51 protein-coding genes (2 of these 51 running past the window's edge) are annotated in these 55,991 nt (G+C 68.5%); 29 read left to right on the top strand and 22 right to left on the bottom strand.

Annotated elements, in window-relative coordinates; genetic code table 11:
• The 3 genes from AC07OQ_RS15245 to AC07OQ_RS15235 form a co-directional block, all read left to right on the top strand.
• Positions 1-461, top strand: partial view of a helix-turn-helix transcriptional regulator gene (locus tag AC07OQ_RS15245; RefSeq protein WP_495053982.1) — the end only. It extends 676 nt beyond the left edge of the window; 461 of the gene's 1,137 nt are visible here — the last part of the coding sequence; its start codon lies off the left edge, out of view; it ends in the stop codon at positions 459-461.
• A 129-nt stretch (positions 462-590) separates the two neighbouring features.
• A complete protein-coding gene (locus AC07OQ_RS15240) occupies positions 591-1,259 on the top strand; it encodes a PEP-CTERM sorting domain-containing protein (protein WP_495053981.1) in 669 nt (222 codons plus the stop codon).
• Positions 1,260-1,476: 217 nt separating this feature from the next.
• Positions 1,477-1,716 carry a hypothetical protein gene (locus tag AC07OQ_RS15235; protein ID WP_495053980.1) on the top strand — a complete coding sequence of 80 codons (240 nt, stop codon included), beginning with the start codon at positions 1,477-1,479 and terminating at the stop codon, positions 1,714-1,716.
• Between the two features lie 37 nt (positions 1,717-1,753).
• Here the strand turns inward: AC07OQ_RS15235 and AC07OQ_RS15230 are convergent, their stop codons facing one another.
• From AC07OQ_RS15230 to hrpA, 3 genes are all read right to left on the bottom strand, one after another.
• Positions 1,754-4,162 carry a protein kinase domain-containing protein gene (locus AC07OQ_RS15230; RefSeq protein WP_495053979.1) on the bottom strand — a complete coding sequence of 803 codons (2,409 nt, stop codon included), beginning with the start codon at positions 4,160-4,162 and terminating at the stop codon, positions 1,754-1,756.
• A 72-nt stretch (positions 4,163-4,234) separates the two neighbouring features.
• Positions 4,235-6,124 carry a serine/threonine protein kinase gene (locus AC07OQ_RS15225; RefSeq protein WP_495053978.1) on the bottom strand — a complete coding sequence of 630 codons (1,890 nt, stop codon included), beginning with the start codon at positions 6,122-6,124 and terminating at the stop codon, positions 4,235-4,237.
• A gap of 77 nt (positions 6,125-6,201) precedes the next feature.
• Positions 6,202-10,035: an ATP-dependent RNA helicase HrpA gene (gene hrpA, locus AC07OQ_RS15220; RefSeq protein ID WP_495053987.1), complete on the bottom strand. Its 3,834-nt coding sequence runs from the start codon at positions 10,033-10,035 to the stop codon at positions 6,202-6,204.
• Positions 10,036-10,166: 131 nt separating this feature from the next.
• On the opposite strand from hrpA, the gene argA reads away from it, so the two are divergent.
• The 9 genes from argA to hemH all read left to right on the top strand — a co-directional run bounded on the left by argA (position 10,167) and on the right by hemH (position 23,298).
• The gene (gene argA, locus AC07OQ_RS15215) at positions 10,167-11,507 is read left to right on the top strand and encodes an amino-acid N-acetyltransferase (RefSeq protein WP_495053977.1); all 1,341 of its coding nucleotides are present in this window, start codon (positions 10,167-10,169) and stop codon (positions 11,505-11,507) included.
• Positions 11,508-11,551: 44 nt separating this feature from the next.
• On the top strand, positions 11,552-11,824 hold the full coding sequence (locus tag AC07OQ_RS15210) for an oxidative damage protection protein (protein ID WP_495053976.1): 273 nt from the start codon (positions 11,552-11,554) through the stop codon (positions 11,822-11,824).
• Positions 11,825-12,028: 204 nt separating this feature from the next.
• A complete protein-coding gene (locus tag AC07OQ_RS15205) occupies positions 12,029-13,075 on the top strand; it encodes a Fe(3+) ABC transporter substrate-binding protein (protein ID WP_495053975.1) in 1,047 nt (348 codons plus the stop codon).
• A gap of 217 nt (positions 13,076-13,292) precedes the next feature.
• Entirely contained in the window at positions 13,293-13,568 is a 276-nt protein-coding gene (locus AC07OQ_RS15200; protein WP_495053974.1) for an H-NS histone family protein, read from the top strand.
• A gap of 754 nt (positions 13,569-14,322) precedes the next feature.
• Positions 14,323-16,533: a putative bifunctional diguanylate cyclase/phosphodiesterase gene (locus AC07OQ_RS15195; protein ID WP_495053973.1), complete on the top strand. Its 2,211-nt coding sequence runs from the start codon at positions 14,323-14,325 to the stop codon at positions 16,531-16,533.
• A 10-nt stretch (positions 16,534-16,543) separates the two neighbouring features.
• The gene (gene dnaG / locus AC07OQ_RS15190) at positions 16,544-18,490 is read left to right on the top strand and encodes a DNA primase (protein WP_495053972.1); all 1,947 of its coding nucleotides are present in this window, start codon (positions 16,544-16,546) and stop codon (positions 18,488-18,490) included.
• A gap of 313 nt (positions 18,491-18,803) precedes the next feature.
• Complete coding sequence (rpoD, locus tag AC07OQ_RS15185; RefSeq protein WP_495053971.1) at positions 18,804-21,032, top strand: RNA polymerase sigma factor RpoD; 2,229 nt, start codon at positions 18,804-18,806, stop codon at positions 21,030-21,032.
• Positions 21,033-21,204: 172 nt separating this feature from the next.
• Entirely contained in the window at positions 21,205-22,188 is a 984-nt protein-coding gene (locus AC07OQ_RS15180) for an adenylate/guanylate cyclase domain-containing protein (RefSeq protein ID WP_495053970.1), read from the top strand.
• An 18-nt stretch (positions 22,189-22,206) separates the two neighbouring features.
• A complete protein-coding gene (gene hemH, locus AC07OQ_RS15175; protein ID WP_495053969.1) occupies positions 22,207-23,298 on the top strand; it encodes a ferrochelatase in 1,092 nt (363 codons plus the stop codon).
• A 4-nt stretch (positions 23,299-23,302) separates the two neighbouring features.
• Here hemH and AC07OQ_RS15170 read toward each other — a convergent pair whose 3' ends face one another.
• The 3 genes from AC07OQ_RS15170 to AC07OQ_RS15160 form a co-directional block, all read right to left on the bottom strand.
• Positions 23,303-24,787, bottom strand: coding sequence for a tripartite tricarboxylate transporter permease (locus AC07OQ_RS15170; protein ID WP_495053968.1), 1,485 nt, complete (start codon positions 24,785-24,787; stop codon positions 23,303-23,305).
• A gap of 19 nt (positions 24,788-24,806) precedes the next feature.
• Positions 24,807-25,334 (bottom strand): tripartite tricarboxylate transporter TctB family protein, encoded by a 528-nt coding sequence (locus tag AC07OQ_RS15165; protein WP_495053967.1) that lies wholly within the window; start codon positions 25,332-25,334, stop codon positions 24,807-24,809.
• A gap of 73 nt (positions 25,335-25,407) precedes the next feature.
• Entirely contained in the window at positions 25,408-26,367 is a 960-nt protein-coding gene (locus AC07OQ_RS15160; RefSeq protein ID WP_495053966.1) for a tripartite tricarboxylate transporter substrate binding protein, read from the bottom strand.
• A gap of 135 nt (positions 26,368-26,502) precedes the next feature.
• Between AC07OQ_RS15160 and AC07OQ_RS15155 the strand changes: the two genes are divergently transcribed.
• The 6 genes from AC07OQ_RS15155 to dnaJ all read left to right on the top strand — a co-directional run bounded on the left by AC07OQ_RS15155 (position 26,503) and on the right by dnaJ (position 32,943).
• Positions 26,503-27,183 (top strand): response regulator transcription factor, encoded by a 681-nt coding sequence (locus AC07OQ_RS15155; RefSeq protein ID WP_495053965.1) that lies wholly within the window; start codon positions 26,503-26,505, stop codon positions 27,181-27,183.
• Positions 27,180-28,592, top strand: a complete 1,413-nt coding sequence (locus AC07OQ_RS15150) for a sensor histidine kinase (RefSeq protein ID WP_495053964.1) — start codon at positions 27,180-27,182, stop codon at positions 28,590-28,592. Before AC07OQ_RS15155 ends, AC07OQ_RS15150 begins: the two co-directional genes overlap by 4 nt.
• Complete coding sequence (locus tag AC07OQ_RS15145; RefSeq protein ID WP_495053963.1) at positions 28,589-29,017, top strand: RNA-binding S4 domain-containing protein; 429 nt, start codon at positions 28,589-28,591, stop codon at positions 29,015-29,017. Before AC07OQ_RS15150 ends, AC07OQ_RS15145 begins: the two co-directional genes overlap by 4 nt.
• A gap of 95 nt (positions 29,018-29,112) precedes the next feature.
• The gene (gene grpE / locus AC07OQ_RS15140; protein WP_495053962.1) at positions 29,113-29,634 is read left to right on the top strand and encodes a nucleotide exchange factor GrpE; all 522 of its coding nucleotides are present in this window, start codon (positions 29,113-29,115) and stop codon (positions 29,632-29,634) included.
• Between the two features lie 84 nt (positions 29,635-29,718).
• A complete protein-coding gene (gene dnaK / locus AC07OQ_RS15135) occupies positions 29,719-31,680 on the top strand; it encodes a molecular chaperone DnaK (protein WP_495053961.1) in 1,962 nt (653 codons plus the stop codon).
• 111 nt (positions 31,681-31,791) lie between these two features.
• Positions 31,792-32,943 carry a molecular chaperone DnaJ gene (gene dnaJ / locus AC07OQ_RS15130; RefSeq protein ID WP_495053960.1) on the top strand — a complete coding sequence of 384 codons (1,152 nt, stop codon included), beginning with the start codon at positions 31,792-31,794 and terminating at the stop codon, positions 32,941-32,943.
• A gap of 101 nt (positions 32,944-33,044) precedes the next feature.
• Here dnaJ and AC07OQ_RS15125 read toward each other — a convergent pair whose 3' ends face one another.
• The 6 genes from AC07OQ_RS15125 to AC07OQ_RS15100 form a co-directional block, all read right to left on the bottom strand.
• Complete coding sequence (locus AC07OQ_RS15125; RefSeq protein WP_495053959.1) at positions 33,045-33,323, bottom strand: HU family DNA-binding protein; 279 nt, start codon at positions 33,321-33,323, stop codon at positions 33,045-33,047.
• Between the two features lie 45 nt (positions 33,324-33,368).
• The gene (locus AC07OQ_RS15120; RefSeq protein WP_495053958.1) at positions 33,369-35,744 is read right to left on the bottom strand and encodes a DUF3772 domain-containing protein; all 2,376 of its coding nucleotides are present in this window, start codon (positions 35,742-35,744) and stop codon (positions 33,369-33,371) included.
• Positions 35,741-36,700 carry a tRNA dihydrouridine synthase gene (locus tag AC07OQ_RS15115; RefSeq protein WP_495053957.1) on the bottom strand — a complete coding sequence of 320 codons (960 nt, stop codon included), beginning with the start codon at positions 36,698-36,700 and terminating at the stop codon, positions 35,741-35,743. Before AC07OQ_RS15115 ends, AC07OQ_RS15120 begins: the two co-directional genes overlap by 4 nt.
• 195 nt (positions 36,701-36,895) lie before the next feature.
• Positions 36,896-37,399: a M48 metallopeptidase family protein gene (locus AC07OQ_RS15110; RefSeq protein ID WP_495053956.1), complete on the bottom strand. Its 504-nt coding sequence runs from the start codon at positions 37,397-37,399 to the stop codon at positions 36,896-36,898.
• 7 nt (positions 37,400-37,406) lie between these two features.
• Entirely contained in the window at positions 37,407-39,266 is a 1,860-nt protein-coding gene (locus AC07OQ_RS15105; RefSeq protein WP_495053955.1) for a M3 family metallopeptidase, read from the bottom strand.
• A gap of 10 nt (positions 39,267-39,276) precedes the next feature.
• Positions 39,277-39,957 (bottom strand): DUF502 domain-containing protein, encoded by a 681-nt coding sequence (locus AC07OQ_RS15100; RefSeq protein WP_495053954.1) that lies wholly within the window; start codon positions 39,955-39,957, stop codon positions 39,277-39,279.
• Positions 39,958-40,007: 50 nt separating this feature from the next.
• On the opposite strand from AC07OQ_RS15100, the gene AC07OQ_RS15095 reads away from it, so the two are divergent.
• From AC07OQ_RS15095 to AC07OQ_RS15085, 3 genes are all read left to right on the top strand, one after another.
• Positions 40,008-40,391, top strand: a complete 384-nt coding sequence (locus AC07OQ_RS15095; RefSeq protein WP_495053953.1) for a 2Fe-2S iron-sulfur cluster-binding protein — start codon at positions 40,008-40,010, stop codon at positions 40,389-40,391.
• Between the two features lie 83 nt (positions 40,392-40,474).
• On the top strand, positions 40,475-41,065 hold the full coding sequence (locus AC07OQ_RS15090) for a 1-acyl-sn-glycerol-3-phosphate acyltransferase (RefSeq protein ID WP_495053952.1): 591 nt from the start codon (positions 40,475-40,477) through the stop codon (positions 41,063-41,065).
• On the top strand, positions 41,019-41,297 hold the full coding sequence (locus AC07OQ_RS15085; protein ID WP_495053951.1) for a VF530 family protein: 279 nt from the start codon (positions 41,019-41,021) through the stop codon (positions 41,295-41,297). Before AC07OQ_RS15090 ends, AC07OQ_RS15085 begins: the two co-directional genes overlap by 47 nt.
• Here the strand turns inward: AC07OQ_RS15085 and AC07OQ_RS15080 are convergent.
• From AC07OQ_RS15080 to minC, 4 genes are all read right to left on the bottom strand, one after another.
• Positions 41,294-41,689 (bottom strand): DUF488 domain-containing protein, encoded by a 396-nt coding sequence (locus AC07OQ_RS15080; protein ID WP_495053950.1) that lies wholly within the window; start codon positions 41,687-41,689, stop codon positions 41,294-41,296. The genes AC07OQ_RS15085 and AC07OQ_RS15080 overlap by 4 nt on opposite strands.
• A 108-nt stretch (positions 41,690-41,797) precedes the next feature.
• Positions 41,798-42,061, bottom strand: coding sequence for a cell division topological specificity factor MinE (gene minE / locus AC07OQ_RS15075; RefSeq protein WP_495053949.1), 264 nt, complete (start codon positions 42,059-42,061; stop codon positions 41,798-41,800).
• A gap of 13 nt (positions 42,062-42,074) precedes the next feature.
• Positions 42,075-42,890, bottom strand: coding sequence for a septum site-determining protein MinD (gene minD, locus AC07OQ_RS15070; RefSeq protein ID WP_495053948.1), 816 nt, complete (start codon positions 42,888-42,890; stop codon positions 42,075-42,077).
• Positions 42,891-43,014: 124 nt separating this feature from the next.
• Complete coding sequence (minC, locus tag AC07OQ_RS15065; protein WP_495053947.1) at positions 43,015-43,812, bottom strand: septum site-determining protein MinC; 798 nt, start codon at positions 43,810-43,812, stop codon at positions 43,015-43,017.
• A gap of 683 nt (positions 43,813-44,495) precedes the next feature.
• On the opposite strand from minC, the gene AC07OQ_RS15060 reads away from it, so the two are divergent.
• The 5 genes from AC07OQ_RS15060 (at position 44,496) to AC07OQ_RS15040 (ending at position 49,922) form a co-directional block, all read left to right on the top strand.
• Positions 44,496-44,681 carry a hypothetical protein gene (locus AC07OQ_RS15060; protein ID WP_495053946.1) on the top strand — a complete coding sequence of 62 codons (186 nt, stop codon included), beginning with the start codon at positions 44,496-44,498 and terminating at the stop codon, positions 44,679-44,681.
• Between the two features lie 336 nt (positions 44,682-45,017).
• Positions 45,018-47,114: a methionine--tRNA ligase gene (metG, locus tag AC07OQ_RS15055; RefSeq protein ID WP_495053945.1), complete on the top strand. Its 2,097-nt coding sequence runs from the start codon at positions 45,018-45,020 to the stop codon at positions 47,112-47,114.
• A 96-nt stretch (positions 47,115-47,210) separates the two neighbouring features.
• Entirely contained in the window at positions 47,211-48,824 is a 1,614-nt protein-coding gene (locus AC07OQ_RS15050) for a SulP family inorganic anion transporter (RefSeq protein ID WP_495053944.1), read from the top strand.
• 32 nt (positions 48,825-48,856) lie between these two features.
• Positions 48,857-49,060, top strand: coding sequence for a DUF3460 family protein (locus AC07OQ_RS15045; protein ID WP_495053943.1), 204 nt, complete (start codon positions 48,857-48,859; stop codon positions 49,058-49,060).
• A 31-nt stretch (positions 49,061-49,091) separates the two neighbouring features.
• Positions 49,092-49,922 (top strand): segregation and condensation protein A, encoded by an 831-nt coding sequence (locus AC07OQ_RS15040; RefSeq protein ID WP_495053986.1) that lies wholly within the window; start codon positions 49,092-49,094, stop codon positions 49,920-49,922.
• Between the two features lie 10 nt (positions 49,923-49,932).
• Here AC07OQ_RS15040 and AC07OQ_RS15035 read toward each other — a convergent pair whose 3' ends face one another.
• The 3 genes from AC07OQ_RS15035 to AC07OQ_RS15025 form a co-directional block, all read right to left on the bottom strand.
• Entirely contained in the window at positions 49,933-50,664 is a 732-nt protein-coding gene (locus AC07OQ_RS15035) for a response regulator (RefSeq protein ID WP_495053942.1), read from the bottom strand.
• Between the two features lie 129 nt (positions 50,665-50,793).
• A complete protein-coding gene (locus AC07OQ_RS15030) occupies positions 50,794-51,246 on the bottom strand; it encodes a MaoC family dehydratase (RefSeq protein ID WP_495053941.1) in 453 nt (150 codons plus the stop codon).
• Between the two features lie 5 nt (positions 51,247-51,251).
• The gene (locus AC07OQ_RS15025) at positions 51,252-51,884 is read right to left on the bottom strand and encodes a ParA family protein (RefSeq protein ID WP_495053940.1); all 633 of its coding nucleotides are present in this window, start codon (positions 51,882-51,884) and stop codon (positions 51,252-51,254) included.
• Positions 51,885-51,972: 88 nt separating this feature from the next.
• Between AC07OQ_RS15025 and kefF the strand changes: the two genes are divergently transcribed.
• From kefF to AC07OQ_RS15010, 3 genes are read left to right on the top strand one after another with little or no spacing between them, the layout of a single operon-like run.
• Entirely contained in the window at positions 51,973-52,599 is a 627-nt protein-coding gene (gene kefF / locus AC07OQ_RS15020) for a glutathione-regulated potassium-efflux system oxidoreductase KefF (RefSeq protein ID WP_495053939.1), read from the top strand.
• The gene (gene kefC / locus AC07OQ_RS15015) at positions 52,599-54,440 is read left to right on the top strand and encodes a glutathione-regulated potassium-efflux system protein KefC (protein ID WP_495053938.1); all 1,842 of its coding nucleotides are present in this window, start codon (positions 52,599-52,601) and stop codon (positions 54,438-54,440) included. The genes kefF and kefC overlap by 1 nt, the downstream gene beginning before the upstream one ends.
• Positions 54,441-54,462: 22 nt before the next feature.
• The gene (locus AC07OQ_RS15010) at positions 54,463-54,894 is read left to right on the top strand and encodes a DUF1841 family protein (RefSeq protein ID WP_495053937.1); all 432 of its coding nucleotides are present in this window, start codon (positions 54,463-54,465) and stop codon (positions 54,892-54,894) included.
• Between the two features lie 29 nt (positions 54,895-54,923).
• Here the strand turns inward: AC07OQ_RS15010 and AC07OQ_RS15005 are convergent, their stop codons facing one another.
• From AC07OQ_RS15005 to flgA, 3 genes are all read right to left on the bottom strand, one after another.
• The gene (locus tag AC07OQ_RS15005; protein WP_495053936.1) at positions 54,924-55,352 is read right to left on the bottom strand and encodes a hypothetical protein; all 429 of its coding nucleotides are present in this window, start codon (positions 55,350-55,352) and stop codon (positions 54,924-54,926) included.
• A 43-nt stretch (positions 55,353-55,395) separates the two neighbouring features.
• On the bottom strand, positions 55,396-55,740 hold the full coding sequence (flgM, locus tag AC07OQ_RS15000) for a flagellar biosynthesis anti-sigma factor FlgM (protein WP_495053935.1): 345 nt from the start codon (positions 55,738-55,740) through the stop codon (positions 55,396-55,398).
• Positions 55,741-55,830: 90 nt separating this feature from the next.
• On the bottom strand, positions 55,831-55,991 hold the end of the coding sequence (gene flgA / locus AC07OQ_RS14995; RefSeq protein ID WP_495053934.1) for a flagellar basal body P-ring formation chaperone FlgA. Its footprint extends 616 nt past the window's final position; the window shows 161 of its 777 coding nt (coding positions 617-777); its start codon lies beyond the right edge, outside the window; its stop codon occupies positions 55,831-55,833.

Below are 55,991 nucleotides of genomic sequence, written 5' to 3'. Positions count from 1 at the left end.
TGGTATGCGCAACAGCCGCGGCGCAGGCGGACATGCTGCAGGCCATTGACAGGCTCGGCCTCGGCGAAGGGGGCAGGCCGCCAGACGCCATGCAGCCACGACGAATCGTGGTGCGCGCCGGCCAGTCACCAGGAGGGGTGCTGCTGATGCTGTCGGCGCTGCAACCGCACGAAACCATGGGTGCATTCGGTCCCGAACGCATCGCGATGGTGCTGTTGCATGACCTCACGCGGCGTCGTGCACCCGACCCCCTGCTCGTCTCCATCGCCTATTCGCTCACACCGGCCGAGGGCCAAGTGGCTTGCAGCGTCGCGGCAGGCCTGAGCCCGGTGCAGATCGCCGAGTGCCACGGCACGTCGGTGCATACCGTCCGCGCGCAATTGGCCACCGTGTTTGAAAAAGTCGGCGTGCGGCGGCAGGCCGAGCTGGCGGCGGCGCTGGCCGGCCTGAGCGGGCTTTGAGCCCCCCGGGAATGAGGGGGCGGCTAGTGCAAATCAATGATGTCCCGATGGGTGCCGGCCACGAGACTCCGCTCCGCGCGAATGGGGATGCACCCCATCGCGCCATGCCAACGAACCGCGGAGTCACCCATGAGCACATCCATCGGCAAGGCCATGCTCGGCTTGCTCGCCGGGGCTGCCATCGGCACCAGCCAGGCCGCCGTCACGTTACTCTATGACGAGGCCGTGGACGGCGATCTGCCAACCTATCTGACCGCGGGCGGCGCACCGCCGATCCTCGCCCTGGGCGCTGGCGCTTCGATCGTGAAAGGCAGTTGGTCAGGCTATGTGCCGCCCTTTAGTACAGCAGGAATCCAGTTGGTGATGGACACCGATGCCTTCTTGTTCACGGTCGACAGCGGTCATCGGATCGTGGACATCCGGGTCCAGTACCACTTCTCCGCCACGCGAGGCGGCACATCCATCGCTGCCGCCCACTATCTGATGTCCGACCCCAGCGATTTCACGACCGCGATCTACGAGATCCTGAATGCGACGAACAGCCCCAACGACACGGCCCACCTCTTCGATGCCGCTGGCTTCACGCCCTTGGGGGCCTCCGCAAATCCGCGCCAGCTGTGGCTCGGATTTGGCAGTGGTAGTTCTCCGTACGACACGTCCTTCGTGTACGACTACACCTTGACCCTGTCCGTCGAGCCCGTCACTGGAGCATCGGTGCCGGAGCCGGGAACGATTGCGCTGGCGGGCGCGGCATTCGCCGCGATGGCCGTATTGCGCAGGCGACGCACCAGCGCGTGAACCGCCGCGGGGCGGTACTCCGTGCCAGAGGTTGCCCCTGAACTACGGAGTGCCGCCTCCGGCCGGACAGGGCGAGCGGCTGCGGGCACCCAGCCCCATCCCTGCAACAACTGTTGCACTGTTGCGCTTCGGTAATGGCCGGGCGCATAGGTCATCCTCCGGGCCGCAAGCGGCGTTGCAGAAGAAGGAGCAGCGTCATCCGCTCAGGAGGTTCCCCATGCGCATCACTCGTCTTGCCCTGCCGACCCTGACGGCCGTGCTGGCACTGAGCCTCTCGGGCTGCGTGGTCGTGCCGGCCCGGCATGGCTACGGCTCTTATGCGTCCGATGAGGGCTATTACGGCGGGCCGCCGGTGGCCGGCTATGTCTGGATCGACGGCTTCTGGACCTGGCACTCGGGCCGCCGCACCTGGGTCGGCGGGCATTGGGGCCCGCCGCGCCACTATCGCGGCCGTTAACCGGCCGGCAATCGGCCGGTAACGGGCGCCGCCGCGCTCAGCCCGTCTGCTTGAAGGCCATCACGGCCTGGTTGCGCAGGGTGCGCAGCAAGGACAGTTCGCGCTCGCCCAGGTTGATGCCGCCGGCATCCGCGCGGTCGGCATAGATCATCGCGAAGGGCGCACCGCGCAGGCTCAGCGGCAGGATCAGGAAGCTGGCGGCGCGCGGCGCGCCCCGGAACCAGGCCGGCAGGCGCTCGGCGATGCTGGGCTGGGCGGCATCCTCGATCAGGGTGTCCACGCCCTTGGCGCAGACCGCGGCGAACAGGTCGGCCGGCTGCCCCGGCACCACGCGCAAGGGCACGCGGAACAGCGGCACCACGGCCTCGACGCCCTCGCCCAGGCCAAAGCGCCCGGTCAGCGCCTCGGTCTTCGGGTCGCGCAGGCAGAACACCACGCGCCGGAAGCCCAGGCCGCGATAGATGGTCTCCAGGATCATGCGCAGCACCTCGTTGAGCTTGAAGCTCTCGACCATGGCATTGGTGATGTCCTGGATGCCGGCGGCCAGCGTCTCGGCGGCGCGGTCGCGCGTCAGGCCGGCATCCGCCGCACTGGCGATCGTGGCCTGCAACTCGTGCGGCGACAGGCTGTCGTGCGGGGTCGGCCGCAGCGGCGCCAGCAGGCGCTGGGCCGGCGAATTGGCGGAGGGCCGGATATCCATGGCCTGCGCCAGCTGGGCCAGGCGCTGGCGTGCCTGGTCGGCCGCCGCGTCGAAGGCCTCGATGGGCACGCCCAGCGCGCGCGTGTAGCGCTGGGCCAGCACCTTCAGCCGGGCATGGGTCTGCTCGGGTTCGGTATTCAGAATGGTATCGGCGATCTCGTTGGCGGCCCTCGCCAGCCAGCGCTGACGCTCGCCCGGCTGATCCAGCAGACGTATCGGCGGCTCGCCGTCGGGGCGGCGCATGGCGCGCTGCAGGCCTTCGGGCAGCCCCCATTGCCGCGCCACGCCCATGCCCAGTTGCTCGTAGCTCAGGCCCAGCACCTGGGCCGAGGCCATGGCCTCGCCGAGCGGCGGCGCGGCCTGCTCGCCGGTGCGGCGCTCGGGGCGCATGATGCGGCGCACCTGCTGGGCTTCCTCGGGGAAGTAGAACTCGGTCAGCAGCCGCCCCAGGTTCTGCAGCATCGCGGCGAGGAAGTTCTCCTCGTTGTCGCGCTGCGTCGGGCTCAGCTCGCGCGCCAGCGAGGCCGCCATCAGCGAGCGCAGGAATTCCTCGCGCAGCAGCTGGGCATGGGCCTTGTTCTCCATGCGCTCCAGCAGGATCAGCGACAGCGCCAGGTTGCGAATGCCGGCAAAGCCGATCAGGGCCGCCGCGCGCGACACCGTGGAGATGGTGCCGCCGCCGGCATGGCTGAACTGCGCGGTGTTCACCAGACGCAGCAGCTTGTGCGTCAGAGCCACGTCCTTGAGGATCTCGCTGGAGAGGCTGTTGATGCTCTCGTGCTCGGACTGCGTCAGACGCTGGATGCGGCTCATCGACTCCGACATGGCCGGGAAGTCGCTCTTGTGGCGCATGCGCCGCAGCAGGAATTCCAGCGCGGCGGTGTCGCTCGACTTGCCGGCATCGCCCGGCGCCGCGGCCGGATGCAGCCATTCGTGCAGCGCGTCGTGCAGGGCCTTGGCCGTGGGCCAGCGCTGGGCCGGATCGCGCGCCAGGCCGCGCTGCACGATGGCGCGCAGCGCGTCGTCCACCGCGGCGTCCAGGCCCGCGGGCAAGAACAGGTCCTGCTCGGCGACGCGGCGCACCGCGCGCCAGGGGTCGGGGTCGGCATTCAAGCGTTGCCCGGACAGCAGCTCCGCCAGCATCACCGCCGCCGCGAACACGTCCATGGCCGGGCTGGGTACCGCGCCGCGCGCGGCCTCGGGCGAGATATAGCCGGGCGTGCCGACGATGCCCTGCGGGCCGTCCGACTTGCCCAGGCGCGCCGCGATGCCGAAGTCCATCACGCGCGGCCGGCCGCGCGCATCGAGCAGGATGTTGGACGGCTTCAGGTCGCGGTGCACGATGCCGGCGGCATGCGCGGCCGCCAGGCCGTCCAGCACGCCCAGCATCAGCTCGACCGCCTGGCGCGGTGGCGGCCGACCACCGCTGCGCAGGCGCTCGGCCAGCGTCGGACCGTCCACGTACTCGAACACCAGATAGGCCTGGCCGCCCTGCATATCGGCCTCGAACACCGGCACGATGTTCGGGTGGGTCAGGCGGCTGACGGCCCGCCCCTCCAGCAGCCAGTCCTCGACATGGGCGGCCGCGGCGCCGGAGGTCAGCACCTTCAGCGCCACCTCCCGGTCAAGCCGCGGGTCATGCGCCAGCCAGACCGTGGCTTGGCCGCCCTGCCCCAGGCGGCGCAAGGGGCGGAAACGCCCCAGCGCGGGTGGCAGCGGCGGTGCGGGAGGCGTGGGGGCAGGCATGGCGGAGGGCTTTGCGGGACTTTGCAGGGTGTTGTGGGTGTGAGGGGGGGAGAAGCGGCCGGGCCGCCTCCCTCAGGGGGCCTGGTCGGCGGGTGGTGCGTCCTCCGCGCCCTCGACATCGGCGCGGGTGCGCAGCCTGGCCCGCAGCGGCGAGGGCTGGGATTGCTCGAAGGCGGGCGGCTGTTCCTCGTCGGCCTGGGCCGCGGCGGGGTTCAGCGCCTGCAACACTTCGCGCAGGCCCAGGCCCAGGGCGCGCGCATAGCGCCGCGTGGCCTGTTCGACGCCGGCCTGGCGGCGCTGCTCGGGCAGATCCAGCGCGTCGATGATCTCGTTGGCCAGGCTGCAGCTCAGGCGCAGCAGTTCGGCATCGCTGCTGCCGGGACCGCCGCGCACCGCGGCATCCGGGCGCTGGCGGTGAATCATGTGCAGGAGCTCGTCGCCCAGGCTCCAGTAGCGCGCCACCGCCGCACCCATCGCATCCAGGTCGCAACCCAGCACGGCGTAGGCCGCGGCCTGCTCGCTCAGGCCGGCCGGATGGGGCTGGTCGGTGCTGGGTTCGGGCGCTTGCATCAGCTGGCGGACCTGCTGGGCGTCCTCGGGAAAGTGGTACTGAAGCAGCAGACGGCCGAGGTTCTGCATCACCGTGATCAGGTAGACCACCTCGGCGTCGTAGCCGGCCGGGCGCAGCGCCTGGGCCACCTGGCCGGCGCGCTGCACGCGCCGCATCAGGCTTTGCAGCCGCGCGGCGTTGGTCTCGTCCAGCGGGCCCGGCCAGGGCTTGAGCGAGCGTGCGGCCTGCTGCACGCCGTTCAGGCCCAGCATTGCGATGGCGCGCTGCATGTTCAGGATTGCGCCGCCGCCGACCGCCTGGCCCTGCGTCTTCAGCGCGTTGTTGACGCGGCGCAGCAGCTCCAGGCTGAGCGCCATGTCCTGCAGCACCAGGCCGGACAGCTCGCTGGCATGCTGGGCCTCCATGGCCGAGGACTGGCCGATGCGCTGCAGGCGCAGCGAGGCGATCGGCAGATGGCCGACGCGCTGCAGCCGGTCCATCAGCTGGGCGATCGCTCCGCCCTGCTCGCTGGCGGCACCGCGCCAGCCTTCCAGCGCGCGCAGGAAGCTGCGGGCGCTGTGGTAGCGCTGGCGCGGCTGCGCCGCGGTGGCGCGATTGACGATGGCGCGCAGCGGCTCGGCGATCGGATGCGGGGTCTCGAAGGACAGGCGCAGTATCTCGTGGCCCAGCGGCGGCATGCGCTGCACCACCAGGTGCAGGTCGGTCTCGTCCAGCACCTGGCGGTGGCTGAGCATGCGCTGCAGCAGCAGCCCCACGCAGAGCAGGTCCTCCTCGGCGGCATCGCGCACAGCGCGGCGCGTCACGGTGTTGAAGTCGGCGTTTGCCGGCAGCACATCCTGCGCCACCTCCAGGCCCAGCACGCGCACATGGCCGGCCGCATCCACCACCAGGGTGGCGGCCTGCACGTCGCGGTGCGCATGGCCGGCCTCATGGGCGAAGGCCAGGCCGTCGAGATACCGGCAGGCCCAGTCGGCAGCCTCCAGGGGCAGCACCGGCCCCTGGCGGGCCAGGCGCTCGTCCAGGGTTTCGCCGAGTGCCCGGTCGTAGGCCACGTAGGGCCAATGCTCGACCTGGCCGACCTCGATCGCATGGGCCAGATTGGGATGCTGGATGCGGGTGCCGGCCTGGGCCGTCTTGAGCCAGCGGGCCAGGGCCTCGGGGCTGTTGGGCGCCTGGCGCGGCAGGCACAGCAACTGCTCCTGCTGGCTGCGGGTGTCGAACACCAGCCAGAGCATGCTGCGCGAGCTCTTGTTCAGCAGGCCACGGATTTCGAAGCGCCCGAAACGGCGCAGCACCGCCGCCCCCGGCGCGGTGGCTTGGGGGCCAGCGGCAAGCTGGCCGGCGGTGAGGTCGGCATTCGGCACAGGGTGCGCGTGGGTGGGGTTGACCAAGGTTTGATGTTGCTATTTGACACAGATTGTGCGCCCGGCGATGCGGCAAACAAGCCACGAATCCCGGGGCAAACCCTTCAGGCGCTCAATTGGGCCCAGACTTTTTCCAATCTTTTCACGCTCACCGGCTGGGGCGTGCGCAACTCCTGGGCAAACAGGCTGACGCGCAGCTCCTCGAGCTGCCAGCGGAAGTCGTTCAGCCGCGCATCCTGTGCGCCCTTGAGCTCGGCCAGACGGCGCAGGAAGCGCTGCTCCAGCGGCCTGAGCTCGGCCATCAGCTTGGCGTCGCGCGCGGCATCGGCGCGCAGCTTGTCCAGCCGCGCGGTGATGGCCTTCAGATAACGCGGCAGATGCTGGGCCTGCGACCAGGGCGTGGCGGTGACGAAGTGTTTGGGCACCAGGCGCTGCAGCTGCGCCGCGATGTCCTCGGCCACCTCCTTGGGCGCTCGGCTGTCCTTGAGCTTGCGGCTCGCGGCCTGGAAATCCAGGAGGATCTGGTAGGCGAGGCGCGCCACCTCCTGTGCGATCAGGTTCAGGCGCGCGCGGCCCTCCTCGATGCGGGTCTTGAACTCGAACTCGTGGGTCGGCAGCGGCTCGACCAGGAAGGCCCGGTCCACCGCGACGCCGATGATCTGGTCGCGCAGCTCCTCGGCCGTGCCCAGGCTCATAAACGCCACCGACATCGGCTGCAGGTCCGGGATGTTCTTCTCCAGGTACTTCAGCGGCTCCTTCAGCTGCAGCGCGACCAGGCGGCGCAGGCCCAGGCGGTGCTTGGCGGCCGCGACCTCGGGCTCGTCGAAGACCTCGATCTCGACATGCGCGCCCTTGTCGATCAGGGCCGGGAAGCCGATCAGGCTCTGCGCGCCCTTCCTCACCTCCATCAGCTCGGGCAACTCGCCGAAGGTCCAGGCCGTGTAGCGCGCGGCGCCGTCGTGGGCCGGCTTGCTCTGCTCGGGTTTCTTGACGATCTCGGCGCGGATGCCGCCCTTCGCAACCGGCGGCAACTCGGGCGCCGGCGCGGCCGCCGCCGTAGGCAGCTTCAGCGCCGCCAGCGCCTGGAAGGCGGAGCGCGCCTGCCCGCCCAGCTCGGCCTTCAGCGCCGCCAGGCTGCGGCCCTGGCCCAGCTGGCGGCCATGCTCGTCCACCACGCGGTAGTTCATGAACAGATGGGCGGGCAGTTGCTCGAGCTTGAAGTCGTTGCGCTGGATCGCCAGCTGGGTGCGCTCCCTGACGGCCTTCAAGAGCACCTCGACCAGGCTGCCCTGGGCGAAGGGGTTCAGCTCGACGAACTCGGCCACGAAGTCCGGCAGCGGCACCAGGCGCGCGCGCGGCTTCTGGTGCAGGCTCTTCAAGAGGGCCATCACCTTGGCCTCCAGCATGCCCGGCACCAGCCATTCGCAGCGCTCGTCGCTGACCTGATTCAAGGCGTAGATCGGCACCGTGACGCTCAGGCCGTCGCGCGCATCGCCGGGCTCGTGCAGGTAGTCGCACCTGCAGTCGACGCCGCCCAGGCGCAGGGTCTTGGGGAAGGCATTGCTGGTGATGCCGGCCGCCTCGTGGCGCATCAGCTCCTCGCGGCTGATGTGCAGCAGCTTGGGGTTGCCCCGGCTGGCCTCGCGATACCACTTCTCCAGCGTGTGGCCCGAGCAGACCTCGGCCGGCAGCTGCTGGTCGTAGAAGGAGAAAATCAGCTCATCGTCGACCAACACGTCCTGGCGGCGCGACTTGTGCTCCAGTTCCTCGACCTTGGCGATCTGCTTCTGGTTGTGGGCCAGGAAGGGCAGCCGGGTCTCCCACTCGCCGTTGACGAGCGCCTCGCGGATGAAGATCTCGCGCGCCGCCACCGGGTCGACCTTGCCGAAGTTCACGCGCCGGTTGCTGTAGACCACGATGCCATAGAGGGTCGCGCGCTCCAGCGCGATCACCTCGGCCGCCTTCTTCTCCCAATGCGGCTCGGCCAGCTGGGTCTTCAGCAGGTGACCGGCGATGCCCGGCAGCCATTGCGGCTCGATGTTCGCGATGCCGCGGCCGAACAGGCGTGTCGTGTCCACCAGCTCCGCCGCGACGATCCAGCGGCCCGGTTTCTTGCTCAGGTGCGCGCCGGGATGGCGCCAGAACTTGATGCCGCGCGCGCCCAGGTACCAGTCGTCCTCGTCGCTCTTCAGGCCGATATTGCCCAAGAGGCCCGAGAGCATCGACAGATGCACCTGCTCGTAGGTGGCCGGCGCGCCGTTCAGGCGCCAGCCATGCTCGGCGACGACGGTGTGCAGCTGCGAGTAGATGTCGCGCCATTCGCGCACGCGGCGCGGCGAGACGAAGTTGTCGCGCAAGAGCTGCTCGTGGCGGCGGCTCGAGAGCTTGTGCTCCCCTTCCCCGCCACGCGATTCGCCCAGCCATTTCCACAGCTTCAGATAGCCCATGAACTCCGACTTCTCGTCGTCGAACTTCTTGTGCTTCTCGTCGGCGGCTTGGCTCTGCTCCATCGGCCGGTCGCGCACGTCCTGACCGGACAGGGCGCTGGCGATGATCAGCACCTCGCTGAGCGCATCGCGCGCTCTAGCCTCCAGGATCATGCGGCCGACTCTCGGGTCCAGCGGCAGCTTGGAGAGCTCGCGGCCCATGGCCGACAGCTCGTTGAGCTCGTCAACCGCGCCCAGCTCGTTGAGCAGCTGGTAGCCGTCGGCCACCGCCTTCCTCGGCGGCGGTTCGATGAAGGGGAACTCGTCCACCTGGCCCAGATGCAGGGCCTTCATGCGCAGGATCACGCCGGCCAGCGAGCTGCGCAGGATCTCCGGATCGGTGAAGCGCGGGCGCTCGTTGAATTCCTTCTCGGCATAGAGCCGGATGCAGATGCCGTTCGACACCCGGCCGCAGCGGCCGGCGCGCTGGTTCGCCGCGGCCTGGCTGATGGCCTCGATCTGCAGCTGCTCGACCTTGTTGCGGTAGCTGTAGCGCTTGACCCGCGCCAGGCCCGGGTCGATCACGTAGCGGATGCCGGGCACCGTCAGCGAGGTCTCGGCGACGTTGGTCGCCAGCACGATGCGGCGCTGGCCGTGCGGCTCGAAGACCTTGTCCTGCTCCTGCTGCGACAGGCGCGCGAACAGCGGCAGCACCTCGACCCCGGGCGGATGGTGCTTGCGCAAGGCCTCGGCGGCCTCGCGGATCTCGCGCTCGCCGGGCAGAAACACCAGCACGTCGCCCGAGCCCTCGCGCCATAGCTCGTCCACCGCGTCGGTGATCGCGTCGTTGAGGTCGTACTCGCGCGACTCCTCGAACGGGCGGTAGCGCTGCTCCACCGGGAACAGCCGGCCCGAGACCATCAAGACCGGCGCCGGCCCCTTGGCGGAGGCGAAATGCTTGGCGAAGCGGTCGGCGTCGATCGTCGCCGAGGTCACGATCACCTTCAGGTCCGGCCGGCGCGGCAACACCTCGCGCAGATAGCCCAGCAGGAAATCGATGTTGAGGCTGCGCTCATGGGCCTCGTCGATGATCAGCGTGTCGTAGGCCTTGAGCAGCGGGTCGGTCTGGGTCTCGGCCAGCAGGATGCCGTCGGTCATCAGCTTGACGCTGGCGCCCGGCTGCAGCCGGTCCTGGAAGCGCACCTTGTAGCCGACGATCTCGCCCAGCGGCGTGTTCAGCTCCTCGGCGATGCGCTTGGCCACGCTGGAGGCGGCGATGCGCCGGGGCTGGGTGTGGCCGATCAGGCGGCCGGTGTTGGCGCGGCCGCGGCCCAGCGCCAGCGCGATCTTGGGCAGCTGGGTGGTCTTGCCCGAGCCGGTCTCGCCGCAGACGATCACGACCTGATGCTCGGCGATGGCCTGCGCGATCTCCTCGCGCCGGCTGGAAACCGGCAGCGATTCGGGGAAGCTGATCGGCGGCAGCGGATTGGCTGGCGCTGGAGCGCGCGGCACGCGCGGTGCCCGGGGCGCGCCGGGCTGGGGAGAAGGCTTGGAATTCACTGGGCGCGGATTATCCGCGAGCGCTGCGGCACAATCCCGCTTTCGGCCTTTGTCCCTTGCCCCAACCGCTGCCCCGCGCCTCAATGAGCCTTGTTTTCCCCCATACCTTCGTGCCCTGGTTCCGTTCGGTGGCGCCCTATATCCATGCCTACCGCGGCGAGACCTTCGTGGTCGGCATGCCGGGCGAGCTGGTGGCGGCCGGCAAGCTGAACGCCTTTGTGCAGGATCTGTCGATTCTGCACGCGATGGGCATCAAGATCGTGCTGGTGCATGGCTTCCGCCCGCAGGTCAACGAGCAGCTGGCGGCCAAGGGCCAGGTGCCGAAGTTCCACCAGGGCGTGCGCATCACCGATGCGGTGGCGCTGGATTGCGCCCAGGAGGCCGCCGGCCAGCTGCGCTTCGAGATCGAGGCCGCCTTCTCGCAGGGCTTGCCGAACACGCCGATGGCCAATGCCACGGTGCGGGTGGTCTCGGGCAATTTCCTGACCGCGCGCCCGGTGGGCATCGTCGACGGGATCGACTACCAGCACAGCGGCCTGGTGCGCAAGGTCGACGCGGCCGCGATCCAGCGCGCGATCGACAGCGGCGCCATCGTGCTGCTCTCGCCCTTCGGCTTCTCGCCCACCGGCGAGGCCTTCAACCTGACCATGGAAGAGGTGGCGACCAGCGCCGCGATCGCGCTGCAGGCCGACAAGCTGCTCTTCATGACCGAGGTGGCGGGCGTGCACGAGGTGCCCGGCGATCCGGAAAGCCCGATCGACACCGAACTGGCCCTGGCCGACGCCAAGGCCCTGCTGGCGGCCCTGCCCCGTCCGACCCAGCCCACCGACGTGGCCTTCTATCTGCAGCACTGCGTCAAGGCCTGCCTGGCCGGCGTCGAGCGCTCGCATATCCTGCCGCTGGCGGTGGACGGCGCCCTGCTGCAGGAGGTCTACACCCATGACGGCATCGGCACCATGGTGGTGGACGAGAAGCTGGAAAGCCTGCGCGAGGCCGGCCCGGACGATGTAGGCGGCATCGTGGCCCTGATCGAGCCCTTCGAGCGCGACGGGACGCTGGTCAAGCGCGATCGCAACGAGATCGAACGCGACATCGAGGCCTATACCGTGATCGAGCATGACGGCGTGATCTTCGGCTGCGCCGCGCTCTACCCCTATGTCGAGGCGCGCACCGCCGAGATGGCCGCACTGACGGTCTCGGCCGAGGTGCAGGGCCAGGGCGATGGCGACCGCATCCTCAAGCGCATCGAGCAACGCGCCAAATCCATGGGGCTGAACAGCATCTTCGTGCTGACCACGCGCACCATGCATTGGTTCATCAAGCGCGGCTTCCAGCCGGTCGAGCCCGAATGGCTGCCCGAGGAACGCAAGCGCAAATACAACTGGGACCGGCGCTCGCAGGTGCTGGTCAAGAAACTCGCCTGAATCCAGGCCGTCCCCGTCACTTAACGTTTGAGAAGAGGTTTGCTATGGCACGCATGGTGCAATGTGTTTATCTGAAGAAGGAAGGCGAAGGCCTGGATTTCGCGCCCTATCCCGGCGAGCTGGGCAAGCGCATCTACCAGAATGTTTCCAAGGAGGCCTGGGCCGCCTGGATGAAACACCAGACCATGCTGGTGAATGAAAACCGCCTGAACCTGGCCGACCAGCGCGCCCGCCAATACCTGGCAAGGCAGATGGAACAGTTTTTCTTCGGCGCCGGCGCCGAGCAGCCGGCGGGCTATGTTCCGCCGGCCGAGTGAGCCCCCGGCGAACGAGGGAACTGCGGGGAAGGATCATTTGCGCGCAGCGCAAGTGAGACTTCACCAACAGCCGGCGGGCTATGTTCCGCCGGCGGCCTGAGCGGCAGGCGGCAAACCGGCGCCAGCCGGTTTGCGTGCAGACAAACAAGAATCATTCTTGTTGAGGGTAAACTCCGGGCCACCTCTTGATGGCTTGGAGACCCCATGCGAATTTCCCGTCTCGTCAAAACCCTGATTGCCAGCGGCTTGCTGGCCGGCTTGGCCGGCACCGCGCTGGCCCAGGAACAGGTGCTGAATCTCTATTCGGCGCGCCACTACCAGACCGATGAAGCGCTCTACAGCAACTTCACCAAGGCCACCGGCATCCACATCAACCGCGTGGACACCGACGACGCCGGCCTCGTGGCCCGGCTGAAAAGCGAGGGCGCCTCCAGCCCTGCCGATGTGATCCTGCTGGTCGATGCCGCCCGCCTCTGGCAGGCCGAGAACGACGGCCTGTTCGCACCGGTCAAGTCCGCCGTGCTGGAACAGCGCATCCCCGCCCATCTGCGTGCCACCGACAAGGGCCAGGGTTCCGATTGGTTCGGTTTCTCGACCCGTGCCCGCCTGGTGGTCTACAACAAGCTGACGGTCAAGAAGGACGACGTCGACACCTACGAGGAACTGGCCGACCCGAAGAACAAGGGCAAGGTCTGCCTGCGCAGCGGCTCGCACCCCTACAACCTGTCGCTGTTCGGCGCCATGTACGAGCACATCGGCGCCGAGCGCACCGAAGCCTGGCTGAAGGGCGTCGTGGCCAATATGGCGCGCGCCCCCAAGGGCGGCGACACCGACCAGATCAAGGCGGCTGCCAGCGGCGAATGCGCGATCGCGGTGACCAACAGCTATTACCTGGCCCGCCTGATGCGTTCCGACAAGCCGGAAGACCGCGCCGTGGTCGAGCGCCTGGGCGTGGTGTTTCCCAATCAGCAAAGCTGGGGCACGCACATGAATATCGCCGGCGGCGCGATGGCCAAGCACGCCAAGCACCGCGACAACGCGATCAAGTTCCTGGAGTACCTCAGCTCACCCGAGGCGCAAATCTATTTCGCCAACGGGAATAACGAATGGCCCACGGTGCCGGGCGTGAAAGCACCCAATCCTGCGCTGGAAGCGTTGGGGGCGTTCAAGAGCGAAACCATCCCGGTATCCGCGGTGGGCGCCAATCTGCCCAAGGTTCAGCAACTGCTGGACAAAGCGGGCTTCAAGTAAAGAAAGGAAGCCGGCCGTCACGATTTGTGGCGGCCGGGCATCGGTATTACTTGCGCGTCGCAAATCGGCCTTGCCGCGAATATTGCGGCCCTAACGATATCTGCGCATAATCCTCATCAGGGAGTTTTTCTAGATGGCCGGCCATTAACCCGACCGGTCATCGAGCCAAACCTGAAACCAGTGAGGACTTGCAACGATGGCATCTCTCAAAGACCTTTTGGCCCAGCGGGCCGCGCTTGACGAGCAAATTGCCCAGACCAAGGATCGTGAGCGCGCGGATGCGATTGCCAAGGTCAAGAGCCTGATGTCCGAATATGGGCTGACGCCCGCCGATCTGAGCACCCGCACGCCCAAGTCCGGCAAAACCTCCAAGGTCGCGGTGAAATATCGCAACCAAGCCACCGGGGAAAGCTGGAGCGGCCGCGGCCTGCAACCCAAATGGCTGAAGGCCGCGATCGCCGGCGGCGCCAAGCTGGACGATTTCCACGTCTGATCCGGCATGGCCGGAACAAGAAGCCGCCCTCCGGGCGGCTTTTTTATTGGCGCTTTGCGTGTTGTTTGGTGATGCTGAAATGACGACGGCCTGGGCGCAGGAGGACGGGCAGACTTGCTGCTGCGTGCCAGGGCCTCCCGGCCCTGCCTTTCGCCAGGCACCGGAAGTCCACCGGACTTCCGGCGTCCGGGCTCAACCCCCCCGGCCGCTACGCGGCCTCCTCCTTGACCTGCGCATCAGGCCCGCCCGTCCTCCTGCTTGGCCTTGCGTTTGGTTTTCTCCGCGAGGGCCCAGCGGTGGAGAAGCCGGGATGCCGGTGTGCGCAATTGCGCAGGTAAAGGAGGAGGGCCGCTTGCGGCCCGGGGGACACGGAGCAATTGCGCACACCCGCGTCCCGGCCTAACCCGGTCCTCGCAGAGGCGATCAAGGCCAGGCCGGGAGATCACGAATCAACGCGCAAAGAGCCTTTTTATTCTGGGGTTTCGGAGCACCCAATTCAAAGGGGTCGAAGAGGCGGCAAATGCCATCACCGCCGCGACGCAGGCTAGCATCGCGCGCTAACCCTCTTCCGCTCAACAACCCGATGCCGCCAGGGCAGCTCAGTACGAATTCCGCGGTTCCGGACGCTCCAAGGGCCGGACCGCCGGCGCTTGCGTGGTCGCTCGGCATCGGGCTCGGCGCCGCCCTGCTGCTTGGCGTCCTGAGCATGGCCGGCCCGGCCTGGGCCGGCAAGCTCCTGGAACCGCGGTGGAGCATGGTGGCATTGCTGGCCGCCTTGGGCATGCTGCCGCTGGCGGCGCTGCTGGGAGGCCGGCACGCGCGCCACACGCTGCAGCGATGGCAGCAGGCCTTGGACATGGCCGGCATCGGGCTGGCGCAATGGGACCTAAGCACCGGACGGGTTCAGGCCTCGGTGCGCTGGTGCGAAATGGCAGACCCGCCGCCCGAGGACGATGGGCCGATGGCCTGGCTGCAGGCGCACGCCCATCCGCTGGACCACGCGCGCCTCGCCCCCTTGCTGGAGCGGCTTTGCAGCCAGGAAGCCGGGACGTCCAGCTGGCGCGAGCCGCTGCGCCTGCGCGACCGGGATGAGGGACGGGACGGGGAGCGGGAGAACTGGCGCTGGCATGAATTGCAGCTGCGGGTGACCGGGCGCCGTCGCGACGGCCGTGCACGGCACCTCCAGGCCACGCTCGGCGACATCGGTGCGCAGCACCTGGCCGAGGAGCGTCAGCGCATGAGCGTCGGCCTGTTCCAGCATGCGCATGAAGGCCTGCTGGTGACCGATGTCCAGCATCGCGTGCTGGACGCCAACCCCAGCTATTGCCGCCTGATGGCCGAGTCGCGCGAGGCCCTGTGCGGCCGGCTGGCCACGCCGCTGAGCGACGCGGTGCTGCTGGCCAGCGGCTACCAACGCGAGCAGATCCAGCACGAAATGCAGACCCGGGGACATTGGGAAGGCCTGGTGCACTGCCCGCGTGCCGACGGCGAGGCCCTGGCCTTGCGCTTGAGCCTGTCGCCGATTCCCGAACCCGAAGGCCCGGCGCGCTATCACGTGCTCACCCTCACCGACCTGACGCAGCAGCAACGCCAGCAGGCCCTGCTGGAGAAGCAGGCGCAGTTCGATGCCCTGACCGGCCTGCCCAATCAGGCCGAGTTCATGCGGCGCCTGGCGCTGGCGATGACGGCCAGCCAGCGCGGGGGCTTCGCACTGTGCATCGGCCGGCTGGACCTGGACCATTTCGGGCGCATCAGCGAGCTGTATGGCCGCAGCGCCGGTGATCGGTTGCTGAGTCTGGTCGCCCGGCGCCTGCAGCATGCGCTGCGCAGCGGCCAGGACTGGACCGACGAGTTGGCGCGCCTGGACGGCGACGAGTTCGCGCTGCTGCTGCGCTGCCGTGATGCCGCCGAGGCTCGCCAGGCCCTGACGCGGGTGCTCAATGTGTTGCGCATGCCCTACCACCTGGAGGGCGTTGCCGAACCGCTGGAGTTGACGGCCTGCCTGGGCGCCACGCTCTACCCGCGCGACCAGTCGGATGGCGAAACCCTGCTGCGCCATGCCGCCCATGCGCTTTACAGGGTCAAGCATTCGGGCCGCAACGGCCACGAATTCTTCGACACCGAGAAGCGCGCCCGCAGCGAGGCCCGCGTGCTGGCGCTGGGGCGCATGCAGGAAGCGCTGGATGCCGGCGAACTGCAGCTCTACTACCAGCCCAAGGTCGACATGCAGCGCGGCCGCGTGTTCGGCGCCGAGGCCCTGCTGCGCTGGCAGCATCCCGAGCGCGGCCTGCTCACACCGGCTTACTTCCTGCCCATGCTGGAACAGACCGGGCTGGCCGTGCGGGTGGGCGACTGGGTGATTGAGCAGGCTCTCAAGCAGACCGGCCAGTGGCTGGCCCAGGGCCTGACCCTGGACGTCAGTGTCAATGTGGCGGCACGCCACCTGCAGACCGATGATTTCGCCCAGCGTCTGCAGGAGTTGCTGGCTCGCCATGCCGACCAGCCGCTCGCCGCACACCTGATGCTGGAGGTGCTGGAGTCGGCCGCGCTGGCCGATATCGAGACCACCCAGGCCCTGATCCGGCGCTGCCGCGCCTTCGGCGTGCGCTTCGCGCTGGACGACTTCGGCACCGGCTACTCCACCCTGACCTACCTGAAGCATCTGCCGGTCGACGTGCTGAAGATCGACCGCTCCTTCGTGCAGAACATGCTGATCGACGACCAGGATAAGGCCCTGGTCGAGGGCGTCATCGGCCTGGCGCGCCACTTCGGCTGCCGCGTGGTGGCCGAGGGCGTGGAAACCGCCTCGCACGCGCGCGCGCTGCTGGCGCTGGGCTGCGTGCACGGCCAGGGCAATGGCATTGCCCATCCGATGCCGGCCGCCGAGCTGGCCGACTGGGTGGCGCGCTTCGAGGCCAGCCCGGTGCTGGCCGGTCGCCAGGAAACCGCGCCCGGCATCCACTAGACTGCGGCCGGTGATCCCGCCCGGCTTTATTCAAGATCTGCTGTCCCGCGTCGACATCGTCGAGGTGGTCGGCCGCCATGTCGACCTCAAGAAGGCCGGCATCAACCACAAGGGGCTGTGCCCCTTCCATGGCGAGAAATCGCCCAGCTTCACCGTCAGCGCCTCGCGCCAGACCTACCACTGCTTCGGCTGCGGCGTGCACGGCAATGCGATCGGCTTCCTGATGGAGCACACCGGCGCCGGCTTCGTGGAAGCGGTCGAGGATCTGGCCCAGCAGACGGGCATGCAGGTGCCGCAGGATGACCGCTCGCCCGAGGAGCGTGAACGCGCCAAGGCGCAGAAGGCCCATCAGCACACCCTGACCGACGTGCTGGCACGCGCCAGCGACCATTACCGCGCCCAGCTGAAGAAGAGTCCGCGGGCGATCGATTACCTGAAGCGACGCGGCCTGACCGGCCAGGTCGCCGCCCGCTTCGCGCTGGGCTATGCGCCCGAGGGTTGGCGCGCGCTGGCCAGCGCCTTCCCGAGCTACGACGATCCGCTGCTGGCCGAGTCGGGCATGGTGATCACCCAGGGCGACGCCGGCGAGGAGCAGAAGCGCTATGACCGCTTCCGCGACCGCATCATGTTCCCGATCCGCAATGTGCAGGGCGAGTTCATCGGTTTCGGTGGCCGCATCCTGGACAAGGGCGAACCCAAGTACCTGAATTCGCCCGAAACCCCGGTATTCAGCAAGGGCCGCGAACTCTATGGCCTGTTCGAGGGCCGTCAGGGCCTGCGCCAGCGCGGCTATGCCCTGGTGGTCGAGGGCTATATGGACGTGGTGGCGCTGGCCCAGCATGGCTTCGCCAATGCCGTCGCCACGCTGGGCACCGCCTGCACGGCCGAGCATGTGCAGAAGCTGTTCCGCTTCACGGAGTCGGTGGTGTTCAGCTTCGACGGCGACGCCGCCGGCCGCCGCGCCGCCGGCCGCGCGCTGGAGGCGGCCCTGCCCCATGCCAGCGATACCCGCACGATCAAGTTCCTGTTCCTGCCCACCGAGCATGATCCGGACTCCTATGTGCGCGAACTGGGCGCCGCGGCTTTCGAGCGCTGCGTTGAGCAGGCGGTACCGCTGTCGCGTCAACTGGTCGAGGCCGCCTCCGAAGGCTGCGACCTGGACAGCGCCGAAGGCCGCGCCCGCTTTCTCGCCAATGCCAAGCCGCTGTGGAACGCCCTGCCCCAAGGCCTGCTGAAGCGCCAGCTGCTGGGCGAACTGGCCAAGCGCGCCCAGTTGCCGGACCAGGAGCTGATGGGGCTGTGGCAGGCCGGTGGCGGCCGCCAGGGCGGCGGCAGCGGCGAGCGCCACGCCTTCGACGCGATCCCGGACTACGCCCATCCCGCGGGCGAGCCCCCGCCCTACACCGACGACGCCCATACCGCCGGCGCCGAACCCAGGCCGCGCAGGGAATGGAAGCCCAAGGAGGAGTGGAAGGGCAAGGGCGGCTGGAAGCGCCGCCGGGAGCCCGAGGACGAAACCTTCGGCACGCCACGCCGCCAGCCGATCGGCCCGGCCGACCATGCGCTGCGCATGCTGCTGCTCAATAGCGGCTGGTGGGAGCGCCTGTCCGATCAGGACCACCAGCTGCTGCATGAACTGCCGGGCAGCCACGGTGAATTGGTCGCCTGGCTGGAGCGCTTCCTGGTCAACCATGGGGCCGGCCCCTGGTCGGCGCTGGAGGCCGCCCTGGCCGAGGACGGCATGCTGGAGACCGCCCGCCCGCTGGCTGGCGGCGTCCATGGCGAGGAAGAGGCGCTATTCGAGGATCTGCAGCAAATCATCAGGAACCTCTGGATCACCCGGCTGGAAGCGGAATCGATGGCCCTGGCCGCGCGCAACCCGCAGGGTGCGGATCTGGAACGCTTCCGCGAGCTGCGCGCCCAGATTCAGAGCCTGAAGGCGCCCGCCCCTACCTGACAATCAGCCTTTGACCTTTTTACGAAAATTGACGATAATTAAGGGTTTTCGCGCGCGTCAAGAGTGACGGCAGCTGTCTCCGGTCCCGGCCACCCAGCGACACTGGGCACCCACTAGCGGTATCAATGGCCAACTTCACCGCAAGGGCTGCATCTTCAGACGTTCACGCCAGCTTGCACGCGCCACGCTCCGTCCCGCCCCAGCGGTTCGGGGCGGTTGACAAGCCACCTGGGCCACGCTTGCTTGAGAGCAATGTACGGGGCTCCGGGTGGCTGCTGCATTGCCAAGCCCAACATCCACCGCAAGGATCTGCATGACTGCCAAGAAGACCGCGAAGGCTAGCCCCGCCGAGGTTGACGAGACGACCAAGAAGCCCGCCGCCAAGGCAGCCAAGGCCACGAAGACCTCGGCCGTAGCGCCCAAGGCCGCCGCCGGCACCGAGGACAAGCCCAAGCGCGGCCGCAAGCCGAAGGCCGAGACGACCAGCAAGAAGGCCGCGGCCACGGCCAAGCCCGAAGAGGAAGAAGAGGACTTCTCCGACGTCGAGGCGGACCTGGAGGTCGAAGGCGAGACCGAGGCGGAAGCCGAGGTGGAAGAGGTCGGCGAGGACAAGCCCAAGGCCAAGCCGCTGCGCATGAAGGTCAGCCGCGCCAAGGAGCGCGCGCTGATGCGCGAGTTCGGCCTGGACGAGACGGCGCTGACCGAAGAGGAAGTCGCCAAGCGCCGCCAGGAGCTGAAGACCCTGATCAAGATGGGCAAGACCCGCGGTTTCCTGACGCATCAGGAAATCAACGACCACCTGCCCGAGAAGCTGGTCAGCGAGGAAATTCTCGAGGCCATCATCTCCATGCTGAACGACATGGGGATCGCGGTCTATGAGCAGGCGCCCGACGCGGCCACGCTGCTGATCTCCGGCAACACCACCAGCACCGCCACCGAAGAGGAAGCCGAGGAGGCCGCCGAAGCCGCGCTGTCGACGGTGGACTCCGAATTCGGCCGCACGACCGATCCGGTGCGCATGTATATGCGCGAGATGGGTACGGTGGAGCTGCTGACCCGCGAAGGCGAAATCGAGATCGCCAAGCGCATCGAAGGCGGCTTGCAGGACATGATGCTGGCCATCTCGGCCTCGCCGACCACGATTGCCCACATCCTCGAGTTCTCGGCCAAGATCCGCGCCGGCGAGATGCAGATCTCCGAGGTGGTGGACGGCTTCGTCGCCGCCGACGAGGCCGATGACTACGTGGCCGAGGAAGACTTCGACGAATTCGACGAAGAGGACGACGACGACGGCAACGGTGGCTCCAAGGCCCTGACCAAGAAGCTGGAAGAGCTGAAGAACGCGGCCCTGGTGAAACTGGATTCGCTGGCCACCAACTTCGACAAGATGCGCAAGGCCTTCGAGAAGGACGGCTACCGCTCGCCGTCCTACGACAAGGCCCAGCACGCCATCAGCGCCGAGCTGATGACGATCCGCTTCACCGTCAAGACGATCGAGAAGCTCTGCGACATCCTGCGCTCGCAGGTGGACGATGTGCGCCGCTACGAGCGCGAACTGCGCAAGATCGTGGTCGACAAATGCGGCATGCCGCAGGAGCACTTCATCAAGACCTTCCCGCCCAATGCATTGAATCTGCAATGGGCCGAAAAGGAGGTGGCGGCCGGCAAGCCCTACTCCGCGGTGCTGAGCCGCAATCTGCCGCCGGTGCAGGAACTGCAGCAGAAGCTGATCGACATCCAGGCGCGCGCCGTCGTGCCGCTCGATGACCTGAAGCTGATCAACAAGCGCATGAACGAGGGCGAGAAGGCCTCGCGCGACGCCAAGAAGGAAATGATCGAGGCCAACCTGCGCCTGGTGATCTCGATCGCGAAGAAATACACCAACCGCGGCCTGCAGTTCCTGGACCTGATCCAGGAAGGCAATATCGGTCTGATGAAGGCGGTGGACAAGTTCGAGTACCGCCGTGGCTACAAGTTCTCGACCTACGCGACCTGGTGGATCCGCCAGGCCATCACTCGTTCCATTGCCGACCAGGCGCGGACCATCCGCATCCCGGTGCACATGATCGAGACGATCAACAAGATGAACCGCATCTCGCGCCAGCATCTGCAGGAGTTCGGCTTCGAGCCGGACGCGCCGACCCTGGCCGAGAAAATGGAGATCCCCGAGGACAAGATCCGCAAGATCATGAAGATCGCCAAGGAGCCGATCTCGATGGAAACCCCCATCGGCGACGACGACGACTCCCACCTGGGCGACTTCATCGAGGACACCAACAACACGGCGCCGATCGAGGCCGCGATGCAGGCCGGCCTGCGCGACGTGGTGAAGGACATCCTCGACTCGCTGACCCCGCGCGAGGCCAAGGTGCTGCGCATGCGCTTCGGCATCGAGATGAGCACGGACCACACGCTGGAGGAAGTCGGCAAGCAGTTCGACGTCACCCGCGAGCGCATCCGCCAGATCGAGGCCAAGGCCATCCGCAAGCTCAAGCACCCGAGCCGCTCGGACAAGCTGCGCACCTATCTGGACAATCTGTAAACGCCGCGGCGCCGCAGCCAACCAGGGCCGGAGATTCGTCTCCGGCCCTTTTTTATGCGAACAGCGCCCCTTTCACCCCTCGCCATCCCCTGTCCGAGTGATTGCCCGGATCACGCCGCGCATGGGCCGGATACACTGAGAAATCTTTCACACAAGCCCGTCCTGCCCGCCCATGACCGACATCCGGGAACGCACCGTGCTCTTTGCCGACCTGCGCGGCAGCACGGCGCTGTTCGAGACCCTCGGCAATGCCGAGGCGACCTCGGTGGTCACCCACACCGTCGGGCTGATCGGAGGGGCGGTGGACGAATGCGGCGGCAAGCTGGTCAAGACCCTGGGTGACGGGCTGATGGCCGTCTTCGAGGGGCCGCGCGACGGCATCAAGTCCGCGCTGCGCATGCACGAGCTGCTGGAGCGCGTGGTCTCGCGCGGCAAGCAGCATGGCGCCTCGCCGGGCCTGCGCGCGCTGCGCATGCAGGTGGCGCTGGCGCGCGGCGAGGTGGTCGAGATGGGCGGCGACTGCTTCGGCGACGCCGTCAACGTCGCGGCGCGCCTGCTGGACCATGCCGGCGACAACGAGACCCTGATCACGGCCGAGGTGCTGGCCGGCCTGCCCTCGCCGATGAAGGCGCGCTTTCGCAGCCTGGACCTGATCGGCGTGCGCGGCCGCGTCGAGCCCGTGCATGTGCATGTGCTGGACAAGCCGAGCCAGGGCGATGTGGCGGCCACCCAGTTCGGCGAGGTGCGCCACGCCGCCACCGAGCCCGACGGCATACGCCTGATCTGGATGGATCTGGACCGCGTGTTCGACATCGACAACATGCCCATCGTGCTGGGCCGCAGCGTGCAGGCGACCTACTGCATCACCGATGGCCGCGTCTCGCGTTCACATGCCCGCATCGACTGGCACGGCAGCTCCTTCTCGCTGACCGACCTCAGCTACAACGGCACCTTCGTGCGCTTTGGCGGCGTCGGTGAAATCCTCAGCCTGCGCCGCGGCAGTTGCACCCTGCACGGCAGCGGCGTGATCGGCCTGGGCAGTCCGCCCACCGATGCGCTGGCGCCGGCGGTGCGCTTCGAGGTGCTGCATTTCGCCGACACCGAGCCCCTGGGCAGCGGCAGCAGCACGAGCGGCCGGCGTTCGCGCGGCGGCTGAGTCCAGCAGTCCCTGTTCATGTCCTACCCAGCCGAAGCCCCCCATACCCACGGCAGCGCAACCAAGACCGCCCTGCTCTTCTGCAACCTCGGCACCCCCGACGCACCGACCGCCACGGCCACGCGCCGCTACCTGGCGCAGTTCCTCAGCGACCCGCGCGTGGTCGAGATCCCCAAACTGGCCTGGCAATTGATCCTGCACGGCATCATCCTGCGCCTGCGGCCGGCCAGGTCGGCCGCCAAATACGCCACGGTGTGGCTGCCCGAGGGCTCGCCGCTGAAGGTCTGGACGGAGCGGCAGGCCAAGCTGCTGCAGGGCTATCTGGGCGAGCGCGGCCATCGGATCACGGTGCGCTACGCGATGCGCTACGGCAGCCCCGCGATCGACGCCGAGCTGAGCCGGCTGCGCGCCGAGGGCGTCACCCGCGTGCTGGTGCTGCCGGCCTATCCGCAGTACTCGGCCGCCACCACCGCCAGCGTGGTCGACGCGGTGGCGCGCTGGGCTCTCAAGACCCGGCACCTGCCCGAGCTGCGCTTCGTCAACCGCTACCACGACGAGCCCGCCTACATCGCCGCCCTGGCCGACAGCGTGCGCGCGCATTGGCAGCGCAACGGCCGGCCGGAGCTGCTGGTGATGAGCTTCCACGGCATGCCGGCGCGCACCCTGCAACTGGGTGACCCCTACCACTGCGAATGCCTGAAGACCGGCCGCCTGCTGGCCGCGGCCCTGGGCCTGAGCCAGGAGCAGTACCTGGTCACCTTCCAGAGCCGCTTCGGCAAGGCCAGATGGCTGGAGCCCTATACCGAGCCCACGCTGCGCGCGCGCGCGCAGACCGGGCTGAAAAAGGTCGACCTGATCTGCCCGGGATTCAGCGCCGACTGCCTGGAAACGCTGGAAGAAATCGCCCAGGAGGCGCGCCAGGCCTTCCTGGACGCGGGCGGTCGCGAGTTCGCTTACATCCCCTGCCTCAACGACAGCCCGGCCGGCATGCGCATGCTGACCGAACTGGCCGAGCGCCATCTGCAGGGCTGGCCGACGCGCACCGCGCCGGATGCCGCGGCGCTGCAGGAGCAGCGCGCACGGGCGCAGGCGGCCGGCGCCGCCCGCTAGCCGCTCAGCCGCGGCGCAGCTTCAGCAGCCGCGGCAGCACCAGCACCAGGGCCACGACGATCAAGAGGCCCAGCGACATCGGACGCTCCCAGAACACGCTCCACTGACCGCCGCCGATCGACACCGCATTGCGCATCTGCGCCTCGGCCAGCGGGCCCAGGATCATGCCCACCACCACCGGCGCGGTCGGGAAGTCGAAGCGCCGCATCACCACCCCCAGCAGGCCGATGGCCAGCATCAGGTAGAGGTCGAAGGCGCTCTGACGCATGCCGTAGACACCGACGGTCGCGAAGATCAGGATGCCCGCGTAGAGCTGCGCCTTCGGGATCTTCAAGAGCTTCACCCACAGGCCCACCAGCGGCAGGTTCAGCACCAGCAGCATCACATTGCCGATGTAGAGCGAGGCGATCAGCGCCCACACCAGGGTGGACGAGGTCTGGAACAGCTGCGGGCCGGCCTGGATGCCGTAGTTCTGCAGCGCGCTCAAGAGGATGGCCGCCGTCACCGAGGTCGGGATGCCCAGGGTCAGCAGCGGCACCAGGGTCGCGGTCACCGCCGAGTTGTTGGCGGCCTCGGGGCCGGCCACGCCTTCGATCGCACCCACCGTGCCGAACTCCTCCTTGTGCTTGGAGAGCTTGCGCTCGGTCGCGTAGCTGAGGAAGGTCGGGATCTCGGAGCCGCCCGCCGGGATGGTGCCGAAGGGGAAGCCGATGAAGGTGCCGCGCAGCCAGGCCGGGATCGAGCGCCTCCACTCGCCCTTGCTCATGTGCACGCGGCTCATCTTGTTCAGGCTCTGCTCGCTGCGGCCCTCGTAGAGCGCCATGTACAGCGTCTCGCCCACGGCGAACAGGCCCACCGCGACCAGCACGGTTTCGATGCCATCCATGAACTCGGGAATGCCGGCCGTGTAGCGCACCTGGGCGGTGATCTGGTCCAGACCGATCAGGCCCATCGCCAGGCCGATGAACAGCGAGGTCAGGCCGCGCAGGGTGCTCTGGCCCAGCACCGCGCTGACGGTGGTGAAGGCCAGGAGCATCAGGCAGAAATACTCCGGCGGACCCAGTGTGACCGCGAAGTCGGCCAGCACCGGCGCGAACAGGGTCACCAGCACGGTGGCGATGGTGCCGGCCACGAAAGAGCCGATCGCGGCCGTCGCCAGCGCGGCGCCGGCGCGGCCGCTCTTGGCCATCTTGAAGCCCTCCAGCGCCGTCACCATCGTGCCGGTCTCGCCGGGGGTGTTGAGCAGGATCGAGGTGGTCGAGCCGCCGTACATCGCGCCGTAGTAGATGCCGGCGAAGAAGATCATCGAGGCGGTCGGTTCCACCTGTGCGGTGATCGGCAGCAGCATCGCCACCGTCACCGCCGGGCCTAGGCCCGGCAGCACGCCGATGGCGGTGCCCAGCGCGCAGCCGACGAAAGCCCACAGCAGGTTGATCGGTGTGCCGGCGGTGGCAAATCCGCCCAGCAATTGGGTCCAGAGTTCACTCATGGTATGGCCCTTTTTATGCTCAGATCCAGCCGCCGGCACTGACGGCCGGCAGGTTCAGGCTCAGGACCTTGTTGAACAGCCAGAACACCGGCGCGGCGATCAGGATGCCGGTCAGCAGATCCAGCAGCACCGTCCTCGCATTGCCGCCCGGCTTGCCCTCGGCCATGCGCATGCCGCGCACCGCCAGCGCAAAGCACAGGGTGCAGGCCAGCACGAAGCCGATCACCGTGATCAGCGAGGCATTGACCGCCACGGCGGCCACCACCCAGGCGGCCGAGCGCCAGTCGGCCCTGGCCGCGCCCGAGGGGGGTTCCATCTGCCGGTAGCCGCCGCTGCGCGCCTCCCAGATCAGCCAGCCGCCGCACAGCAGCAGCGCGACCGAGACCAGCCAGGGCAGGGCATTCGGCCCGACCCCGGCATAGCCGGCGTCCGAGGGAATGGCCATCGCGCCATAGGCCATCACCAGGCCGATGACAAGCGTGCCGGCGCCGACCAGGCTTTGGTGCAGCGACGACGGAATCGTGGAGGGGGTATGGGGCTCGGACATCGGCCGCTCCGGTGCGAGGAGTCAAAAAAAGCCGGCTGTGCGGAACAGCCGGCTGTCTGTCATGCGCCGGGGCTCAGATCATCCCGGACTTGACCATGATGGCGCGCAGACCGGCGAACTCGCGGTCGACGAACTCGTCGAACTCCTTGCCGGTCATCAAGGCCGGGGTCCAGCCGTTCTTCTCCAGCGCCTCGGCCCAGGCCTTGCTCTTGGTGGCCTTGACGATCATCTCGGTCAGCGCCTGACGCTGCGCCGGCGTGATGCCGGGCGGCGCGTAGACGCCGCGCCAGTTGCCGATCTCAACGTTGTAGCCCAGCTCCTTCATGGTCGGAATGTCCAGGCCCTTCAGGCGCGTGGCCGAGGTCACCGCGATCGCGCGCATCTTGCCGCTCTCGATGTACTGCTGGAACTCGCTGTAGCCGCTGCCGCCCACGGTGACATTGCCGCCCAGGATGGCCGCGGTGGCCTCGCCGCCGCCGCGGAAGGGCACGTAGTTGATCTTGGCCGCGTCCACGCCCACCTCGCGCGCCAGCATCGCGGCGGCGATATGTTCGGTGGCGCCGCGCGAACCGCCGCCCCACTTCACCGAGGCCGGGTCCTTCTTCATCATCTCGACCACGTCCTTCATGCTCTTCAGCGGCGAATTGGCCGGCAGCACGAAGACGTTGTATTCGCTGGTCAGGCGCGCGATCGGCGTGGCCTGGGTCAGGCTCACCGGCGGCTTGCCCGTGATGATGCCGCCCAGCATCACCGCGCCCATCACCATCAGCGCATTCGGGTCGCCCTTGCTGGCATTGACGAACTGGGCCAGGCCGATCGCGCCGGCCGCACCGCCCTTGTTCTCGTAGGTGACCGAGCCGGCCGCGCCGGAATCCTGCAGGGCCTTGCCCAGGGCACGGCCGGTGGTGTCCCAGCCGCCGCCGGGATTGGCGGGCACCATGATCTTCAGATTGGCACTGGCGCGGGCCGAGAGCGGCAGGGTGCCGGCGGCGGCCAGGGCGGCTAGCGACTTCAGGAACTCATCACGACGCATGATGCTTGTCTCCTATGTTTATTGATTGATTCGATGATCGAGCGGACGAGCGCTATCGTCGCCGCTCTGGCTGTCAGTCGGCTGTCCGTTCGCCTAGGGTTAACGCGAAGCCGTGCTGACCTAGACTTCGCCCCCATGAACCTGCTTCTGGTGGAAGACGACCCCGCGATGCGCCTGAGCCTGACGCGCAGCTTCGAGCGCCGCGGCCTGACCGTGCAAGCCGTCGGCGACGGCCCGGCCGCGCTGGAGCGCTGGCCGCAGACGCGCCCCGACGTCGTGGTGCTGGACCTCTCGCTGCCCGGCCTCGACGGCCTGGAGGTGCTGGCCCGCGCGCGTGCCGCCGGGCTCAAGACGCCGGTGCTGATCCTGACCGCGCGCGGCACCGTCGGCGACCGCATCCTCGGCCTCAATGTCGGCGCCGACGACTACCTGCCCAAGCCCTTCGACCTGGACGAACTGCTGGCCCGCATCCAGGCCCTGGGGCGGCGCGCCGGCGTCGCCGCGCCCGAGCCGGCGCAGCGCCCCGCCGTCTTCTGCGGCATGCATGTGGACGGCGACAGCGGCGCGGTCTATTTCGAGGACCAGGTGCTGGAGCTGACCCCGCGCGAAAGCGCCCTGCTGCGCGCCCTGCTGGCCCGCCCGGGCCATGCGATCGCCAAGGAGCGCCTGTTCGAGCTGGTGTTCCCGGGCGAGCTGGAGGTGCAGCTCGAGGCCATCGAGGTGGTGGCCTACCGGCTGCGCAAGCGCATCGCCCATACCGGCGCGCAACTCGTCACCCTGCGCGGGCTGGGCTATCTGCTGAAGGCCGGCACGTGAGCCGGCCCAGCTCGCTGCGCCGACGCCTGACCCTGGGCATCCTGCTGCCGGTGGTGGTGGTGATCGCCTTCAACACCTGGAGCCTGTACCAGCAGGCCTTGCGCGCGGCCGACACGGCCTACGACCGCACCCTGCTGGCCTCGGCCAAGTCCCTGGGCGAGCTGCTGGAGGTCACCAGCGACGGGCAGCGCGCGCGCCTACGGGCCACCGTGCTCTATTCGGCGCTGGAACCCTTCGAGGCCGACAACCGCAGCCGCATCTTCTACAAGGTCAGCGGCTTCGACGGCGAGATGGTGTCGGGCTTCCCCGACCTGCCCGGCTGGCAGGGCAAGCTGCCCAACAAGAGCCCCTATGCCGCCCTGGTGGCCTTCTACGACGACCGGTACCGCGGCGAGCCGATCCGCGTGGCCGTGCTGCTGCAGCCGGTGGCTGGCCTGGCCGGCCAGGGCATGGCGACCATCCAGGTGGCCGAAACCCTGGAGCTGCGCCGCACCCTGGCACGCCAGATCCTGATCGAGACCCTGTGGCGCCAGGCCCTGCTGGTGCTGGTCATCATCATCGTGGTCGTCGTCGTGGTGCAGCGCGCCACCGGGCCGGTGCGGCGCCTGTCGGCCCAGCTGCGCGAGCGGCCCGAGGGCGACCTGTCGCCGGTCGACGCGCCGGATGCGCCGCGCGAATGGCGCCCGCTGGTGGATGCCACCAATCAGGTGGTGGCACGCCTGTCCGAACTGCTGGAGCACCAGAAGCGCTTCGTGCGCGACGCCTCGCACCAGCTGAAGACCCCGCTGGCCGTGCTGAAGACCCAGGTGCAGAGCGCGCGCCAGGGCGATGTCGAGCCGCTGCAGGCGCTGGCCGAGATCGACGCCACCGTGGCCCGCGCCACCCAGGTGGCCAACCAGATGCTGGCGCTGGCCAAGGTCGAGCAGTTGCGTCAGCAGATCGAGGCCATGCCGGTGCAGGACTGGGCCGAGGTGACCCGCGCGGTGGCGCTGGATCTGGCGCCGCTGATCGCGGAGGCCCAGCTCGATTTCGACATCGAGACCGCCCCGGCGCCGATCCGCAGCCATGAATGGGCGCTGCGCGAGCTGACCCGCAACCTGATCCACAACGCGATCCAGCACACCGGGCGGCAACTGAGCATCCGGCTGCAGACGGATATGCGCGTCGCGGTGCTGACGGTGTCCGACTCCGGCCCCGGCCTGACGCCGCAGCAGCAGGCGCGCCTGTTCCTGCCCTTCGCGGCCGGCAACCCGGCCCGCGGCTCGGGCCTCGGGCTCGCCATTTGCCACGGCATCGTGCAGTCGCTGTCGGGCAGCATCGAGCTGAACAACCGCGCCGACGGCTCCGGCCTGGACGCCAGGGTCAGCCTGCCCCTGGCGGCGAGTCGCGACCTAAAATCGGGAACATGAAACAGGAAGCGCAGGCGGGTGTCCGCCTGGACAAATGGCTGTGGGCCGCGCGCTTTTACAAGACCCGCGCGCTGGCGGTCGACGAGATCGGCAAGGGCCGGGTGCAGGTCAATGGCCAGGCCGCCAAGCCCTCGCGCGACCTCAAGGTCGGCGATCTGCTGCGCCTGCGCCAGGGCCCCGTCGAGCGCGAGCTCAGGGTGCTGGGCCTGTCCCATGTGCGCGGCCCGGCGCCGGTGGCCCAGGCGCTGTACGAAGAAACGCCCGAGAGCCGGGCCGCGCGCGAGCGCGCCGCCGAGGCGCGGCGCCTGGCGCCGGAGCCGGCCCAGACCATTGCCGAGGGCCGCCAGGGCCGTCCGACCAAGCAGGATCGGCGCCGGCTGGCAGAATGGGACCGCTGGTCGGTCGAAATCGACCCGAGCTCGTAATAGGTCACGGGTTTTCCCGTGCCGGGATGCCAAAATCCCCCTCTTGAATTTCAGGACATCGCGCCCATCTGGGCGCGATTGCCTTTCTTCGCATCATGACGACAGACAACACCCCCACCCCGCAAGACGACCTGGCCGACGCGCCGCAGGCCGAGATCAAAACCCCCGAGGCCAAGATCGCCGAACTGGAGGGCCGCCTGGCCGAGATGTCGGACGCCTACCTGCGCGCCAAGGCCGAGGTCGAGAACGTTCGCCGCCGCTCGGAAGAGGAAATGTCCAAGGCGCGCAAGTTCGCCGTCGAAGGCTTTGCCGAGGCCATGCTGCCGGTGATGGACAGCATGGAAGCCGCGATCGCGACGCCGGACGCCAAGGTCGAAACCGTGCTGGAGGGCGTGCACGCCACGCGCCGCCAGTTGGCCGCCGCGCTGGAGCGCAACAAGGTGCAGGAGATCAACCCGGCCCAGGGCGACAAGTTCGACCCGCACCAGCACCAGGCGATTTCCATGGTGCCGGCGGAGCAGGATGCCAACACGGTCGTGATGGTGCTGCAAAAGGGCTACTCGATCGCCGAGCGGGTGCTGCGCCCGGCCCTCGTGACGGTGGCCGCGCCCAAGTAATTCACAGGCGCTGCGCCCTTGAAAAGCAGCGACTTATCCACACATCGAAAACAAGCAACAAAGCTTCAGTATCAGGAGTCTCACATGGGAAAAATCATCGGCATTGACCTGGGTACCACGAATTCGTGCGTGTCCGTTATGGAAGGCAACACGACGCGTGTGATCGAGAACGCCGAAGGCGCCCGCACCACGCCGTCCATCATTGCCTACCAGGAAGATGGCGAAATCCTGGTCGGTGCCTCGGCCAAGCGCCAGGCCGTCACCAACCCGAAGAACACCATCTACGCGGTGAAGCGCCTGATCGGCCGCAAGTTCACCGAGAAGGAAGTGCAGAAGGACATCGACCTGATGCCCTACTCGATCGCCGCCGCCGACAACGGCGACGCCTGGGTCGAGGTGCGCGGCAAGAAGCTGGCGCCGCCCCAGGTCTCGGCCGAGATCCTGCGCAAGATGAAGAAGACCGCCGAGGACTATCTCGGCGAGGAAGTGACCGAGGCCGTGATCACGGTGCCGGCCTACTTCAACGACGCCCAGCGTCAGGCCACCAAGGACGCCGGCCGCATCGCCGGCCTGGACGTCAAGCGCATCATCAACGAGCCCACCGCCGCGGCCCTGGCCTTCGGCCTGGACAAGCATGGCAAGGGCGACCGCAAGATCGCCGTCTATGACCTGGGCGGCGGCACCTTCGACGTGTCGATCATCGAGATCGCCGACGTCGATGGCGAGATGCAGTTCGAGGTGCTGTCGACCAATGGCGACACCTTCCTGGGCGGCGAGGACTTCGACCAGCGCATCATCGACTACATCGTCACCGAGTTCAAAAAGGAACAGGGCGTCGATCTGACCAAGGACGTGCTGGCCCTGCAGCGCCTGAAGGAGGCCGCCGAGAAGGCCAAGATCGAGCTGTCGAACTCCTCGCAGACCGATGTCAACCTGCCCTACATCACGGCCGACGCCTCGGGCCCGAAGCATCTGAACATCAAGCTGACTCGCGCCAAGCTGGAGTCGCTGGTGGAGGAGCTGATCGAGCGCACGATCGCCCCCTGCCGCACCGCGATCAAGGATGCCGGCGTGGCCGTCGGCGCCATCGATGACGTGATCCTGGTCGGCGGCATGACCCGCATGCCCAAGGTGCAGGACAAGGTCAAGGAGTTCTTCGGCAAGGAACCGCGCAAGGACGTCAACCCCGACGAGGCCGTGGCCGTCGGTGCGGCGATCCAGGGCCAGGTGCTGGGCGGCGAGCGCAAGGACGTGCTGCTGCTGGACGTCACCCCGCTCTCCCTGGGCATCGAGACCCTGGGCGGCGTGATGACCAAGATGATCGCGAAGAACACCACGATCCCGACCAAGTTCAGCCAGACCTTCTCGACCGCCGATGACAACCAGCCGGCCGTCACGATCAAGGTGTTCCAGGGCGAGCGCGAGCTGGCCGCGGGCAACAAGAGCCTGGGTGAGTTCAATCTGGAAGGCATCCCGCCGTCGCCGCGCGGCACGCCGCAGATCGAGGTGAGCTTCGACATCGACGCCAACGGCATCCTGCATGTGGGCGCCAAGGACAAGGGCACCGGCAAGGAAAACAAGATCACCATCAAGGCGAACTCGGGCCTGAGCGAGGCCGAGATCGAGAAGATGGTGAAGGACGCCGAGGCCAATGCGGCCGAGGACAAGAAGAAGGTCGAGATCGTGCAGGCCAAGAACCAGGCCGACGGTCTGGTGCACTCGGTGCAGAAGTCGCTGACCGAGCATGGCGACAAGCTCGAGGCCGGCGACAAGGAGAAGATCGAGGCCGCGATCAAGGAGCTGGAAGAGGCCATCAAGGGCGACGACAAGGCCGCCATCGATGCCAAGACCGAGGCCCTGATGAGCGCCAGCCAGAAGCTCGGCGAGAAGGTCTATGCCGACAGCCAGGCGGCCCAGGCCGCGGCAGGCGCGGCCGCTGGCGGTGCCGCCGAGCAGCCCCAGGCGGCTCAGCAGGCCGCTTCCGCCAAGCCGGCCGACGACAACGTCGTGGACGCCGAGTTCAAGGAAGTCAAGGACAGCAAGTAAGCCAAAGCGCCATGCCGACGCAGGTCGGCATGGTCAGCCGCCGCGCGGGTGCTTCGGGCTTCCGCGCGGCGTTTTGGTTTCAAGGTTTGAAGAGCAGGCCCAGGAAATTCCATGGCAAAGCGTGACTATTACGAGGTTCTCGGCGTCGCCAAGAACGCCAGCGAAGAGGACATCAAGAAGGCCTATCGCAAGCTGGCGATGAAGCACCACCCGGACCGCAACCAGGGTGACGGGGCCAAGGCCGCCGAGGAGAAATTCAAGGAGGCCAAGGAGGCCTACGAGATGCTCACCGACGGCCAGAAGCGCGCGGCCTACGACCAGTACGGCCATGCGGGCGTCGACCCCAATGCCGGCGGCTTCCGCGGCGGCCCCGGGGCGGAAGGCTTCGGCGGTTTTGCCGAGGCCTTCGGCGACATCTTCGGCGACATCTTCGGCGGCCAGGGCGGCGGTGGTCGCCGCGGCGGCGGCGGCCAGCAGGTCTATCGCGGCAGCGATCTCAGCTACGCGATGGAGATCACGCTGGAAGAGGCCGCGCGCGGCAAGGAGACCCAGATCCGCATTCCCAGCTGGGAAGGCTGCGAGGTCTGCAGCGGCTCCGGCGCCAAGCCCGGCACCAGCGCCAAGAGCTGCGGCTCCTGCAATGGCTCGGGCACCGTGCACATGCGTCAGGGCTTCTTCAGCATCCAGCAGACCTGCCCGCATTGCCACGGCAGCGGCAAGATCATTCCCGACCCCTGCACCGCCTGCAACGGCCAGGGCAAGGTGAAGAAGAGCAAGACGCTGGAGGTGAAGATCCCGCCCGGCATCAACGAGGGCATGCGCATCCGCTCGGCGGGCAACGGCGAGCCGGGTGTCAATGGCGGGCCGGCGGGCGATCTCTATATCGAGATCCGCATCAAGCAGCACGACATCTTCGAGCGCGACGGCGACGATCTGCACTGCACGATGCCGGTCTCGATCACCACCGCGGCCCTGGGCGGCGGCATCGAGGTGCCCACCCTGGGCGGCAAGGCCGAGATCGAGCTGCCCGAAGGCACCCAGCATGGCAAGACCTTCCGCCTGCGCGGCAAGGGCATCAAGGGCGTGCGTTCCAGCTATCCGGGCGATCTGTACTGCCACATCAGCATCGAGACACCGGTCAAGCTGACCGAGTACCAGCGCAAGCTGCTGAAGGACCTGGACAAGTCGCTGAAGGACGGCGGCGAGCGCCACTCGCCCAATGCCAAGAGCTGGACCGACCGGGTCAAGGACCTGTTCAAGTAAGGATGCCGCGGCATCGACCGAAGGGGCCCCGAGGGGCCCCTTCTTGCGTTGCTCGGGCGCTCGTCGCAGCGACGGCGCCCTGCTTCGTCATTGCTGACGGCTTACTTCTTGTTCACGGCGTCCTTGAGGACCTTGCCGGGCGTGAACTTGGGCACCGTCGACGCGGCGATCTCCAGCGGCTCGCCGGTGGCGGGGTTCTTGCCGGTGCGGGCGGCGCGCTCGCTGACCTTGAAGGTGCCAAAGCCGAGGATCGCGACGGCGTCGCCCGCCACCAGGGCTTCGGTGATCGTGCCCAGCGCGGCGTCCAGCATGGTTGTTGCGGCGGCGCGGGTGACGCCACTCTTGGTGGCGATGCTTTCGATCAGTTCACTTTTGTTCATCACTTGTCCAGTTGATACCGAGAAAATCCCGTTGAAGGGGCGCGATTATCGGCCCGCCGATCCGGGGCCGGGAAAATCTTGAGTCGGCGGGAGTGGCGCTGGCGCCTCCCGCAGCACCAGCCCCGGCGCGCGCCACAGCGGTAGCTCCGCCGCGCGCAGCTCCTGCAGCGCGCGGAACAGCAGCGCGCTGCGCACGCCATAGGCCTGGCGCGGCGAGCCGACGAAGCCGGTGGCGTTGAAGACCAGCTGGCCGTCGGCGATGCCGTCCAGCTGCACATTGGGTGCCGGCGTCTCCAGCATGTCCTCATGCTCCTCGAAGGCGCGCAGCAGGATCTCGCGGGCCCGCGCCACATCGGTGTCCAGCGGCATCGGCAGCTTGATCTGCACCAGGCCCGCGGGGTTCTGGTGCGTGACATTGCGCACAACCTTGGTGATGAACTCCGAGTTCGGCACGATCACGGTCGAACGGTCGCCCATCTGGATCTCGGTGGCGCGCACATTGATGCGCCGGATGTCGCCCTCGACCCCGGACAGCGAGACCCAGTCGCCCACCTTGACCGGCCGCTCGGCGAGCAGGATCAGGCCCGAGACGAAGTTCGACACCACGGCCTGCAGGCCGAAGCCGATGCCCACCGAGAGCGCGCTGGCGATCCAGGCCACCTTCTCCAGCTCCAGACCCACGGCCGACAGCGCCAGGCCGATCGCCACCAGCGTGCCCAGGAAACCGAGCAGGGTGCCGACCGAGCTGCGCATGCCGGCGTCCAGCGAGGTGGTGGGCAGGAAGCGCTCGTTCAGCCAGCGCTTCAGCGCGCGCAGGGCCAGCAGGGCCAGCAGGAACACCAGCAGGGCCTGCAGCAGCGCGGTGGGGCGCAGCTGCAACTGGCCGACCTCGATGCCCACCCGCAGCTGGTCGGTGCGGCGCAGCAGGTCCTCGGGGCTTTCGCCGAAGGGCGCCAGGATCAGCACCAGGGCCAGCAGCCAGACCGTCAGGCGCAGCGCGCCCGAGCCCAGCACCACCGCCTGGTTGCGCAGCACGCGCGCCTGGCCGGGCGCGGCGTCGCCCTGCTCCTCGCTGGGCGCCAGCCAGGCGCTGCAGGCGTCGTCGACCAGCAGGCTCAGCAGATAGGCGCTGAGCAGCAGCACGCCGATCCAGACCACCTGGCGCACGATGAAGCTGCCCAGCGCCACATAGCCGATCACGATGCCCAGCAGGCTCACCACCAGCATGCCCCACACCAGCACCAGCGCGCCGGACAGCCAGCCCGGCCGCGTGTCCGCTGCGGCGTTCGCCGCCTCGGCCGCCAGGGCCTGGCGGCGCAGCTGCTCGCCGCGGTGCACGCTGCGCGCCAGCAGCAGGCCCAGGATCAGCGCATAGGCCCCGTTGATCGCCACCTCGATCGCCAGGCTCAGCGCCGCCGCGCCGGCCAGGCGCTGCAGGAACCAGCCGGCGAAGGTGATCACGGCGATCCACACCGCATGCCAGCGCAGCCCCTCGGCCACCCGGTCCGGCAGCGGCAGCAGCCGCCACGAGGGCCGGCCCGGCGACAGCAGCGCCAGGCCCAGGCCGCCGATGTAAGCCGTGAAGCAGACCGCGCCCACCGTGCTGGCGAACAGAGCGCGCAGCGGATCGCCGGCCGCCAGCCCCGGCGTCAGCGCCAGCATCAGCGCATAGGCCGCCGCGCCCGGCACCAGCATGGCCAGCAGGCTGCGCGCCACCGCCTGCAGCGAACGCCGCACGCGCCCGGGCGGCGCGCGGTGGGTGGCCACATCGGTAAGCCTGCGCCTCAGCCACAGGCGCAGCGCCAGCGCGCCGAGCACCAGCAGGGCCAGGCCCAGCCAGCGAAGCAAGGGCACCTGGGTCGCCGCGCCAACCAGGCGACGCTCCAGCAGCTCGACGCGCGCCGCATCGCGGCGAAAGCTGCCGGCCAGCTCGTTCCAGAACGAGGGCGCCAGCACCGAGTCGGTGCGCTCGAACAGCTGGGCGCGAAAGCGCGCGCGGCGCTGCGTTCCCACCTCGTCGGACAGCTGCTCGCTCTCCAGCGCCAGCAGGCGCGCCAGCTTGAGCCGCGCCTCCAGCTGCTCGCTGCTGCGCCTGAGCGTGCGGCGCTGCTCGGCCACGTCGGCCGCCTCGCTGCCGCCCGCGGCCGGCGCCGGCCCCAACTCGGACAGGCGCGCCTGCGCGCTGCCGAACTGCGGCTCCTGCTCGACGACGATGGCCTCGGCGCGCTGCTGCAGCGCCAGCAGCTCGCGCCGGAAGCCGGCCAGCTCGCCATCGGCGACCGGTGCGTCCGCATCGGCCAGGCGCTTCTTGATCTGTTCGATGCGCTGGCGCGCGGCATCCAGCGCGGCATCTGCATCCTCCTGGGCCCGCGCAAGAGGCCCCAGCAGCAGGGCCAGCATGAGCGCCAGCAGCAACCTCACGCCGCCTCCCTGAAGCCGATGTCGATGGCGGGGCCGAACAGCGCCAGCTGCAGCGCCTCGGGCGCATTGATGGTGCGCACGCGCTGGTAGGCCTCCTCGGCCTGCGGATAGCACCGGCGCAGGTAATGCAGCCATTGCTTGAGCCGGCCGGCCTGGTGGCGCGTGGCGACGTTCACGCGCACCTGGGCCCAGAAGACCTCCATCAGCGGCAGCAGCTCGGCCCAGCTCAGCCCTGCGCCGTTCGCGCCGGCAATGGCCAGCGCCAGGCCGGGGTCGGCCACCATGCCGCGGCCCAGCATCAGGTCGGCGCAGCCGGACTCGGCGCGGCAGCGCTGGGCGTCGGCCAGGGTCCAGATCTCGCCGTTCGCCACCACCGGCACCGCCACCGCCTCGCGCACCCGGGCGATGCGGTCCCAATAGGCCGGCGGCTTGTAGCCGTCGGCCTTGGTGCGGGCATGGATCACCAGCTCGGCGGCCCCCGATTCGGCCATCGCCAGCGCGCAGTCCAAGGTGCGCGCGTCGTCCAGATAGCCCAGCCGCATCTTGGCCGAGACCGGCAGATGGGCCGGCACCGCGCGCCGCACGGCCGCGACGATCTCGGCGATCAGCTCCGGCTCGTCCAGCAGCACCGCGCCGCCGCGATGGCGGTTCACGCATTTGGCCGGGCAGCCGAAATTCAGGTCGATGCCCTCGGGATTCAGCGCCGCCAGCTTGGCGGCGTTCTCGGCCATGCAGACCGGGTCGGAACCCAGCAGCTGGGCGCGCACCGGCACGCCCGCCGGCGTGCGGCCGCCATGCAGCAGCTCGGGCACGATGCGGGTGAAGACCCGGTTGGGCATCAGCATGTCGGTGATGCGGATGAACTCGGAGACGCAGCGGTCGATGCCGCCGACGCGGGTCAGCACATCCCGGAGCATGTGGTCCAGCAGGCCCTCCATGGGCGCCAGCAGAATCATGGGACGACAATCAAGCTAAGACGAAGGGCGACAGCATAGCCTGCTCTGTCCACACAGCCTGTGGACAAGCTCGTGCAAGGCCTGCGCAAAGCTTGCGCAAGTGCTTGATTCGTCAGCATTTGTATTGTCCTGCCCAAGAATTCAGCAGGGCCGGAGGCGGGCCTGCATACGGCCGGCACCCTGCCGTCCGGCGGCTCAGCCGGCCGGCAGCTCCCGCTGGGTCAGCCACAGCCGCAGGTCGAACTCCAGCTGGCCGTAGTTCGGCTCCATGTGCTGGCAGAGCTGGTAGAAGGCCTTGTTGTGCTCCAGCTCCTTGATATGGGCCAGTTCGTGCACGACGATCATGCGCAGGAAGTCGGCCGGCGCCTCCTTGAACAAGGTGGCGACGCGGATCTCGCGGCGCGTCTTCAGCCGCGCGCCCTGCACGGTCGAGGCGCGGGTATGCGTGCCCAGCGCATGCTGGATCACCTTCAGCTTGGCGTCGTAGCAGACCTTGTTCAGCGGCTCGGCATTGCGCAGGTAGCGGATCTTCAGGTCCTGCGTGTAGTCGAACAAAGCGCGGTCGCTGCGCACCTCATGCGCCTCGGGATAACGATCGGCCAGGTAGGCGCCCAGCCGGCCGGCCTCGATCAGCCCATGCACCTGAGCCAGCAGCGCCGCCGGATAGCCGGCCAGATATTTCAGCGGCGGCGGGTTCACGAGGGCGTCATGCCGGGTAATGCGCGGCCACCCAGGACTCGAAGCGCGCGCACATCGCGGCCTCGCCGGCCTCGCTGTCGGCCAGCACCTCGTCGCCATGGACGATGCGGATCCTGGCATCGAGCGCCGGCAGCTCGGCGCCGGCCGGGCGCAGGGCCGCCGCGGCGATCGCGGCCTGGGCGCGCGCCCAGGCCTCGTCGACCGACTCGTTGCAGGCCTCGGCCAGGTAGCGCGCCGAGAAGCCCTCGCCGGTCAGGCGGCGCAAGGTGGCGTCATGGTCGATGCTGTTGCCCGGGCCCCAGTAATGCGCGGCCAGCGCCGGCCCGATGGCCGGGTTGTCGGCCAGGTAGCCCTGCTCGCGCAGGAAGAAGGCGCGCGTCTGGTAGACCGCCATATGGGCCAGCAGATAGCCCTGGTAGGAGGCCGCCGATTCCTGGTTCAGCAGGTGCGGGATGGCCAGCAGCGGGCGCGGGCCGCCGGCGTCCAGGCCCTGGATGCGGCGCTCGGTGGCGCGCGCCAGGGTCAGCACGGCCTCGGGCGTCAGCGCCGCGTCGTCCAGCGCGTAGAGCGCGGCCTCGAAATAAGGCACCACGGCGATCGCGCGCTCGTCGAAGGCGCGCATCGGCTGCAGGCTTTCGATGCGCGCGCGGATCAGCTCGTCGGGGATCGCCTCGCCGGCCGCATTGCGGGCATAGCGCTTGAGCCAGTCGCCGTCGTTCAGCAGGCTGTCGCAGAACATCGACTGGGTCTCGGCATAGGCCATCGAGGTGGGCGCGAATTCCTGCGAGAAGCAGGGCGCGTTCTGCGTCACGTTGGCGAAATGCGCGGCATGGCCGCCCTCGTGGAACAGGGTGTTGATCGCGCGCAGGCCGCTGCCCACCTGGTCGGGCTTGGCCTCGGCCGTGAAGTTGATCTGGCCCGGCACCCAGCGGCCCTCGGCATCGAAATAGCTGGGGATGGGGCCGTGGCAGAAGCCGTTCTGGTATTTGCCGGCGCGCTCCAGCAGGTCCAGCTGCAGGGTGGCACCGCGGTAGCCGATGCCCAGGCGCCGAAAGCTCTCGACCCAGCGGCGCAGCGCCGGGCCGAAGGGCATGTACTCGTCCATGCGGCGCACCACGTCGCCGCCGCTCCAATAACGCAGGTTCCAGGGCAGCAGCGCGGCGCTGCCATGCCTGGCCTCCAGCGCCTGCAGTGCGCGGGCCTGCGCGGCCTCGGTGCGGGCGACGAAGTCGTCGAGGATCTCGAACAGCGCCGCCGGCGTCATGCGCTCGTTCTTGCGCAGCTTGTAGTCGAAGTAGTTCTCGAAGCCCAGGGTGCGCGCCAGGCGGTTGCGCAGGCGCACCAGGTCCAGGAAGCCGTTGTCCAGCACCCAGCGCTCCACCTCGCCGTAGGCCTCGAAGGAGCTGCGGCGCGCCGCCTCGCTCGGGTTGGTGGCCATATTGGTGGCCAGCATGCTCAGGGTGGCCGGCTCGCGCGCGCCGCGCTCGTTGAAATGGCTGGGCGCCAGGTCCTTCTTCTTCGCGAACAGCGCCGCCTCGGCCGCGATCAGCTCGCGCATCAACGCGCGCGCCTCGGGCTTGTCGAGGATGTGGGCCTCGAACAGCGCCTGCCAGCCGCGCAGGCCGTGGCGCAGTGCCTCTGCCCCGTCCACGCCCTCCAGCGCCGCCAGATGCGCGCGCGTGGCCGCCAGCCTGGCGGGGTCGGCGATGAAGTCCTTGTAGCGCGCCTCGGCGGCGGCGAAGCCGGCGTGGTCCTCGCTGGTGCCCATATAGGTGGCCCAGAACAGGTCTTCCTTGGTCTTGTGGACCTGCAGGTAGTCGCGGTTCAGCGCGTCGAAGAAGGTTTGGGCGTCGGCTTGTGGGCTCATGCCCCGCAGTTTAGGGCTTGGCGCGACCCAGCACCTCGGGCGTCGTGACGCCCATCGAGACATAGAGGCTGGTCAGGCCTTCGACGCCCATCTCGGCCGGCCGCACCCAGCTGGTGGGCAGGTACAGCAGGCCGCCGCCCACCGGCACCGGCGCGGTCGGCACGATCACCGCCACATAGTCGACGCCGTCGATCGTCACCGGCTCGGGGCTGGACAGCAGGCCCAGCACCAGCGCCCCGCCCTCGGGCTTGACGCCGCCGAAATGGCACCACACCGGCGCCATCGCGCGCACGCCGTCCTCGTCGCGCTTGGACAGCATCTCCACCATGCGGCGCAGCAGCTCGTAGACCGTGCCGACCACCGGGATGCGCGCGATCAGGCCCTCCAGCCAGCCGCGCAGCCGCGTCTGCAGCTGCGCCTCGACCAGCAGGCCGAGCAGGTAGACCAGCGCCGCCACCACGGCCAGGCCCAGCAGGTAGGCCTTGGGCTCGGAGTCGGTCAGTTGCAGGCCCAGCCGGCCCAGGCCATGGCCCAGCCAGCTGCCCGGGCCCAGGAAGCGCAGCAGCAGCGACGCCACCCAGCCCAGCAGCGCCAGGGTGGCCACCAGCGGCAGCAGGGCCAGGCAGCCGGCGATGAAGGTGCGCAGCAGGTGGCGGCGTGCCGAGGCGGCGATCGGAGCGACGGGAGTCATGGCGGGTGGCGGAATGAGGGAAGCCTGCGGAAAGCGGGCATCATGCCAGCATGGACGACGACGCCCCGACCGACTTTCCCGTAGAGATCGCGCCGCAGGGCTGGCGCTTCGACTGCGCGCCGCATCAGACCCTGCTGCTGGCGACCCTGGACGCCGGCCTGCGCATGCCGCATTCCTGCCGCAACGGCAGCTGCCGCGCCTGCATCGCGCGGCTGCTGGCGGGCCGGGTCGAGTACCGCATCGAGTGGCCGGGCCTGTCGCGCGAGGAAAAGGACGAGGGCTGGATCCTGCCCTGCGTGGCCTGCCCGCGCGAGACGCTGAGGATCGAGGCGCCGGCCACGCTCAATCTGTTCGATGCCCCGGCCACGCAACTATCCCCGTCCGCTGTGGACAAGTCCGTGCACAGCCTGGAGAAGCATGCGCCAAGTGATTGATTTCACTGGGCTTGATCTGGCATGCCCGAAAAATGGGCAGGGGCATAGGACAATCGAGGGCTTTGCCGACCCGACGGGCCTCCATGCACCGCACGATCTTCACGACGCCTGTTATCAACACCGAGCTGCGCGCGCTCTCGCTCGCCTGGCTGCGCCTGCGCGGCTGGAAACTGGACGGAGCGCTACCGCCCGAGCAGCCCAAATGCGTGCTGATCGCCGCGCCGCACACCAGCAACTGGGACCTGCCCTACACCCTGATGGTCGCCTTCGCGCTGCGCCTGAACATCTACTGGATGGGCAAGCAGCAGATCTTCCGCTGGCCCTTCGGGCCGCTGATGCGCTGGCTGGGCGGCATCGCCGTGAACCGCGAGCAGTCGAGCAATCTGGTGGCGGCATCGAGCGCGGCCCTGGTGGCGGCCGACGGGCCGGTGCAGCTGATCGTGCCGCCGGAGGGCACGCGCAGCAAGACGCGCTACTGGAAGACCGGCTTCTACTGGATCGCCCACCAGGCGCAAGTGCCGATCGTGCTTGCCTATATGGACTATCCGCGCAAACTCAGCGGCCTGGGGCCGGTGTTCAGGCCCACCGGCGACGTGGAGGCCGACATGCGCGAGATCAAGAACTTCTATGCCCAGTTCAAGGGCAAGAACTGGCGCCAGTTCGACCATGAATAAGCCCGCCCAGGACCCGCTGCAGGGCAAGACCCTGGAGATGATCGTCACCGAGCTGGCGGCCCACTTCGGCTGGCAGGAGCTGGGCCAGCGCATCGCGATCCGCTGCTTCCAGAGCGATCCCAGCGTGGCGTCGAGCCTGAAGTTCCTGCGCAAGACGCCCTGGGCGCGCGCCAAGGTGGAGAGCCTCTATCTCTTCATGCTGCGCGAGCAGGCGCGCAACGCACGGCACTAGATCAGATCGGCGCCGCGCTCGACGAGCAAGGCGCGCAGCACCGAGCGGTGGCAGCGTGCCTCGTCCTCGCAATAGCAGCCCAGGGCCATCGGCGTGCCGTGCGACAGCGCGGCCAGCAGGTCCAGGAGGCGCGGCGTCTCGCCCTCGCCCAGCTCGGCGCGGAACTTCCGCACGAACTGCGCCCAGGCCTTGTCGTCGCCGCTCGCCTGTGCGTCCTGCGCGAACTTCATCAGCTCGGCCGAGGGCGCGATCTGGGGCAGCCACTGGTCGTAGAAGTCGCGCCTGGCGAACTCTTCCTTGGGCACGCCGCGCGGCGGCCGCCGCACCGTGCCCAGCCTGAGGCCCTCGCCCGCGGCGCGCGGGCTGCCCAACCGAACAATCCGAATCGCCATCCACAGCTCCTCTATGCACGTGGTGTCTTGATTCAGCGACGCCCGAGGATCCGGCTCCGCCGGTCCTACGGGCGTGCCCCCTGGGGGCGGCCGCAGGCCGTGGGCCGTTCAGGCCTTACCGGGCTCGGGCAGCTCGATCTTGACCTCGAGCACTTCCAGATTGCCCTCGCGCTCCATATGCACCTTGATGTCGTCCGGGTTGATCGACACGTACTTGGAGATCACCGCCACCAGCTCGCGCTGCAACTGCGGCAGGTAGTCGGGGCTGCTGCTGCGGCCATTGCGTTCATGCGCCAGGATCAGTTGCAGCCGCTCCTTGGCCACGCTGGCGGTGTTCTTCTTCTCGCCGAGGAAAAAAGATAGGAATCCCATCTGCGCCGCCCCCTCACTTGCCGCCGAACAGGCGCTTGAAGAAGCCGGGCTTGATCGCCTCGATGAAGCGCATCGGCTTGTCCTCGCCCAGGAAACGGTCCACCACATCGGCATAGGCCTCGGCCACGTCCGTGCCCTTCATGTGGATCGCGGGCAGGCCCTGGTTGGAGGCCTGCAGCACGGATTCGCTCTCGGGGATCACGCCGATCAGCTTGGTGCGCAGGATCTCGTGGATGTCCTCCAGCGACAGCATCTGGCCGCCCTCGACCCGGTTGGGGTTGTAGCGCGTGATCAGCAGATGCTCCTTGATCGGCTCCTTGCCCTCGATGGCGCGCTTGGTCTTGCTGTTCAGCATGCCCAGGATGCGGTCGGAGTCGCGCACCGAGGAGACCTCGGGGTTGGTGACGACCAGGGCCTCGTCGGCATAGTGCATGGCCATCAGCGCGCCGGTCTCGATGCCGGCCGGCGAGTCGCAGATGATGTAGTCGAACTCCAGCGCCTTCAGCTCGTCCAGCACGCGCTCGACGCCCTCCTGCTTCAGCGCGTCCTTGTCGCGCGTCTGCGAGGCGGCCAGGATGTAGAGCTTGTCCAGCTGTTTGTCCTTGATCAGGGCCTGGCTCAGCTTGATCTCGTCGTTGATGACGTTGATCAGGTCGTAGACCACGCGGCGCTCGCAGCCCATGATCAGATCGAGATTGCGCAGGCCGACGTCGAAGTCGATCACCACGGTCTTGTAGCCACGCATCGCGAGGCCTGTTGCAAAGCTGGCGCTGGTGGTGGTCTTGCCCACCCCGCCCTTGCCGGAAGTCACGACAACGATTTTGCTCATCGATTCAGGTCCTCAAAAAAACCGGTACTGCTTGTTTGCTTTCCCACACGACACCCGAGGATCCGGCTTTGCCGGTCCTGCGGTGAGCCCATTGAGGGGGCGCGCAAAGCGCGCAGGGGGAGGGTCATGTCTTGAGCGCTTCCATCACCAGCTTCTCGCCCTCCAGCCGCACCTGGGCCGGCTTGGCCAGCACCTCGGGGGGCAGCGGGTTCTCGGTGGTGCGGTAGATGCCGGCGATCGCGATCAGCTCGGCCTCCAGGCTGGTGGCGAAGATACGCGCCTCGGTATTGCCGCGCGCGCCGGCGATGGCCTTGCCGCGCAAGGGGGCGTAGACATGGATATGGCCGTCGGCGATCACCTCGGCGCCATGGCTGACCAGGGCCAGCACGACCAGGTCGCCGCCCTTGGCATAGACCTGCTGGCCCGAGCGCAAGGGCTTGTCGATCACCAGGGTGCGCGGCGCGTCGGCGGGCACCGCGACCTCCGCCGGCCGCTCGACGATCACTTCCTTGATCACCTCGCGCACCACCTCCTGGATCACCGGCTCGGCGCGCTGCACCGGCTGCGGGTCGACATCCGGGGCTTCGGCCAGCCCGAGCGCCTCGGCGTGCGCCAGCAGGGCCGGCCCGGCGCCGGTGACGGCCACCGGCCGCATGCGGTACTCGCGCAGCAGGCCCAGCAGGGCCGCCAGGTCGATCTCGGCTTCGGCATCCAGGCCCAGCTCGCCCTGCGCCTCGGCCTCACCGACCGGCTCGGCCGGGGCCTGCGGCAGTTGCGAGAAGTCGAGCAGCAGCGGTTCGCGGTTGAACACATCGGGCGTGTCGCCCAGACGCTGGCGCAGCTCTGCGCCGAGTTGCGCCAGGTCGCCGGTCTTCAGCACCAGGACCAGCAAGCCCAGCGTCGCGCTCTTCAGCTCGAACATGTCCTGCGACCGGGCGGCCTGCCGAGCCGCCTGCTGTCTTCCCTCTTGTGCCTGAACCATTGCGCCCGTCGATGTCTGCAAAGTGCGCGATTTTAGCGGCCCGTCCGGAGCCCCCCGCTAGGCGTTGGCCCCAGGCACGCGCAAGGCGCCGGGCCGCGCAAAAAATGGGCAGAGCAAGAATGTATCAATTGAATCAAACACTTAAGGCATCTATCGAAGGCGAGTTCACAACGTTCTCCACAGGAGCGGTGGACAGCTTTCGGCCGCGTGATCTTTGCAATCGAGGACTTGACTTATCCCCACTGACGGCTTCGCCGGAGTGGCGGATCGCCTGGCACCGCGTCATGCTGCGGCGCATCTTGGCGTTTCCCCGACATTTGGCTAAGTTGTTGATTTATATAAACCTTCAAGTGATGCTTAAAAAATATGCAACAAAAGGCCGAGCCCGTCACAGCAAGGGTTTGGGGGCATCGACCGCAGCTTCTCCACAAAGTTATCCACAAAGACGGTGGATAGCTTCGGAGTGTGTTACGAATCAAGAACTTAAACCCCATCGTTGAACTGGAATTGAGCTTCCGACGCTAACTCGGAGGTCGCGGCGACGCATGGACGCCACAGTCGGGCCGCTGCGGTTACAGTGGCAGCAGGGCCGGCATACCGCGGGCCAGCAAAGGAGCCCCGCCTTGGCAACCCCCAACTATTCCTATGAAAAGCGCCAGCGCGAGCTGGCCAAGAAGCGCAAGAACGAAGAGAAGCGCCAGCGCAAGCTGAACCGCCCCGAGGGCCAGACCGGCGAAGCGGACGAAACGCCCAACCCGGAAGGCACCGAGCCGACCACCGACACGCCGCCTCAGGAAGGCCAGGCCTGAGAGCTGCAGGATCGATTGATCGCTCGCCCCTCCTTGCCCTTCCTCGCCCAACTCGCCCCATTCGCCCAGGCCGCATCCCCAGCGATCCGCTGCCGCAGCGCAGCGCGGACTTGCCGCACACATCGGTCGCGCGCCCGAGCTAGCGGGACGGTCGCAGGCGGCAGCGGAGCCAGTTCGCCCGGCAGCGACACCACCCGCCCCCATCCGCGCCGCCCCCTCCTGCACCCGCGTCGGCCGCAGGCCTGCGCGATGCCGGCCGGATGCGACGCCCGGCGCGGCGCATAAAATCACCGGTTCCGCGCCTGCCAATGCCGGCAGCGCGACACGGACCCCGCCATGACCCGCAAGCTTTTCGTCACCACCGCCCTGCCCTACGCGAACGCCAATTTCCATATCGGCCACATCATGGAGTACACCCAGGCCGATATCTGGGTGCGCTTCCAGCGCATGCTGGGCCAGCAGGTGCATTTCGTGTGTGCGGACGACGCCCATGGCGCGCCGATCATGATCGCCGCCGAGAGGGCGGGCAAGACGCCGCAGCAGTTCGTGGCAGACATCGCCGCGGGTCGCAAGGCCTATCTGGACGGCTTCCACATCAGCTTCGACAACTGGCATTCCACCGACGGCCCCGAGAACCACGAGCTGTCCCGGGAGGTCTACAAGGCGCTGCGCAAGAACGAACTGATCGAGGTGAAGACCATCGAGCAGTTCTTCGATCCCCAGAAGTCCATGTTCCTGCCGGACCGCTTCATCAAGGGCGAATGCCCCAAGTGCGGCGCCAAGGACCAGTACGGCGATTCCTGCGAGGTCTGCGGCGCGGTCTACACGCCCACCGAGCTGAAGAACCCCTTCTCGGTGCTGACCGGCGCGACGCCGGTGATGAAGAGTTCCGAGCATTACTTCTTCAAACTCAGCGACCCGCGCTGCGTCGAGTTCCTGGAGCAGTGGACCCAGACCCCGGGCCGTCTGCAGGCCGAGGTGCTGAACAAGATCAAGGAATGGTTCACCAAGGACGAAGAGGGCAAGGGCGGCCTGGGTGACTGGGACATCAGCCGCGACGCGCCCTATTTCGGCATCGAGATCCCCGACGCGCCGGGCAAGTACTTCTATGTCTGGCTGGACGCGCCGATCGGCTACCTGGCCTCGCTGAAGAACTACTTCGGCAAGGGCGGCCCCCGAGCCAACGGCGAGTCACGGTCCTACGAGGACTTCATGGCCGACGAATCGGTGGAGCAGGTGCACTTCATCGGCAAGGACATCACCTACTTCCACACGCTGTTCTGGCCCGCGATGCTGCACTTCAGCGGCCGCAAGACGCCGAATCACGTCTTCGTGCACGGCTTCCTGACCGTCAACAACGGCGAGAAGATGAGCAAGAGCCGCGGCACCGGCCTGGACCCGCTGAAGTACCTGAAGCTGGGCATGAACGCCGAGTGGCTGCGCTACTACCTGGCCGCCAAGCTGAACGCCAAGGTCGAGGACGTCGACTTCAACCCCGAGGACTTCACCGCCCGCGTCAACAGCGATCTGGTCGGCAAGTACATCAACATCGCCTCGCGTGCCGCCGGCTTCCTGTCCAAGCGCTTCGCCGGCCAGCTGAGCGCCGATGTCGGCGTCGAGGGTCAGACCTTGCTCGACGGCCTGCGTGCCCATGGCGCGACGATCGCCGAGCTGTACGAGGAGCGCGAGTTCGGCAAGGCGCTGCGCGAGATCATGCTGCTGGCCGACCGGGTCAACGAGTACGTCGACCAGAACAAGCCCTGGGAGCTGGCCAAGCTGGAGGGCAAGGACCAGGTGCTGCAGGACGTCTGCAGCGTCTGCATCGAGGCCTTCCGCGTGCTGTCCATCTACCTGAAGCCGGTGCTGCCGGCCCTGGTCGCCAAGGTCGAAGCCTTCCTGCAGGTGGCGCCGCTCGCCTTCGCCGACGCGCAGACCGCGCTGGGCGCCCACCGGATCGGCGCCTACGAGCACCTGATGCAGCGCGTCGATCCGAAGATGCTGGAGGCCCTGTTCGAGCCGCCCCAACCCCAGGAAGCGCCCAAGGTGGTGCCCGGCGGCGAGGAACTGGCGCCCGAGATCAAGATCGACGACTTCACGAAGGTCGACCTGCGCATCGCCAAGATCGTCAAGGCCGAGCATGTCGAGGGTTCGGACAAGCTGCTGCGCCTGACCCTGGATGTCGGCGAAGGCCCGGACCCGCAGGGACGTCCCGTCCTGCGCAACGTCTTCAGTGGCATCAAGGGCAGCTATCAGCCCGAGCAACTGGAAGGCAAGCTCACGGTGATGGTGGCCAACCTGGCGCCGCGCAAGATGAAGTTCGGCATCTCCGAGGGCATGGTGTTGGCTGCCAGCCACGCTGACGAGGGTGCCAACCCCGGCGTCTTCGTGCTGGAGCCCTTCCCCGGCGCGCAGCCGGGCATGCGGGTGCGCTGAGCCCTTGACATAAGTCAAGCAAGGAGCCAACGAACGGGCTGCCTCATGGACAGCCCGACTTGTCTGCAGGCGGTGGAACCGGAGAATCGTGAGGCCATGCCCCCCCTGCACCGCTTCCGTCCGCGCTCCCTCTCCTTGCTGCGGGACTATTCGCGCCAGCGCTTCCTCACGGATCTGGGAGCCGGCGTCACGGTCGGTGTGGTGGCGCTGCCACTGGCCCTGGCCTTCGCGATCGCCTCCGGCGTCAAACCCGAGCAGGGCCTGGTGACGGCCATCATCGCGGGCTTCCTGATCTCGCTGCTGGGCGGCTCCAGCGTGCAGATCGGCGGCCCGGCCGGCGCCTTCATCGTCATCGTCTACGGCATCGTGCAGCGCTACGGCCTGGCGAACCTCCTGATCGCCACCGCCCTGGCCGGCGTGCTGCTGCTGGCGATGGGCGCGCTGCGCCTGGGCGTGCTGGTGCGCTACATCCCGGTCAGCATCGTGATCGGCTTCACCAACGGCATCGCCGTGCTGATCGCGCTGTCGCAGCTGAAGGATTTGCTGGGCCTCTCGATCACGCAGATGCCGGCCGATTTCTTCGGCCAGCTGCAGGCGCTGGCCCGCCATCTGCACGGCTTCAATCCGGTGGCCCTGGCCACCGGCCTGGCCTGCATGGCCCTGGTGCTGCTGTGGCCCCGCTTGCCGCGCCGCTTCGCGGCCCTGCCGCCGACCCTGGTGGCCCTGGTGCTGGCAGCGCTGGCGGCCCATCTGTTCGCGCTGCCGCTGGAGACCATCGGCAGCCGCTTCGGCAGCATCCCGCAGGGCCTGCCGGGGCTGGCCTGGCCGGCGCTGGAGTGGCGCAGCCTGCAGCAGCTCTTCATCCCGACCCTCACGATCGCCTTGCTCGGGGCGATCGAATCCCTGCTGTGCGCCCGCGTGGCCGACCAGATGAGCGAGCTGCCGCGCCATGACCCGAACCAGGAACTGATGGCCCAGGGGCTGGCCAATATCGTCGTGCCCTTGTTCGGCGGCATCCCGGCCACCGGCACGATCGCGCGCACGGTCACCAATGTGCGCGCCGGCGCCACCAGCCCGGTGGCCGGCATGGTGCATGCGGCCACACTGCTGGCGATCGTGCTGATCGCCGCGCCGCTGGCCTCGGCGGTGCCGCTGGCGGCGCTGGCCGGCATCCTGCTGGTGGTGGCGCTGCGCATGGGCGAATGGCACGAGTTCACGCGGCTGCGCCGTTTTAACCTGCCCTACCGCACCATCCTGCTGGGCACCTTCGCGCTGACCGTGGTGTTCGACCTGACGGTGGCGGTCGAGGTCGGTCTGGTGCTGGCCTGCCTGTTCTTCATCTACCGCATGAGCACCCTGTTCCGCGCCGAGCCGCTGCCCGGCACACCGCCGGGGGTGCAGCTGATGCGGCTCTACGGCTCGCTGTTCTTCGGGGCGGTGGGCAAGGTCGAGGGCCTGGCCGAGCGCCTGCCGCCCGACTGCCGCGAGCTGGTGCTGGACATGCACCAGCTGGTTTCGATGGACAGCTCCGGGCTGGATGCACTGGCGCAGCTGCAGCGCAGCCTCGTCCGCCAGGGCCGGCGCCTGGTGCTGTGCGGGCTCAACGATCAGCCGGCCAGCCTGATCGAGCGCGGCGGCCTGGCCGGGGCGCTGGGCGAAGGCGGCATCCATCACGACCTGGCCGCGTGGCGGCGCGTGCGCGGCTTGTAAAATCGCCGAATTCCCCCAAGCCACACCACGCCATGCCTTTGTTCTGGAAGCCCTACAAGTCCGACGTCACGAACTTCATCGACGAGCTGAAGGCCAAGAAGCCGACGCTGGAGGCCGAGCAGCGCGCCGGCCGCGCCCTGCTGTGGGACAAGCCGGTGGACCGCGGCGTACAGGCCGATTTCCGCGAGGCCCAGGTGCCCCAGCAGGCCTACGTCTACCAGACCAAGAGCGAGTGACCGGCGCGTGAGCAAGGTCGGCGCCAGCGCGCTGCCCGCCGAACCGGACGCCGGCCCTGCGGCCCTGCCGCAGACGGTCGACGGCGTCGCGGTCGCGCGCCTGTACGGCGAGCCGCTGTTCACGCTGCCCCAGGACCTCTACATCCCGCCCGAGGCGCTGGAGGTTTTCCTGGAGGCCTTCGAGGGCCCGCTGGACCTGCTGCTCTACCTGATCCGGCGCCAGAATTTCAACATCCTCGACATCCCGCTGGCCGACGTGACGCGCCAGTACCTCAGCTATGTCGACGAGATCCGCAAGACCAATCTGGAGCTGGCCAGCGAATACCTGCTGATGGCGGCCATGCTGATCGAGATCAAGTCGCGCATGCTGCTGCCGCCCAAGAAGAGCGAGGACGGCGCCGAGCCCGAGGATCCGCGCGCCGAGCTGGTGCGCCGCCTGCTGGAGTACGAGCGCATCAAGCTGGCCGCGGCGCGCCTGGACGCGCTGCCGGTGCTGGGCCGCGACTTCCTGCGGGCCCAGATCCATATCGAGCAGTCGCTGACGCCGCGCTTCCCGGACGTCGACGCCGACGATCTGCGCGCGGCCTGGCTGGATATCCTGAAGCGCGCCAAGCTGGTCCAACACCACAGGATCACGCGCGAACAGCTCTCGGTGCGCGAGCACATGAGCATCGTGCTGCGCCGCCTGCAGGGTCAGCGCTTCGCGATGTTCGAGGATCTGTTCGAGGTGGAGCGCGGCTCGCAGGTGCTGGTCGTGACCTTCATCGCGATGCTGGAGCTGGCGCGCGAGCGCCTGCTGGAGATCACCCAGGCCGAGGCCTTCGCACCGATCTACGTGCGCCTGGCCTACGCACCCAGCTGAGCGGGGCCGCTCAGGTCTGCGCGGCGCGCCAGGTCGAGAACTGCGCCTCGGGCTGGCGCTGCACCATCTGCCCGACGGCCAGCACGGCCTGCGTGCGCGAGCTGACGCCCAGCGCCTTCAGCACCGCCGCCACATGATCCTTGACGGTCTCGACCGAGACGCCCAGTTCGCGGGCGATGATCTTGTTGGGCTTGCCCTGCAGCAGCAGCGCCAGCACATCGGTCTGGCGCGGCGTCAACGACAGGCCCTCCAGGCTGCCCACGGTCTGGAAGCCCGGCGAGCTGGCGGCCTGCTGGATCTGCTGCAGCCGCGGATTAGCGGGCGGCGCGGGTTCGGCCGGCGCCTCGTGGCCCAGGTTCATCGGCGGCACGTAGATGCCGCCCGACATCACCAGCTTGAGCGCCTGCGACAGCATCTCGGTGCTGCTGCGCTTGGGCACGAAGCCCATCGCGCCCTGGTCGATCGAGCGGATCACGTCGCTGGCGCGGTCGGAGGCGGAGATCACCACCACCGGCAGCGCCGGATAGGCGGCGCGAAATTCCTCCAGCACATCGAAGCCGCTGGCATCGCCCAACTGCAGGTCCAGCAGCACCAGGTCGAAATCCTCGGTGGCTTTCAGCGTCCGCCGTGCCGCGGCGGCGCAATCCGCGCCGACCACCTCGACATCGTCACCCAGTCCTTCGATGACGGTCTGCAGGGCCGACAGGATCAGCGGGTGATCATCAATGAGCAGTACTTTCATGCTCTGGCCCCTTCTTCTTCATGCGTAGCGACAGCGCTTGTCTCGTAGGCGCCGATCATAGGAGAGCGCTTTGGCCGAGGGCACACCCCTCATGGGTGATACCGAACCGAGATTGTTCGGATTGCAAACTCAAACGTAACGCCTTGTCAGCGACTCGGCCACGCAGACCGGCTTGTCCGAGCCCTGCCGCTCGACCGTCACCTCCACCGCCAGCTGCGCCCCGCCCGCGATCGCCTCGAAGCTCAGCAGCTTGAAGCGCGCCCGCAGCAGGCTGTCGACCGGCACCGGCGCCGGGAAACGCACCTTGTTGAGGCCGTAGTTCAGGCCCATGCGGGTATCGCCGATCCGGAAGCCGGTCTCGAAGAACCGCGGCAGCAGGCTCAGGGTCAGGAAGCCATGGGCGATGGTGGCGCCGAAGGGCCCGGCCGCGGCCCGGGCCGGGTCGGTGTGTATCCATTGCTGATCGTCGGTGGCGTCGGCGAAGCGCTGGATGCGCTGCTGATCCACCGCCAGCCATTCGCTGAGCCCGATCTCCTGCCCCACCAACTCGGCCAGTTCGGCCAGGCGCTCGAAATGTCGCATCGTCTTCAAAGGTCCAGCCAGGCCCCCAGCGCCTGCCATTGCGCGAGATCGCGCTCCACCCGCCCGGGGGCGACGTCCCACAGCGTCAAGCCGCGGGCCGCCAGTTGCACATAGTTCTGGGTGTCGCGCAGCAGGCCCAGCACCGGCACGTCCAGCCCCTGCACGAACTGCTGCAGCTGCTGGGCCGACAGGGTGCCCTCCTTGGCGCGCATGCCCACCAGGGCCAGCGCGGGGCCACGCCCCGTCCGGCGCCGCAGATCTTGCAGGGTCTGCAGGAATCTGTATGTCGCCTGGATGTCAAACAGGCTGGGCTGCAGGGGAATCAGCAGCTTGTCGGCCAACGCATAGGCCGAGTCCAGGCGCTTGCCATGCAGGCCGGCCGGCGTGTCCAGCACCACATGGCTGACGCCCTTGGGCGGCTTGGCCAGGGTCTTGCCTTCGCTCTTGCTGAGATCCCAGCTGTGGATCTGCGGCAGCTGCGGCGGCCGCAGATCCAGCCATTGACGGGACGACTGCTGGACATCGATATCGCCCAGCATCACCGCATGACCCCGATGGGCGAAATAGCCGGCGATATTGCCGGCCAGCGTCGACTTGCCAACCCCGCCCTTGGGGTTGGCGACCAAGATCACGGGCATAGGGACAGGCCTCCTCGGGTCGCATCGGATCGCTTTGGGGATGTTTGGCGCCGATGGTAGCCGCCCGGCCAGCGGTTACGCTAGCGCCATGGCCGACATCCTGCTTCTCGCCGCGCACCCCGACCTGGCGCATTCCCACATCACCCAGCAACTGCTGCAAGCGGCCCGCGCCGCCGGCCACGGCCCCGACCATCTGGAGACCCGCGACCTCTATGCGCTCTACCCGGACTATGCGATCGACAGCGCCGCCGAGCAGCGCGCGCTGGCGCAGGCCCGGCTCGTGATCTGGCTGCATCCGCTGCACTGGTACGGCATGCCGGCGCTGATGAAGCTCTGGGTGGACGAGGTGCTGGCCTTCGGCTGGGCCTACGGCCCCGGGGGGCAGGCCCTGCGCGGCAAGGACCTGTGGCTGCTCAGTTCCACCGGCGGCGCGGCCGAGTCCTATGCCCCCGACGGCCACAACGAACACCCGCTGGACAGCTTCCTGCTGCCCTATGCCCAGACCGCGCGCCTGTGCGGCCTGCGCTGGCTGCCGCCGCTGGTGCTGCATGGCGCGCACCGGGTCGACGAGGCCACGGTGCAGCGGCATGTGCGCGGCTTCATCGGCAAGCTGCTGAGCTACCCCGGCTGGTGCCCGCGCGCGGCCGAGGCGCCCGCGCCCGAGGTGCCGCTGGACGCGCGCCCGGCGCTGTTCAGCAGCGTGGGGGGCCTGTGATGGCGGCGCACGACAACCCGCTGTTCCTGCCCCTGGTCTTCCTTGGCGCCGCCGTGCTGGCGGTGCCGCTGGCGCGCGCGCTGCGCCTGGGCTCGATCCTCGGCTACCTGGTGGCCGGCGTGATCATCGGGCCCGGCGTGCTGGGCCTGGTGAGCAAGCCGGGCACCATTCTGGAGCTGGCCGAGTTCGGCGTCGTGCTGATGATGTTCCTGGTCGGGCTGGAACTGGAGCCACGCCGCCTGTGGGCGATGCGGCGCGCGGTCTTCGGCTGGGGCTCGCTGCAGCTGCTCGGCTCGGCGGCCCTGCTGATGGCGCTGGCGCTGGCCCTCGGCCAGCCCTGGCGGCTCGCCCTGGTGGTCAGCCTGGGCCTGGCCATGTCGTCCACCGCGGTGGCGCTGGCCGTGCTGGCCGAACGCAATCTCGGCCCGACGACGGCCGGCCAGAGCGTGCTGAGCGTGGCGCTGCTGCAGGACATTGCGGCGATCCCGGTGCTGTCCCTGGTGCCCATCGTCGCGCTCAGCGGCGCCGCACAGGCCGAGGGCGGCGCCGGCTGGCAGGAGGCGCTGAAGGCGTTGGCCGCGATGGGGCTGATCGTGCTGGGCGGCCGGCTGGGCCTGCGCCCGCTGCTGCGCTGGATCGCGCGCAGCCGCACGCCCGAGATATTCACCGCCGCCGCCCTGCTGCTGGTGCTGGGCACGGCCAGCCTGATGCACGCGGTGGGCCTGTCGGCCGCCTTGGGCGCCTTCCTGGCCGGCGTGCTGCTGGCCGAGAGCGAATACCGGCGCGAGCTCGAGACCGATCTGGAGCCCTTCAAGGGCCTGCTGCTGGGCCTGTTCTTCATGGCCGTCGGCATGGGGCTGGACCTGGCGGTGGTGCTGCGCCAGCCGCTGCTGGTGCTGGCCCTGCTGGCGGCGCTGCTGCTGAGCAAGGCGGCGCTGCTGGCCGTGATGGCGCGGCTGATGGGCATCCCGGGGCCGGAGCGGCCGGTCTTCGTGCTGCTGCTGGCCCAGGGCGGGGAGTTCGGCTTCGTGGTGTTCCAGCTGGCCCAGCAGGCCGGGCTGATCGATGCGTCGCAGAACTCGGCCCTGGTGGCCGCGGTGGCGCTGTCGCTGGCCTGCACGCCGGCCCTGCTGCTGGCCAGCGACCGCCTGCTGGCCTCCCAGCTGAAGCGCCAGCCGGCGCCCGAGGGCGCGACGCTGGAATCGCAGCAGCAGGCGCCGATCATCATTGCCGGCTTCGGCCGCTACGGCCAGATCGTCGGCCGCATGCTCTACGCCAACGGCTTCGAGGCCACCGTGCTGGACCATGACGCCGAGTCCGTCGCCCTGCTGCGGCGCTTCGGCTGGCGAGTCTTCTTCGGCGATGCGACGCGCCTGGACCTGCTGCGCACCGCCGGCGCCGAGCAGGCCCGGGTGCTGGTGATCGCGGTGGACGACATCGCCCACAGCCTGGAGATCGCGACATTGGCGAAGCAGCATTTCCCGCGGCTGCAGATCGTCGCGCGGGCGCGCAATCTGCAGCATTACTTCGCACTGCGCGACCTGGGCGTCATGCTGATCGAGCGCGAGACGCTCGATGCGGCGCTGATGAGCGCGCGCAGCGTGCTCGAACTGCTGGGCCTGCAGCCGCATGCGGCGCGCAAGCTGGCCTGGCGCTTCCGCCAGCACACGGTGGAGCAGCTCGACATCCTGTTCCCGCTGCACAAGGACGAGGCCGCGCTGACCGCCGCCACCCGGCACGGCCGCCAGCAGCTGGAGGAGCTGTTCGCCCAGGAACGCGAGCTGGCCGCGGCGCGGCGCCGGCGCCCGGGCTGGAATCAACCCGACGCGGGCAAGCCCTGAGCCGACCTGGGACAATCGCGCGATGTTCGCCCCCTCCCAAATCGAGGTGCGCCGCTTTTTCTGCGCCACCTACCGCAAGCTGCGCACCGGCATGCCGCTGATCCCGATGGAAGCCATCGCGGCCCAGTGGATCGACGAGCACCCGGAATACCACGCCGAACTGGCCGACGAGGACGCCGCGGTCAACGCGGTCTACACGGTCGAGGAAGGCCGCAGCAACCCCTTCCTGCACCTGTCGATGCACCTGACGATCAGCGAGCAGCATTCGATCGACCAGCCCACCGGCATCCGCCAGGCCCTGGACCTGCTGGCGGCCAAGCGCCAGTCGCTGCACGAGGCCCAGCATGCCGCGATGGACTGCCTGGGCGAGATGATCTGGGCCTCGCAGCGCAGCGGCCTGCCGCCCGACGGCCACGCCTACCTCGACTGCGTGCGTAAAAAAGCCACCCGCTAGGGTGGCTTGATCGCGGGGCCGGGCCGGGCTCAGGCTTGATAAGAGCCGCCGCCCAGCGTCTTGCGTTCGGACTTGCCGAGCGCGGAATACAGGCCCGTGGCCTCGGATGGCATCAGCACGTCGATGGCGCGGTCCAGCGCGGCGGTGGCGCGCGCCAGCGATTCGCGCTGCGCGGCCACCCGGCCACCGGCCTGGACCAGACGGTTGCGCAGGCTCGGCGGCACCTGGCCGACGCGGGCGGCCTCGCTGAACATCGCGATGGCCTCGGCCAGGGCCTGATGCAAGGCGCTGGCATGCAGCTCGATCGCCTGGCTGTCGCGCTTGAGCAGGGCCTCGCCCAACAGGCTCAGGCAGCTCTCGACGGCCTGCAGCGGCAGTTCCAGCGCCTGCCCCAGGGCAGGATCGGCAAGGGGGTGATCGTTAGGTGGCAAGGCATGCATGACGGCATCCGTCGTCATTGGGCGTTGATCTTGTGGGCTGATGGGGCGAGGCCGGCGACGCTCAATGCGTGGCGACGCGACCCAGCACTTCCTGGGCATTGGCGATCAGCTTGTCGGCGATCGCATCGGCATTGATGCTGAACTTGCCGTCGGCGATGGCCTGGGCAATCCGGCCCACCTTCTCCGCATCGAAGCTGCCCTCCTCCGACACGCCGGAAAGCAGGGTGCTGGCGGTGCTGGACAGATTGATCTTGGCGCTGGCTTCCGGCCCCTTGCCGGCAGCGGCGGCACCAGCCTGCTGGGCAGACGCGGCCTTGGCCTGTGCGGCATCGGCGGCACCGTTCGTGCCGACCGGCGTCGACGCCAGTTTTTCTGCGCTGTTACCAATTTTCATGCTGATCTCCATTGCCAAGGCCGAGGCCTATCCCATTCAGGTTTTCCGGTGTATCGACCCATCCCGGCGGGACTTGAGGGTTTTCCACCCGAACGGGGGGGCTCACAGGGCAAGCTCCACCCGGCGTTCGCCCACCGCCCGGCCGGTCACCGTCCGGCCGTTCTCGAAGCGAACACGCACATCCTGACCCTCCAGGCCCGGCTCCAGGGCCTGGCCTTCGCTGCCGATCGCGTAGCCCGAGCCACTGGCCAGCACCTGTACCC

The organism is Roseateles sp. GW821-FHT09B06 (genome assembly GCF_059418245.1).
The sequence above is the reverse complement of the archived record's forward strand: the minus strand, read 5'-3'. Positions and strand labels throughout refer to the sequence as shown.

Excerpts from the sequence above, each read along its gene's own strand:
- flgM (WP_495053935.1), bottom strand. The coding sequence starts at position 55,740 with ATGGAGATCAGCATGAAAATTGGTAACAGCGCAGAAAAACTGGCGTCG.
- AC07OQ_RS15205 (WP_495053975.1), top strand. The coding sequence starts at position 12,029 with ATGCGAATTTCCCGTCTCGTCAAAACCCTGATTGCCAGCGGCTTGCTG.
- AC07OQ_RS15005 (WP_495053936.1), bottom strand. The coding sequence starts at position 55,352 with ATGACGACGGATGCCGTCATGCATGCCTTGCCACCTAACGATCACCCC.
- dnaK (WP_495053961.1), top strand. The coding sequence starts at position 29,719 with ATGGGAAAAATCATCGGCATTGACCTGGGTACCACGAATTCGTGCGTG.
- AC07OQ_RS15235 (WP_495053980.1), top strand. The coding sequence starts at position 1,477 with ATGCGCATCACTCGTCTTGCCCTGCCGACCCTGACGGCCGTGCTGGCA.
- AC07OQ_RS15180 (WP_495053970.1), top strand. The coding sequence starts at position 21,205 with ATGACCGACATCCGGGAACGCACCGTGCTCTTTGCCGACCTGCGCGGC.
- AC07OQ_RS15100 (WP_495053954.1), bottom strand. The coding sequence starts at position 39,957 with ATGACTCCCGTCGCTCCGATCGCCGCCTCGGCACGCCGCCACCTGCTG.
- AC07OQ_RS15045 (WP_495053943.1), top strand. The coding sequence starts at position 48,857 with ATGCCTTTGTTCTGGAAGCCCTACAAGTCCGACGTCACGAACTTCATC.
- AC07OQ_RS15160 (WP_495053966.1), bottom strand. The coding sequence starts at position 26,367 with ATGCGTCGTGATGAGTTCCTGAAGTCGCTAGCCGCCCTGGCCGCCGCC.
- rpoD (WP_495053971.1), top strand. The coding sequence starts at position 18,804 with ATGACTGCCAAGAAGACCGCGAAGGCTAGCCCCGCCGAGGTTGACGAG.
- AC07OQ_RS15240 (WP_495053981.1), top strand. The coding sequence starts at position 591 with ATGAGCACATCCATCGGCAAGGCCATGCTCGGCTTGCTCGCCGGGGCT.
- AC07OQ_RS15025 (WP_495053940.1), bottom strand. The coding sequence starts at position 51,884 with ATGCCCGTGATCTTGGTCGCCAACCCCAAGGGCGGGGTTGGCAAGTCG.
- AC07OQ_RS15115 (WP_495053957.1), bottom strand. The coding sequence starts at position 36,700 with ATGATTCTGCTGGCGCCCATGGAGGGCCTGCTGGACCACATGCTCCGG.
- kefC (WP_495053938.1), top strand. The coding sequence starts at position 52,599 with ATGGCGGCGCACGACAACCCGCTGTTCCTGCCCCTGGTCTTCCTTGGC.
- AC07OQ_RS15155 (WP_495053965.1), top strand. The coding sequence starts at position 26,503 with ATGAACCTGCTTCTGGTGGAAGACGACCCCGCGATGCGCCTGAGCCTG.
- grpE (WP_495053962.1), top strand. The coding sequence starts at position 29,113 with ATGACGACAGACAACACCCCCACCCCGCAAGACGACCTGGCCGACGCG.
- AC07OQ_RS15195 (WP_495053973.1), top strand. The coding sequence starts at position 14,323 with ATGGTGGCATTGCTGGCCGCCTTGGGCATGCTGCCGCTGGCGGCGCTG.
- AC07OQ_RS15035 (WP_495053942.1), bottom strand. The coding sequence starts at position 50,664 with ATGAAAGTACTGCTCATTGATGATCACCCGCTGATCCTGTCGGCCCTG.
- minE (WP_495053949.1), bottom strand. The coding sequence starts at position 42,061 with ATGGGATTCCTATCTTTTTTCCTCGGCGAGAAGAAGAACACCGCCAGC.
- AC07OQ_RS15165 (WP_495053967.1), bottom strand. The coding sequence starts at position 25,334 with ATGTCCGAGCCCCATACCCCCTCCACGATTCCGTCGTCGCTGCACCAA.
- AC07OQ_RS15125 (WP_495053959.1), bottom strand. The coding sequence starts at position 33,323 with ATGAACAAAAGTGAACTGATCGAAAGCATCGCCACCAAGAGTGGCGTC.
- AC07OQ_RS15050 (WP_495053944.1), top strand. The coding sequence starts at position 47,211 with ATGCCCCCCCTGCACCGCTTCCGTCCGCGCTCCCTCTCCTTGCTGCGG.
- argA (WP_495053977.1), top strand. The coding sequence starts at position 10,167 with ATGAGCCTTGTTTTCCCCCATACCTTCGTGCCCTGGTTCCGTTCGGTG.
- AC07OQ_RS15145 (WP_495053963.1), top strand. The coding sequence starts at position 28,589 with ATGAAACAGGAAGCGCAGGCGGGTGTCCGCCTGGACAAATGGCTGTGG.
- AC07OQ_RS15030 (WP_495053941.1), bottom strand. The coding sequence starts at position 51,246 with ATGCGACATTTCGAGCGCCTGGCCGAACTGGCCGAGTTGGTGGGGCAG.
- AC07OQ_RS15085 (WP_495053951.1), top strand. The coding sequence starts at position 41,019 with ATGCCCAGTTCAAGGGCAAGAACTGGCGCCAGTTCGACCATGAATAAG.
- AC07OQ_RS15010 (WP_495053937.1), top strand. The coding sequence starts at position 54,463 with ATGTTCGCCCCCTCCCAAATCGAGGTGCGCCGCTTTTTCTGCGCCACC.
- minD (WP_495053948.1), bottom strand. The coding sequence starts at position 42,890 with ATGAGCAAAATCGTTGTCGTGACTTCCGGCAAGGGCGGGGTGGGCAAG.
- AC07OQ_RS15105 (WP_495053955.1), bottom strand. The coding sequence starts at position 39,266 with ATGAGCCCACAAGCCGACGCCCAAACCTTCTTCGACGCGCTGAACCGC.
- metG (WP_495053945.1), top strand. The coding sequence starts at position 45,018 with ATGACCCGCAAGCTTTTCGTCACCACCGCCCTGCCCTACGCGAACGCC.
- minC (WP_495053947.1), bottom strand. The coding sequence starts at position 43,812 with ATGTTCGAGCTGAAGAGCGCGACGCTGGGCTTGCTGGTCCTGGTGCTG.
- AC07OQ_RS15095 (WP_495053953.1), top strand. The coding sequence starts at position 40,008 with ATGGACGACGACGCCCCGACCGACTTTCCCGTAGAGATCGCGCCGCAG.
- AC07OQ_RS15170 (WP_495053968.1), bottom strand. The coding sequence starts at position 24,787 with ATGAGTGAACTCTGGACCCAATTGCTGGGCGGATTTGCCACCGCCGGC.
- AC07OQ_RS15080 (WP_495053950.1), bottom strand. The coding sequence starts at position 41,689 with ATGGCGATTCGGATTGTTCGGTTGGGCAGCCCGCGCGCCGCGGGCGAG.
- dnaJ (WP_495053960.1), top strand. The coding sequence starts at position 31,792 with ATGGCAAAGCGTGACTATTACGAGGTTCTCGGCGTCGCCAAGAACGCC.
- AC07OQ_RS15090 (WP_495053952.1), top strand. The coding sequence starts at position 40,475 with ATGCACCGCACGATCTTCACGACGCCTGTTATCAACACCGAGCTGCGC.
- AC07OQ_RS15230 (WP_495053979.1), bottom strand. The coding sequence starts at position 4,162 with ATGCCTGCCCCCACGCCTCCCGCACCGCCGCTGCCACCCGCGCTGGGG.
- kefF (WP_495053939.1), top strand. The coding sequence starts at position 51,973 with ATGGCCGACATCCTGCTTCTCGCCGCGCACCCCGACCTGGCGCATTCC.
- hemH (WP_495053969.1), top strand. The coding sequence starts at position 22,207 with ATGTCCTACCCAGCCGAAGCCCCCCATACCCACGGCAGCGCAACCAAG.
- AC07OQ_RS15210 (WP_495053976.1), top strand. The coding sequence starts at position 11,552 with ATGGCACGCATGGTGCAATGTGTTTATCTGAAGAAGGAAGGCGAAGGC.